We start from the raw sequence: 57,671 nt of genomic DNA on the forward strand, positions 1-57,671 counted from the left end.
CACGCTCGACAGGAGCAGGTTCCCGCTCCCCGCATCGACGTACACGCTCTCCCCGCCGCGGCCCGCCACCGCGCTCCCCAGCAACCCCCCAGACCCAAGCACCGACCCCGAGCCCCCGCCAAGCCCAGCACTCTTGCCCGTGATGATCGCTACCATCTCTTCCCCGCCCCCCTGACGCCGCCCTCGGCGCGTGATCAGGAAAGATCGGCGGGATCTGGCCGTTGTTTAGCGCGGGGCGAAACTTTCCGCCCTTGCCCGAGGGGCGTGCGTCGGAGAAAGCGCCAGGCCCGCTTCGTCACCGGCATCGCCGGCATCGATCGCGCATCCTAACCCTGGCTCGTGATCCTGAGTGCCCAGCGATCATAGCCGAGCGCTTCGACCCGTTCGAGAAGCGCTTGGGTCACCGCGGCCGCCGGCTGCGCGTCGCGGCTCAGCAACCAGAGATAGCGCCCGCTCGGTTCGCCGACGATCGACCAGTCGTAATCCTCGCCACGATCCAGGATCCAATAATCGCCGGTGTAGAGTGGGCCGAAGAAGGAGACCTTCAGCTTTGCGCCGGTCGCCTCGTCGGCGACGACGGCATGTCCCTGGGCAGCGACGCTTTCGCCCGTCTGGCGGCGGCGGCCCTTGTTGACGATGCGGATACGGCCGCTGGGCTCGAGCGAATAGTCCGCGGTCACGGCGTCGAGGCCCTTCTGGAACCGGTTCTCGTGCCGTGCGAGTTCGAACCAGGTGCCGAGATAGCGCGCGAGATCGACCGGCTTGGCGGGCTCGGGCACCCGGCGATTGATAACCGGCGGTCGCGACGTCCGCGAATAGAGGAAGAGGCCGCCGAGGGCCGCGGCGGCGACGCCGGTGGCGATCGTAATCGCAGTCGATTGCTTCATGCCACCATCTTGCGACGCGGCAGGCCGGAATGACAGCATTTCCTTGTGCGTGTCCCTCCGTACACGTTCCCTTGTACGACAATAATGCCATGCTCATGCCACCAACTCGCTCCGTGATCGGGATGCGACGGAGGCGCCCATGGCCGGGGCTCGGGGAAGGGGAGCGATCCGGCGAAGGCCGGGGATTCGTTCGATCGGAATCGATCTTCAGCGAAATGGCGGCGTGCGCCGGCGCGGATGCGCGGCGAACGATCGAGGCGAAGCGCCGCGCCGGCACGAAGGGGTGACGGGGCCGGCCACTGCCCGTCGCCGGTCAACCCCGCATCATTTCCAAGCGGATTCTCAGTCCTTGGCGTGGCGCGCGCCCAGCTCGTCCAGATAATTGTAGATCGTGAACTTCGTCGTCCCCAGCCGCTTCGCGACGCGTTCGACCGCGCCCCGGATCAGGAAGAGCCCGCGCTTCTGCATCCGGTCGACCGAGGACAGCTTCTCCGCCTTCGTCATTCGCGCCGTCGGCACGTCCTTGGGCTCGAGCGAGGTCTCGATGATGTCGACGATCAGTTCCTCGATGTTCTGCGAACGCGTCTCGGGCTGGAGCATGCTGGAGGAGGCGGGCATCAGCAGATCGGTGATGTCCTTGAGGATGCGCTCCCTGGTGCCCAGGTCCGAGTTGAGGCAGAAGGCCGCGATCGGTCCCTCGCCGTCATAGGCGACCACCGAGGACGACATCAGCGCGGCCCCTTCGCGGCTTTTCGATTCATAGCTGTCGAACACCAGGATCTGATGGTCGGACCCGCTGGGCCTGGCACTCACGATATCGAGCAGCGCCTTGTCGCCCGAAGGACCTGCGAGGACCGACTGGCCGATCCGCCGGCCGCTGACATGGCCGTTGAAGATCGACACGATCGAGGCTTCGGGATGGCGGAGGTCGTGGATGACGATCTCGGTCTGGCTGTCGACGATGGTCGAGACGGCTTCCGAGAGTTTCTTCATCAGCTCGAGGACGATCCCGTCCGAAACCTGCGTTCCGGCGGCGGTGTCGGAAGCGGGAGCCTTCGCCTTGGCGACGGGGCGGTCGCGCCGGACCGGGTTCTTCGATTCCCGGGCCGTTCCCACGCGCGGCGATTCGGTCGTCGTCGATGCCATAATTCTTCCCATATCCCCTGTTCCACTGCGTGCCGGAGTGGATGGCTGCGTCGCCGCCTCCCGACAGCGCCTCGCGAGAGAAGCCTCTTCCCAGCGCGGCGTCGCTAGCTAGCCAATGGCGTGGACCAATGGCCAGAAAATTCGGAGAAACATTCGAAATTTTGCTATATTTATTTTCCTGTTGAATTGATCAACAATATGTTGAATCAATGCGCCATGCTGCACGTGAACACACCGTTGCTCGAGGCGGACCGGTCCTACGCACGGGCAGGGGTTCCGCTCCTGCTCAAGATGGATGCGCTCCAGCCTTCTGGCAGCTTCAAGCTGCGGGGCGTCGGCCATGCCTGCGCGAAGGCGCGCGAGGCCGGCGCGGCCAGCATCGTCTGTCCCTCGGGCGGGAATGCCGGATTCTCCGCTGCCTATGCGGCGCGCAAGCTCGGGCTGCCGGCGATCATCGTCGTGCCGGAGACTACGTCGGCGGAAGTCCGCGACACCATCGCGCTGGTCGGCGCCGAAGTGATTGTCGCGGGCTCGGCGTTCGACGAGGCGCATGAGCACGCACGCGCGCTGGCCGACGCCGCCGGCGCGGCGCTGATCCATCCGTTCGACGATCCCTTGCTGTGGACAGGGCATGCGACGCTGATCGACGAGATCGTCGCAGCGGGCGAGCGTTTCGACGTCGTCGTGGCCAGCGTGGGCGGCGGCGGGCTGCTCGCCGGCATCGTCGAGGGATTGCGCCGCAACGGGCTGGGGGACGTGCCCGTGATCGCCGTCGAGACCGAGGGCGCGGCGAGCCTGCACCGCAGCATCGCCGAGAAGCGGCTGGTGACGCTGCCTGCCATCACCTCGATCGCCACGTCGCTGGGGGCCAAGCGCGTCGCGCCCCATGCGCTGGCGCTCGTCGACGAGCATCCGATCGTCAGCGTCACCGTCAGCGACGCCGAGGCGGTCGCCGCCTGCCTCAAGTTCGCCGATAGGTTCCGCGTCCTGGTCGAGCCGGCATGCGGGGCGGCGCTCGCCGTTGCCGACGTCCATGCCGGCCTGCTGGGGGCCTATCGCCGGCCGCTGATCGAAGTCTGCGGCGGAGTGGGCGCGTCGATCGGGAAGCTGACCGCGTGGCGCGACGCACTGTCGCCCTGACCCGCGGTGCCGGGCCGAACATCCTGTCGGATCACATGAGGGAATCGCTCCAAGATGGTGGACTTTTCGACGATCCCGCTGACGCCCGCGCGGCGCAGCGACAATCTGGTTCATATCTCCGGGCAGCTCGGCTTCGTCGGCCCCGGGCGCCTCATCGAGGGGGGGATTGCCGCGCAGACCCGGCAGACGCTCGAGAATATCCGCACGATCCTGCGCAAGGCGGGCGGCGATCTCGGCGACGTGGTGAAGACCACGGTATGGCTGACCGACAAATCGAATTTCTCGCCGTTCAACGAGGCCTATGCCGCCGTGTTCGACGGTTGCGAGCTACCGGCGCGCTCGACCGTGGTGACCGGGTTGCTGATCGATGGCGCGCTCGTCGAGATCGAGGCGCTCGCGCACCTGCCTCTCGCCGCCCCCCCGTCTCTGCCGGCCGGGAGCGACGATCCCGCCGCCTGACCCGATGTGCCTCCGTGGCCGGACGGACTTCGGCCGATGGTCTCAAGCGAGGATGTCCCCATGCGTAACTTCGTGCTGATCGGCCTTCCCGCCACGGCTGTCGCCGGTGCCGCGGTCATGGCGATGACGGGAACGCCGGCGATCTCCAGGGGCGGCCAGGGGGAGCGACTGGTCGTCGCCAACCTCGAGACGCTCTGCACGCCCGCGAGGATCGGCGAGGCACTGGGCGGCATGACTCCCAAGGTCGCGGTCCAGGAGATATCCGACGGGCCGAAGCTGCCGGGCGGCGCCAAATTCACGGCCGCCACCGCGCAGACGCCCGCCTATTGCCAGGTCACCGGCAGCTTCGTGACCAACGACGAGACGGGCAAGACCGCCAATTTCCTCGCGACGCTGCCGGCTGATTGGAACGGCAAATACCTGCAACTGGGCTGCGCGAACAATTGCGGCGAGATCCGTTTCATCAACAATCCGGCCGAGCCCGGCGTCACCCTGACCAGCCAGGGCTATCCCTTCGAGGCGATCGTCAAGGGCTATGCGATCTTCTCCACCGACGAAGGACACGCCGGCACGAGCTGGGGCAGCTGGGCGCTGAAGCCGTCGGGCCAGATCGACGACGATGCGATCGAGGATTTCTACGTCCGCGCCAGCCGCACGCTGGCGGTGATGGGCAAGCGCTTCACCGTGCAATTCTACCAGCTGGCGAGCGGAACCGCGCAGACGATCGCGCGCGCCTATTTCAGCGGCTGTTCGGGCGGCGGCCGCGACGCCTTCGTCGCGGCTTCGACCTATCCCGAGGAATTCGACGGCATCATCGCCGGCTCGCCCTATGCCAACCCGATGGCCGCCGCCTATCAGGCCGGCGGCGTGGCCTTCGCCCAGATCCGATCCGACGCCGCCGACCTGCCGGTCTCGCTGGTCAACCAGATCGATCCGATCGTGAAGGCGAAATGCGACGCGCTGGACGGCGTCCGCGACGGGCTCATCCAGAACCCGGCTGCCTGCAATTTCCGGCCCGAGCGCGATCTTCCGCGCTGCGACGGCAAGCGCGCGCGCACCCAATGTTTCAGCAGCGCGCAGATCGAGACGATCAGCACGTTGATGACCGCGGTGACCGACGAGGACGGCAAGGTCGTGCAGACCGGTTTCGGCGTGGGCGATCTCCACGCGGCTTTCAGGCTGCCCAGCCGCCCGCAGGACCTGGCCGCGCGCGATCCCTGGCCGACCGATGCGCGCCAGGACGGGCTGTTCGGAGTCGCCAACGGCAATCTCAGGATTCTCGCGCACCGGGGCGATCCGGACTTCGCCCTCCGCTCGCTCTTCGCCTTCCGCGCGGGCGGCGCGGGGGCAGTCACCGGCTATCGGGTCGTTGTCCCGAAGGCCGATGTCGCCATGGCCATGGCGGCGGCACGGCCCGGCATCGGCGACGTGCCCGAGAACGCCGACCGGCTGATCTCGCTGGATCGCAAGTTCCTGATCTGGCAGAATCTGGGAGACACTGTCCTGTCCCCCTTCGGCTCGATCAATTACTACAAGCGGCTCGCCGCGCGGCACGGCGGCTATGCGAAGCTGCAGGGCAACGTCCGGCTGTTCGCGCTGCCGGGCACCGATCATTGCAGCAAGGCCGGGCCCGGGCCCAACAATTTCGATGCGCTCGATGCGATGGAGCATTGGGTGGAGAAAGGCGAGGCGCCCGATGCCATCGTCGCGAGCCTGTACGATCCCGACAATTTCCAGTGGCGAGCCGGCACGCCGCCGCTGCGCACCATGCCCTTGTGCAAGTTCCCGACCATGGCGCGATACCACGGCCGCGGCGACATCAACGACGCGGCGAACTGGAGCTGTCCCGCGGGCGATCGGCGCATGCTGAAGGTCGGGGAGAGCGGCCGTCAGGCTGGCGTAGTCGAGTAGCGCGGGCCTGGCGGGAGAACGAGGCCCGCGCGGCTCGGGCAATAACCGCCGCTGCAAACCGGTCACGCCAAGGCACCGATGGCCACGCAACGAAATTAATTTGACACAAATTTTTAGCTAGCATACATTTTGTGTAGTTCTTCAATTTTTAGTTGAATCGACTCGAGGGCGGCGAGGATCTCGTTCGGATCCCGCGCCGCCCGAAAGCGGCGAGAGCCCGTTCGGATCGCACCGATTTGGAATGAAATAGAACCATAGACGACATCATATCAGAGATCGGGGGAGTAGTTCGATGAATATGCGCCATCGCAAGCATGCGATCCTCACGGGATCGACCGTCACCGCGATAATGATGCTCTTCGCTTTTCCTGCTTTCGCCCAGGAAAATACGTCCAACGATACTGACTCGGGGAACGACATCGTCGTCACGGCGCTGAAACGATCCACCAACATCCAGGAAACGCCGCTGGCGATCACGGCGGTGACGGGCGAGACGCTTGCCGACATGGGGATCACCGACAGTGCGCAGCTGTCGCGCGTCGCGCCGGGGCTGGTGTTTCGCGAGAACCCCAACGGCGGCGCCCGCGCAATCATCCGCAACGTACAGTCGGCCGGCGAGTCCACGGTCGGCGTCTATTATGACGAGACGCCGCTCGACGGATCGGTGGGCACCACCAACGATGCCGGCGGCGCGGCCCCCGAGGTCCGCCTGTTCGACGTCCAGCGTGTCGAGGCGCTGCGCGGGCCGCAGGGCACGCTCTACGGCGCCGGCTCGATGGCGGGCACGCTGCGGCTGATCTTCAACAAGCCCGCGCTCGACGATTACGAGGGCGCCGCGGCGCTCCAGGGCAACAGCATCGCTGGCGGCGAGCTCGGCTACGAGGCGCAGGGCATGGCCAATGTCCCGATCGTCAAGGGCGTGCTGGCCGTGCGGATCGTCGGCTTCTACCGCCAGCGCGGCGGCTGGCTGGAAAACAGCAAGCTGGGGCTCGAGGACTTCAACGACGGCACCAGCAAGGGCGGCCGCATCATGGTCCGCTTCCAGCCGACCGGCAATCTGACGCTGGACGGGCTCGCGACGATCCAGCGCACGCGCGGCTACAACAGCAACTGGTATTTCCCCTCCTATGCCGCAGGCGGCAAGCCCTATGACGCGAGCTATGCCTCGCTGCAGCCGGTCAAGGACGACCTCGACCTCTACAGCCTCACCGCCAAATGGGACGTCGGCTTCGCGACCGTGACGGGCGTGACGTCCTATATGGAGCGCGATCTCAAATTCAATTTCGACACCTCGGCCTTCTTCGCCAATTCCGCCGCCGCGGCGACGACGACCTCGGCCGGCTGCAAGGCCTATAACGCCACCGGCGGCGCCAATTGCACGCCCTCGCAGGTGGTCCTGTACCAGCAATATGCGCTCGGCATGTCGCCTTCGACGGCGTATCAGCCGCAGCTCACCAAGAGCTGGAGCGACGAGCTGCGGATCTCGGGCAACGGTTCGGGGCCGCTCAACTGGACGCTCGGCTTCTTCCACTCGGAGCGGAAGACCGACATCCTGTCGCAGGTCAATGCGGTCGATCCGGCCACGGGCCTGATGATCACGCCGACGCGGATCGCGCCGGTGACCGTGGGCGGCACGACCTATCCCGCCACCGTCTTCGTGAACCGCGGCGTGCAGGACAATCTCCGCCAGATCGCACTCTTTGCCGAGGCGAGCTACGACATCACCAGCCGGCTCGGCGTCACTGCCGGCGTGCGCTATTTCGATTACCACAAGCGCGTCGACACGGTCACGACGCTGGCCAACTATGTCGTGGGGGCGGTGCCGGTCCCGCCCGCCAGCGCCGCCGCGTCCGAGCATGGCGCCGTGTTCAAGTTCAACGCCAACTACAAGCTGACCAGCGACGTCCTCCTCTACGCCAACGCGGCGCAGGGCTTCCGCCCCGGCGGCGTGAACCAGATCATCGGGCTGCCCGACGCGCTGGTGCCGTACAAGTCCGACAGCCTCTGGAGCTACGAGATCGGCGCCAAGACCTCCTGGTTCGACCGGGCGCTCACGCTCAATGCCGACATCTTCCAGATCGATTGGAGCGACATGCAGGTGGCTGCGCAGACGCCCGCGCCGGCGGTGTTCAGCTTCATCACCAACGCGGGCAAGGTCCGGGTCCAGGGCGCCGAAGTGGAAGTTGGCGCGCGGCCGGTTCAGGGGCTGACGCTCCAGCTCTCCGGCTCGTACATCCTCGCGAAGCTGCGCGGGAACCAGGTCGCGCCGAACGGCATCATCGTCAGCGGTGCCGGGCTGAAAGGCGATTATGTGCCCTTCACCCCCAAGTTCAGCGGGCAGGCCTCGGTCGAATATCGCTATCCCGCCGCCGGCTCGATCCAGCCGTTCTTCCGCGCGGACCTGGCCTATGCCGGCGAATCCTGGACGCAGTTCCGCCGGACCAATGCCGCGCAGCAGCAGCTCCCCGACTATACGACGGTCGGCGTGCGGCTGGGCATCGACAAGGCCGACGACACATGGTCGTTGAGCCTGTTCGCCAACAACCTGTTCAACACGGTGGGCATCGTCAACAAGTCGACCTCCGCGCTCTACGGCAGCGTCGCGGCGGTCCGCGCCGTGTCGGTCCTGCCGCGCACGGTCGGCATCGACCTCCGGATGAAATTCTGACGCGGGCCGGCGCGGCGACGATCGCAACGAGGGACGAGACCATGATCAGACCGGCCATTTTCGGGATCGCCATCGCCGCTGTGCTCGGCTTGTCGCCGTGCGTCGCGAAGGCACAGGACCAGCCGTCCGGCGACTATCTGGCCGAGCTCAAGGTCGCGGCGCCCGATCGCTGGACGATCATCCATGCCGGCACGCTGATGGTCGATCCGGACAAGCCGCTGCAGCACGACGTCTCGATCGTCGTCCACAACGACCGGATCGACTCCGTCCGCGCAGGGAAGGTCGCCCCCGGGGCGCTCGCCGGAGTGCCGGCCGACAAGGCGGCCTATGTCGAGCTGGGCGACCGGTTCGTCATGGCCGGGATGATCGACGCGCACACCCATCTGGCCTTGACCCCGTCGCTGCTGAAGGCCGCGCAGAACGCCCGGATCAAGCTTCTCGGCGGGGCCACGACGGTGCGCGACGCGGGCAGCGTTCCCTCGGCGATCTTTCCGCTGAAGGAACTGATCGACAACGGCCTGGCCGTCGGGCCGCGGATCCTCGCCTCGGGCGCGCCGCTCTCGACCACCGGCGGGCACGGCGACATGCGCAACGGCAATTTCGCCGCGACGCTGAACGATCCCGATCCATGGGGCGGCGTGTGCGACGGCGTCGAGACCTGCCAGCACGTCGCCCGTCGCCAGATCGCGCTGGGCGCGGACAACATCAAGATCATGGCGACGGCCGGCGTGCTGGACGATTCAGACACGGGTCTCGACCAGCAATTCACCACCGATGAGCTGACCGCGATCGTCAAGACGGCGCATCTCATGAAGCGCAAGGTGCTGGCGCATGCGATCGGCAGGACCGGCATCGCCGCGGCTGTCACCGCGGGCGTCGATTCGATCGAGCATGGCAGCTTCATCGACGAGGAGACGGTGGCGATGATGAAGAAGCAGGGCACCTTCCTGGTCCCCGCGCTGCTGACCCCCGCAGTGGTGCTCGACCAGGTGCGGCATCCGAAACCGGGCGGCACGAGATGGAGCGACAATTCCGCGCGCAAGATCGAGCGACTGCCCGATGCCGACCCCGCCACCCAGGGCCGGCAGGTGCGGATGGCGCTGCGCTATGGCGTCAAGGTTGGGGCGGGCACCGACCTGCTCAATCCGATCGGCGAGGAACTCGTCATGCTCGTCCGCAAGGGTGGCATGTCGCCGCTCCAGGCGCTGAAGGCCGCGACGACCGACAATGCGCTGCTGCTCGGGATCGAGGACCAGGTGGGGACGGTCGAAGCCGGCAAGTCCGCCGATCTCGTCGCCTTCGACGGTAACCCGGTCGAGCGGATCGAAGACACGCTCCGGATCACCTTCATTATGGCACGAGGATCGCAGATCTCCGATCTGGGGTCTGTCGCCTATCCGGGCGCGAACTGACGAGGGCGCCTCGCGGTACGAGGCCCGAGCGTCAGAATATCCCCTCGAGCTCGGACCAGGGCGAGCCGCACAGCCAGCTGCGTGCCTTTTCGCGGAACGCCGGCGTTGCGGTAGTCGCGCAGCGCTCGAGCCAGGGCCGCGCTTCGTCGGCCCGGCCGGTCTCGAGCAGCAACCGGGCGTGGTTGAACTGGCCGCGGAAGTCGCCGCCCTGCGCCGCCAGCAGATAGCATTCGGCGGCCCGGGCCAGGTCGCGCTCGATCACGTCGCCATCCTCGTGGAAGCTGCCGACATAGTTGAACGATTTCGCGTGCCCCCTGGCGGCCGCCTTCCGGAACCAGGCCAATGCCGCCTTCCTGTCCCGGGCGAGGCCCGCGCCCAAGGCCAGCGCGGCTGCATAATTATACATGCCCCAGTCGAGCCCGCGTTCGGCGGCGACGCGGAAACACTCGGCGGCGCGGACCTTGTCCACCGACACGCCCCAGCCGAGATCGTAGCAGCGCCCGACCATGTTGAGCGCCATCAGATGGCCCTGCGCCGCCGCACGATTGAACCAGGCGAAGCCCTCGCGTTCGCGGCCCCGGTCGAGCAGCATCTGGCCATAGACCGCCGGCGCTTCGGCAAGGCCGGCCTCGGCGCCTTCGCGCACCAGCGCCTCGCGCGCCTCCGCCGAGCCGGAAAGCCGGGCGGCGATCGCGTCCGCCGAAAGCTGGCCGATGGTGTTGCTCACGGTGTCAGCGACGTTCTTGGATCATGCGCATTCGGCCGGGCGCTATCGCGCGTGGCGATGCATGTCAACGTTATTGCGAGCGACTCGCATCTTCCGAATCCGAAGCCTGGAACGGCGCCGAGCGGGTCTCGCCGGGAGATCGAGCGGAGAACAGCGGCAGTGTCGTCGTTTCCACAGGCGTCGCTTCGAAGCTCGAGACCGTCACGCCGACCAGCCGGATGCCGTGATCGGTGGGTAGCACCAGCCGGACTAGGTCACGGCTGGTGTCGCGAAGCTGCGACCGGCTGGCGACGATGGTCGGGAAGCTGCGGCTGCGCGTGACGATCCGGAAGTCGGCATATTTGATCTTTACCGTGACGGTCCGGCCGAAGGCGCCGGCCTTCTCGCACCATGCCCAGACCTCGTCCGCCATGCGCTCCACGCCGGCCTCGATCTCGGGCGGATCGGTCAGGTCGCGGCTGAAGGTCGTCTCCGAGCCCGAGGACTTGCGCTCGCGCGACGGATTGACCGGGCGGTCGTCCTCGCCGCGCGCGATGCCATGGTACCAGTCGGCCGCGCTTCCGAAATGCTCGCGCAGGAAAGCGATCGACTTGGCGCGGAGGTCGGCTCCGGTCTCGATTCCGAGGCGCTTCATCTTCGCCGCCGTAACCGGGCCGACGCCGTGGAAACGCTCGACCGGCAGTGTCTCGACCCAGGCCGCGCCCATCTCGGGCGTGACGGCGAATTGGCCGTTGGGCTTGCGCTGGTCCGAGGCGAGCTTGGCGAGGAACTTGTTGTAGGAGATGCCGGCGGAGGCCGTGAGCCCCGTCTCGGCGAAGATGCGCGCACGGATCGCCTTGGCGGTCGCCCAGGCGGTGGGAAGCGCCTGGCGGTTGTCCGTCACGTCGAGATAGGCCTCGTCGAGCGAGAGCGGCTGGATGAGGTCGGTGAACTCGGCGAAGATCGCGTGGATCTGGCTCGAGACCGCCCGGTAGACGTCGAAGCGCGGCGTGACGAAGATCAGGTCGGGGCAGCGCCGCAGCGCGGTGACCGAGGGCAGCGCCGAGCGTACGCCGAACGCGCGCGCCTCATAGCTGGCCGCGGCGACGACGCCCCGCGCGGCGGCATAGCCGACCGCCACGGGCTTGCCCCGGAGCGCGGGATCGTCGCGCTGCTCGACCGACGCATAGAAGGCGTCCATGTCGATATGGATGATCTTCCGGGTCACGCCGCACGGCATATCGCGGCGGGAACGGATTGGGAACGGGTGAGCGGCCGGCGGCCCTCGACGTCGCCCGCCATCACGCAGCGCAGCTCGGCGACCGGATCGTCGGCGGGCGGTGTGGAATGTCGAGCCAGCGCCCCGTCCGCTTGCAATGTAGGATTTCGGCTGGTTGGCTGGCGCAGCCGGAGATTCCGGCCGCTCTTTGAACTTCGAAAGGAGATCGACCCCGGATTTTCGGCGACGGGTTGTGACTCTTGTGACTCTTGGGGTTCCCGAAAGCGTCGCAGGCCGCCCGACTCGGACGGTCGTGCGACGCCTCAGCCGAACAGGAGTTTCGCCGCATTGCCCTTGAGGATCGGCTCGTGCAGCTCGGGCTTGAACCCGGCCTGGTCGAAGGCGGCGATCCATTTGTCGGGCGGGATCAGCGGGAAGTCCGATCCGAACAGGAATTTGTGGCCGAGCTGGCCGTTGGCGTACTTCACGATCTGCGGCGGGAAATATTTCGGGCTCCAGCCGCTGAGGTCGATGAAGACATTGGGCTTGTGCAGCGCCATCGACAGCGCTTCGTCGGTCCAGGGCCAGCTCGGATGCGCGAGGACGATGCGGATGTTGGGGAAGTCGACCGCGACGTCGTCGACGAGGATCGGCTGGCCGTATTTCAGCCGGATGCCGCCGCCGCCCTTCATGCCGGTGCCCATGCCCGAATGGCCGGTGTGGAAGATCGCCGGCAGGCCGTAGTGATCGATCACTTCGTAGAGCGGCCAGGCCATGCGGTCGCCCGGATCGAAGTTCTGGAGCGGCGGATGGAATTTGAACCCGCGGACGCCGTAATCTTCGATCAGCCGCCGCGCTTCGAGTGCGCCCGCCTTGCCCTTGTGCGGGTCGATCGACGCGAAGGCGAGCATGATGTCGCTGTTCTCGGCGGCGGCTTCGGCGATCTCCTCATTGGCGATGCGCTTGATGCCGGTGCCCGCCTCCATGTCGACGGTGAACATCACGAAGCCGATGTTGCGCTCGCGGTAATAGGCGATCGTCTCGGGGATCGAGGGGCGCTTGGCGTCGGCGCCGAAATAGATGTTCGCCGCCGCCTCGAACTCGGCCTGGATCGGGTCGAGCGGCTGGCGGCAGCTGTGCTCGGCATGGACGTGGACGTCGAGCGCTACGAGCTTGTCGAGGTCCATGGGGCTTGCTCCTAGTCGGCGAGGATCAGCGCATCGAGCGCGACGGCGCCCTGGCCACTAGGATGCACCACCACCGGGTTGAGGTCGATCTCGCGGATCGCCGGGGTGCCGAGCAGCAGCCGGCCGAGCGTCGCGACCAGCCTGGCCACCGCGTCGACGTCGAGCGCAGGGGAGCCGCGGAAGCCGTCGAGCAGCGCGCCGCTCTTGAGCTTGCGCAGCTCGGCGACGATCGCGTCATGGGGCAGGTCGGGCGCAAGCAGGCGGACGTCGTGGAGCAGTTCGGCCTGGACCCCGCCGAAGCCCGCGAGGATCACCGGCCCCCACTCCGGATCGCTGCGCGCGCCGACGATCAGCTCGATCCCGCGCGCGCCCATCGCCTCGACCAGCGCACCGTCGAGCGCGAGCGCCGCGTCATAGGCAGCGACATTGGCGAACAGCCGCTCCCAGCCCGCGGCGAGCGCGGCGTCGTCGGCGAGGTTGAGGATCACCCCGCCCGCATCGCTCTTGTGGCTGAGCGCCGCCGCCTGCGCCTTGAGCGCGACCGGATAGCCGACGCGCGCCGCGACCGCGCGCGCCTCGTCGAGCGTCGCCGCGAAGCCGCCGGCGGGGAAGGGGATGCCGAGCGGCGCGAGCAGTTGCTTCGCGCGATATTCGGGGATGGTGCCCGAGGGCAGCGCGATCGCCACCGGCTCGGCATCGCTCGCGCTCAGGTCGCGCCGGGCGAGGCGCGAGAGCTGGGCGAGCGCGCGGAAGGCGCGGTCGGGCGAGGGAAACCAGGGCACCCCGAGCGCGCGGAGCTGACGGATATAGTCGGGGTTGAACTGGGCGCCGTCGTCGAGGCCCGCGAACAGGATCGGCTTCTCGGGCGCCAGCGCGCGGATCGCGTCGATGATCGGCAGGAACTTGCGCGCGGCGGTGGTCTCGTCGGTCTGGATGATGCCGAGCACGACCGCGCCGAAGCGCTCGTCGGCGAGCAAAGGCTCGAGCGTGCGGCGGTAGAGATCGGGATCGACCAGCGCTTGCGCGGTCAGGTCCATCGGGTTGCTGACCGGGATGAAATCGGGGATCGCCGCGCGCATCCGCGCCTCGGTCTCGCCGCCGAGCATGGGGAGGTCGAGGCCGAGCCGCTCGCACAGGTCGAGGGTCAGCGCCTTGAACGCGCCGCTCTCGGTGAGCACGGCTGTGCCGCCCGCGCCGACGGTCCGGGCGCGCAAGGCGATGTCGGTGACGTCGCCGAGCTCCTCGAGCCCGTTGACGAGCACCACGCCGGCGCGCTCGACCTTGGCCCGCATCAGGGCGTAATCGCCCGCCATCGCGCCGGTGTGCGTCGCGGCGGACTCGCGCGCGGCGCTCGAGGTGCCGGGGTGGAGCAGCACGATCGTCTTGCCCGCTGCGCGTGCCTCGGCCGCGAGCGTGAGGAAGCGCGCTGGCTTGCGGAACTGCTCGACGATCATTGCGATCACGCGCGTGCTGGGGTCGCCGATGAGGTGCTCGACATAGTCCTCGACGCCGCTCGCGGCTTCGTTGCCGGTCGAGACCGAGAGCGAGATCGGCAGCCCCTTGGCCATCAGCGTGGTGCCGAGCACGACAGCCATCGCGCCCGATTGCGAGACGATGCCCACGCCTTCGCTCGCGATCGGGTGCGGCGGGGTCTCGACGAAGGTGAGGGGGACGCCCGCCACGAAATTGGTCATGCCGAGGCAGTTCGGCCCTTCGATCACCATGCCCGTTTCGTCGGCGATCCGCGCGAGTTCGCGCTGCGCGGCCAGGCCCTCCTCGCCACCCTCGGCGAAGCCCGCCGCGAAGATCACCGCCGCGCCGACGCCGCGCTCGGCCAGCTCGCGCACCGCGCCGAGCACCGCCGGGCCGGGGATGGCGAGCACTGCGGCGTCGACGCCCTCGGGCAGCTCGGCGATCGACTTGAAGCACGGGCGCTCGCCGATCGCGTCGCGCTTGGGGTTGATCAGGTGGATGTCGCCCTTGAAGCCGTGGCGGTCGAGATTGGCGAGCACCGAATTGCCCAGCGCGCCGGGGGTGGGTGAAGCGCCGACGATCGCCACCGAGCGCGGGGTGAGCAGGCGGGCGAGGTCGCGGGGCTTGGTGAGGGCGGTGGCGGTCATCGAGTAGTTCCTGAAGCGGAATGCGTTTGGCTGAAACCATCGCCGTCATCCCGGCGAGAGCCGGGACCCAGGGCCACGGGCGACGTCCTGGTTGGCCCTGGATCCCGGCTTTCGCCGGGATGACGAATCAGAATGGAATCATCTCTTCGCCGCCCTCGCGGGAGGGCCTTGGGCACATCACGCCTTCTGCTTCTTCTGCTTCGACGTATCGTAAGCCCCAAGCCCCGGCTTGTAGCTCTTCTCGTCGATGAACTGGCGGATGCCCTCCTTGCGGCCTTCGTTGTCGAAGCTGTTCGCGGCTTCCTGCGCGCGGACGAGATAGTCCTCGGCATCGTCGTAGCTCATCGTCGAGACGCGGCGGATCGCGTCCTTGGTCGCCTTGAGCGCCACCGGGTTCTTCTTGAGCAGCTCCTTCGCCACCGCGGTCACGCGCGCCTCGAGCTCGGTGAGCGGCAGCGCTTCGTTGACCAGCCCCCATTCGGCGGCGGTCCTGCCGTCGATGTTCTCGCCCATCATCGCGTGGTACATCGCCTTGCGGAAGGGCATCAGCTCCACCGCCACCTTGGTCGCGCCGCCGCCGGGGAGGATGCCCCAGTTGATCTCGCTGAGCCCGAACTTGGCTTCCTCAGCGGCGAAAGCGAGATCGCAGGCGAACAGCGGGCCATAGCCGCCGCCGAAGCACCATCCATTGACCATCGCAATCGTCGGCTTCTGGTACCAGCGCAGCCGCCGCCACCAGCCGTAGCTCTCGCGCTGCGCCTTGCGGGTGGAGCCGAGCCCATGCGCCTCCGTCTCACGGAAATATTCCTTGAGGTCCATGCCCGCGGTCCAGGCCGGGCCCTCGCCGGCGAGCACCAGCACGCCGACATCGTCGCGGAACTCGAGTTCGTCGAGCACTTCCATCATGTCGCGGTTGAGCGTCGGGCTCATCGCGTTGCGCTTGTCGGGGCGATTGAACTTCACCCAGGCGATGCGATCGACGACTTCATAGGCGACGACGCCGTTGGAACTGGTGTTGGTCATTTCATTCCTAACTTGACTGAAGATCAGATCGGGTAGTGCCCCGGCAGCGTCTCGATCGTGATCCAGCGCAGCTCGGTGAAGGCTTCGATCCCCGCCTTGCCGCCGAAACGGCCGTAGCCCGAGGCCTTGGTGCCGCCGAATGGCATCTGCGCCTCGTCGTGCACCGTGGGTCCGTTGACGTGACAGATGCCCGACTTGATCTGGCGAGCGACACGCAGGCCCCGCGCAGTGTCGCGCGTGAACACCGCGGCGGAAAGGCCGTATTCGGTGTCGTTGGCGAGCGCGATCGCCTCGGCCTCGTCGCGGGCTCGGGTGATGCCGACGACGGGGCCGAAGCTCTCGTCGCGGAACAGCTTCATCGTGGGGGTCACCTTGTCGATCACATGTGCGGGCATCAGTACCCCGTCCGCTTCGCCGCCGACCAACGTCTCGGCGCCCTGGGCCAGCGCATCCTCGATCAGCGCGCGGACGGTGCCGACGGTCTTGCGGTCGACCACCGCGCCGAGCGGGGTCGCGCCTTCGCGGGGATCGCCGACGGGCATGCCGCTCACCTTCTCCCTGAAGCGTCGCGCGAATTCGTCGGCGACGTTCTCGACCACGATGATCCGCTCGGTCGACATGCAGATCTGGCCCTGGTTCATGAACGCGCCGAACGCCGCGGCCTTCACCGCTTCGTCGAGATCGGCGTCGTCGAGCACGATCAGCGGCGCCTTGCCGCCCAGTTCGAGCAGCACCGGCTTGAGATGCTCCGCGGCGCGCCGCGCGATGATCTTGCCGACATGCGTCGAGCCGGTGAAGTTGATCCGCCGCACCGCGGGATGGTCGATCAGCGCGCCAACGATCTCGGCCGCGTCCTGGGGCGCGTTGGTGACGAGCTGGACCGCCCCTTCGGGCAGCCCCGCCACCTGGAACGCCTCGACGATCAGCGCGTGGGTGCGCGGGCATTGTTCGCTCGCCTTGAGCACCACGGTGTTGCCGCATGCGAGCGGCATCGCGATCGCGCGGACGCCGAGGATGATCGGCGCATTCCACGGCGCGATGCCGAGCATCACGCCCACCGGCTCGCGCAGCGCCATCGCGATGCAGCCTGGCTTGTCCGAGGGGATGACTTCGCCGCCGATCTGGGTGGTCATGCTCGCGGCTTCGCGGACGATGCCGGCGGCGAGCATCAGGTTGAACCCGGCCCAGCCCTTGGTCGCGCCGATCTCGCCCATCATCGCTTCGATGAATTGCGGCGCGCGGGCTTCGAGCTCGGTCGCCGCCTTCATCAGCGCGGCCCGGCGGGCGTTGGGTCCGAGCGCCGACCAGGCGGGGAAGGCGGCCTCGGCGGCCTCGCAGGCGGCATTGGCATCGGCGATGGTGGCGGCGGGCGAGGTGCTCGCGACATTGCCGGTGACCGGATCGAGCCGATCGAACGTCCGCTCGGAAATCAGGGTTGCCATTCGTCCCTCTCCTTTAATTGTTATGTGCTATAGCATAACAATTGGAGTGCGCAAGAGGGTCAGGCGAGGTCCTCGTCGGCAAAGGTCTCGGTGGTGACCTGCGCCTGCGCCGAGGCGGGGTAGCGCCCGCCGCGAACCGCGCCGGGAGCGAAGATGCACTCGACTTCGGCGAGGGCGTCCGCGGGCAGCGCGATGCTCGCCGCAGCGATGTTCTGCTCGAGATGCTCGATCCGAGTCGTGCCGGGGATCGGCACGACGTGGGGCGCGCGGGCGAGTAGCCAAGCGAGCGAGAGCTGGGCAGGCGCGATACCCAGGCGCGCGGCGAGCGTTTCGAAATCAGCTACTGCCTGGAGGTTGTGGCGGAGGTTGTCACCCGTGAAGCGCGGCATGCCGAGGCGGATGTCGCCCGGTACATAGCCGTCGTCGCGCGCACCGCCTGCGAGCATTCCCCTCGCGACGGGCGAGAAGGCGACGAAGCCGATGCCCAGCTCGGCGCAGGCAGCGAGCACGGCGATCTCGGGGTTGCGGACGACGGGTGAATATTCGGTCTGTACCGCGGCGATCGGGTGGACGGCGTGCGCGCGGCGGACCATCTCGGCGGACATTTCCGAAAGCCCGATCGCGCCGATCTTGCCCGCTTCCCTCGCGCGGACCAGCGCGCCGACCGACTCCTCGATCGGCACTGCCGGGTCGGGGCGGTGGAGGTACATCAACTCGATATGGTCGGTCTCGAGCCGCTCGAGCGAAGCCTCGACCGAACGGGTGATCGCTTCCGGCGAGCCGTCGAGGATGCGCTTGCCATCGCGAATCGCGAGCACGCATTTGCTCGCCAGCGTGAACTCGGCGCGGCGATGCCCTACTGCACTCGCCAGCAGCCGCTCGTTGCCGCCGCCGCCGTAGAGCGCGGCGGTGTCGAGCATCGTCACGCCCAGGTCGAGCGCATGGTTGAGCAGCCGCGCGCCGTCCTCGGGCGAGGGCGGCACGCCATAGGCATGGCTGAGGTTCATGCACCCCAGCGAAATGGCGGAAACGGCGAACGGACCGATCCGGCGCTCGGGCAGGTTCAAAGCGGCAATCCCACGTAATTCTCGGCGATCGCCCGCTGCATTGCCTCGGATGAGGCGACATAGTCCAGCTCCGCCATCTGCATGCGATGCTCGAAGCTGCCGTCCTCGGGAAAGCGGTGCATCAGCTTGGTGAGGTACCAGCTGAACCGCTCGGCCTTCCAGATCCGCGCCAGCGCCTTGGCCTCATAGCCGTCGAGAGCGCTTTCATCGCCGGCCGAGAAAAAGGCGATGAGCGCCTGGGCGAGATAGGCGACGTCCGAGGCGGCGAGGTTGAGCCCCTTGGCGCCGGTCGGCGGCACGATATGGGCTGCGTCGCCGGCGAGGAACAGCCGGCCGTGGCGCATCGTCTCGAACACATAGGAGCGCAGCGGCGCGATCGACATCTCGAGCGCCGGCCCGCGCGTCACGCCGAACTCGGAGATCGGATCGAAGCGTGCCGCCAGCTCGTCCCACAGGCGCGCTTCGGGCCAGTCCTCGACGGTCTCGGTGAGCGGCACCTGGATGTAATAGCGGCTGCGCGTCTTCGAGCGCATCGAGGCAAGCGCGAAGCCGCGCGCGCCGTTCGAATAGATCAGTTCGGGATGGCAGGGCGGCACGTCGGCGAGGATGCCGAGCCAGCCGAACGGATATTCGCGCTCGAACTCGCGGACGCGCGCCGCCGGGATCGTCTTGCGGGAGGGGCCGTGGAAGCCGTCGCAGCCGGCGATGAAGTCCGCGTCGAGGCGCTGTTCGACGCCGCCCTGCGTGTAGGTGAGGTAGGGCGCATCGCTCTCCAGGTCGTGGAGCGCGACGTCCTTGGCCTCATAGACGATGTCGAGCCCGCGGCCGGGGGCGGCCTCCATCAGGTCGCGCGTCACTTCGGTCTGGCCGTAGACGACGACATGCTTGCCGGTGAGCCGGGTGATCTCGATGCGGATCAGCCGTTCGCCGTCGGCAAGGTTGAAGCCTTCCTCCCGCAAGCCCTGGGCCCTGAGCCCGGCATCGATGCCGAGCTGCGTCATTAGATCGGTGGTGACGGTCTCGAGCACGCCCGCGCGGATGCGGCCGAGGACATAGTCGGCCGATTGCCGCTCGACGATCACGCAGCCTATCCCCGCGGCGCGCAGGAGGTGGCCGAGCAGCAGGCCCGAGGGACCGCTGCCGATGATCGCGACCTGGGTCTTCACGATATCCTCCGCTTCGGATGCCTCACTGCACAAACTGCCTTTCGAGCGCGTCGAGCACGCGGTAGCAGGGCATGACCTGCGCGACGCTCGCATTGGGCTCGCGGCCTTCGCGGATCGCCGCGACAAATTCGCGGTCCTGCAGCTCGATGCCGTTCGACGACACCGCGACGCCCGAGAGATCGACCGGCTCTTCCTTGCCGGTGACGAGATCGTCGTAGCGCGCGATCCAGGTGCCGTTGTCGCAGATGTAGCGGAAGAAGGTGCCGAGCGGCCCGTCGTTGTTGAAGCTGAGCGACAGCGTGCAGATCGCGCCGCTCTCGCTCTTGAGCTGGATCGACATGTCCATCGCGATGCCGAGCTCGGGGTGGATCGGCCCCTCGATCGCATTGGCCTGGACGATCGCGCCGGCCTGATAGGCGAACAGGTCCACCGTGTGCGCGGCATGGTGCCAGAGGAGGTGATCGGTCCACGACCGCGGCTCGCCCTTGGCGTTCATGTTCCTGCGGCGGAAGAAATAGGTCTGGACGTCCATCTGCTGGACCGCGAGGTCGCCGGCGATGATCTTGTCGTGGATGAACTGGTGGCTCGGGTTGAACCGCCGCGTGTGCCCGACCATCGCGACGAGGCCGGTCTCCTGGCTCTTCGCGAGCACCGCCTCGCCGTCGGCCAGGCTGTCGCAGAGCGGGATCTCGACCTGGACATGCTTGCCCGCGTCCATGCACTGGATCGCCTGCGCGGCGTGCATCTGGGTCGGCGTAGCGAGGATCACCGCATCGAGGCCCGGCTGCTCTAGCGCCTCGGCGAGCTCGGTGCAGGCGTGCGGGATGCCGTATTTGGCCGCCACCGCCTGGGTCGGCTCGAGCCGGCGACCGACCACCGAAATGACCTCCACCCCGTCGATCTGCCTGCAGGCGTCGAGGTGCTTCTCTCCAAAGGCGCCGGCACCGGCGAGGGCGATCTTCATCCTTGCTTCCTTCTCTGGCCCCTCCCCTTCAGGGGAGGGGTTGGGGTTGGGCATGTCCACGGGCAGGTCGGTCTCGGTGAGACCCACAGGCCCCACCCCAACCCCTCCCCTGAAGGGGAGGGGCTTAGAAGTTCACATCGGCTCCAGCACGATATGCCCCACGGCGGTGTTGCTCGCGGGGACATGATAATGGCGGTGAAGGCAGCGCGTGGTTCGCCCGAGCGCACCGCGCATGATCAGCCACATCACCATCTCGATCCCCTCCGAACCGGTCTCGCGGAGATATTCGATGTGGGGGATGTGGCGAAGCGCGTCCGACGAGCCGACCAGCCCGTCGAGGAAGCGATTGTCCCACTCGCGGTTGATCAGCCCGGCGCGGGGCCCCTGGAGCTGGTGGCTCATGCCGCCCGTCCCCCAGACCTGGACGTTCAAGTCGTCAGGGAAGCTCTCGACCGCCTTGCGGATGGCTTCGCCCAGCGCCCAGCAGCGATTGCCCGAGGGCGGGGGGTAGGTGACGACGTTGACCGCGAGCGGGATCACCTTGCAGGGCCAGGCCTGCGGCTGCCCGAACATCAGCGACAGGGGCACGGTGAGGCCGTGGTCGACGTCCATCTCGTTGATGATCGTCATGTCGAACTCGTCGAGGATCAGGCTCTGGGCGATATGCCAGGCGAGGTCGGGATGCCCCTCGACCACCGGCACCTTGCGCGGCCCCCAGCCTTCGTCAGCGGGCTTGTACGCCTCGCCGCATCCGATCGCGAAGGTCGGGATGATCTTCATGTCGAAGGCGGAGGCATGGTCGTTGTAGACCAGGATCACGACATCGGGCTTCTGAGCCGCCTCCCATTCGCGCGTCCAGTCGTAGCCGGCGAGCACCGGCTCCCAATAGGGCTCGGCACGCTTGTCGAAGTCGATCGCCACGCCGAGCGCCGGGATGTGGCTCGACGCTACGCCTGCGGTGATGCGGGCCACTAACGCTGCTCCTTCTTCGAGCGCAGGCCCTCGGGCGAGCGGCCGCCGGCGATCATCATCGCGGAATAATCCTCCAGGCTCATGCCAGACATGGTGCTGACCGCCTGGAGGAAGCTCTGCCCGTCGGTCGAGAAGACCTTCGACAGGAAGTAGATGTTGCCGCCCAGTTCGAGCATCCGGTTGTAGTCGCGTGCGAGCACCGCCGCCTTCTGCTCGGGGGTGAGCTTCCAGCCGTCGAGATAAGCGGCCTCGTCGGCCTTCCAGCGCTCGCGGTTCTCGGGCTTCATCAGGCTCATCGCGAACTGGTTGAGGTGATAGCCCTGCCGAGCTCGCGCCGCGGTGAACACGCGCGTGCCGGGGATGTCGTCGAACTCGGCGAGATAGGCGTGGATGTCCCTGGGCCCCTCGGTCATGCCACGGGCTCCTGCGCGCGGATCAACCGCGTGATGATCTGGCGCGCGCGCACGCCGCCTTGGTCGATGCTGTAGGCGTTGAGCTTCAGGCCCGGATTGGCGAGGATCGCGCGCTGCTGTGCCTCGAGGATCTCCTTGTCCTCGGCGAAGACGCCGCCCTGCTGCTGCTTGAAGCGCGCGGTGAACCCCGTGTCCGCGACGTCGAAGCTGCGCGCCATCCCCCAGAAATAGTGCATGCTCGTCTCGGTCTCGGGAGTCATGCAGTCGATCACCATGCCGCGCACGCCCTGGTCGTGCCGCTCGAGCGTGGCGCCGGCGCCCACCGGCGCCACGCCGACGTCGATCATCACCGCCGAGGGCGGCACGAACTCGCAGACCTGCCAGCGGTCGACCGGGCCGTCCTGCTTCAAGGCGCCGCGCCAGAAGGGCGGGGCATCGATCCCCGGCATCCACCGCGCGACATAGGCGCGGTCGCCCTCGACGCGCGCTTCGATCGGCGCCTCCATCAGCTCGGGCTGGCCGATCGAGCCGGCGTGGACGTGGGTCTCGTGCGTGAGGTCCATGAGGTTGTCGATCATCAGCCGATAGTCCGCGGCGACATGATAATAGCCGCCGTCGAAGGTCCAGCCCTCGGCCGAGCAAGGCCATAGGTCGGGGATCAGCGCAGGGTCGGCGCTGGCCTTGTCGCCCACCCAGACCCAGACGAAACGATGCCGCTCGGCGACGGCGAAGGTCTCCGCGCAGATGCGCCTGTTCACCGCTTCGGCCTTGAGCGGCATCTCCTCGGCGACGCCGTCCGGGCCGAGCTTGAGCCCATGGTATTTGCAGCGGATCGAATCGCCCTCACGCAGCCCCATCGAGAGCGGCAGCATCCGGTGCGGGCAGGCATCGCGCATCGCCACGACGCTGCGGTCGAGCTTGCGGTATAGCATCATCGGGACGCCGCAGATCGTGCGGGCGAGCGGCGCGCGGTCAACCTCGGAATCCCAGGCGGCGACGTACCAGGCGTTGGGGACCCAGCTCGTCATGTTCTTGCTCCGGGGAGATCGCGGGCGTTCACAGGCCGCGCGCCTTGAGCTGGGCGTCGAGTCGAGGGAAGACGCGCCGGGCATTGGCCTCGAAGATCGCGTGGCGCGCCGCGTCGCCGATCTCGAGCGCGTCGACGTAGCGCTTGGTGTCGTCGAAATAATGGCCCGTCGTCGGATCGATCCCGCGCACCGCGCCGACCATCTCGCTGCCGAACAGGATGTTCCTGGTCTCGATCACGTCCGCCAGCAGATCGATGCCGGGCTGGTGGTAGACGCAGGTGTCGAAGAAGACATTGTTCATCAGGTGCGTGTCGAGCGCGGGCTTCTTGAGCATGTCGGCCAGTCCCCGATAACGGCCCCAATGATAGGGCACTGCGCCGCCGCCGTGCGGGATGATGAAGCGCAGGGTCGGGAAGTCAGCGAACAGGTCGCCTTCGAGCAGCTGCATGAAGGCGATCGTGTCCGCGGCGATGTAATAGCCGCCGGTCGCGTGCATCGCCGGGTTGCAGCTGCCCGAGACGTGGATCATCGCCGGCACGTCGAGTTCGACCATCTTCTCGTAGAAGGGATACCAGTAGCGATCGGTGAGCGGCGGATGGGTGAAGTGGCCGCCGCCGGGATCGGGGTTCAGGTTGCAGCCGATGAAGCCGAGCCTGGTCACGCAGCGCTCGAGCTCGGCGATCGAGGCGGCCATGTCCGCCTTGGGGCTCTGCGGGAGCATGCAGACGCCGGCGAAGGTCTCGGGAAACAGCCCGACCACCCGCGCGATCAGGTCGTTGCAGCGGCGCGCCCATTCCTTGGCCACGGCTTCGTCGCCGACGTGGGGGGCCATGGCCGAGGCGCGGGGACTGAAGATCGTCAGGTCGGCGCCGCGCTCCTGGATCAGGCGGAGCTGGTTGGCTTCGATCGTCTCGCGGATCTCGTCGTCGGAGATGTCGGGATAGGGCGGGGCAGGCTCGCCGGCCTTGAACGCCGCCTTCTGCGTCTCGCGCCACGTGTCGTGCGCCTTGGGGAGCACGGTGTAATGGCCGTGGCAATCGATGATCAGGCTCATGCGGCCCTCTCCTGCTTGAGGCGCGCGAGCATCGCGAGCTTGGCGTCGAGGCTCCCCGGTGGCGAGAGCAGGCCCAGCTCGCCCAGGTCGCGCTGGCGCTGGACGGTGCCGCGCGACATCGCGCTGCCGGTGCCGAGCCCGTCGAGCGTGCGGACGACCTCCTCCATCTCGGCGGCGCGGCGCAGGCCGTGGACCAGCATGCGATCGAGGTTGTAATTCGCGCGCTCGTTCCAAGGGCGCGGCTTCTCGCTCGCGTCGAGCGAGGCGAGCACGTCGCCGCGAACCCCTGCGGCCTCGGCGGCGAGCAGGCATTCGGCGGTGAGCGCCTCCAGCCCCTTGACCATCACCGATCTTATCATCTTGACCGCCGACGCCGCGCCGACCGGCCCCTCGACGCGGCGGACGCGCGTGAAGCCGATCGTACCGAGCAGCGCGATCGCTTCGAGCGCATGCGGCCCGCTGACGAGCAGGGGAACCTCACGTCGCGCCGGGTTGACCGGCGCCATCACCGCGACGTCGGCATAGCGGCCGCCGGCAGCTTCGATCGCCGCGGCGGCGGCGCGCTTGGTCTCGGGGGAGACGCTGTTCATGTCGAGCCAGAGCGCGCGTCTGGAGAGGTGCGGCGCGCAATCGCGGGCGGCGGGAAGGGCTTGGTCGGCAGTGACCAGCGAGAGCACGCCCGCCGCGCCTTGGACCGCCTCTGCCGCGCTTTCCATGCCGGCGACGTCATGATCGCGATAGGCGGCAAGCATTGTGTCACGCTCGCGGGGGCTCGCGGTCTTCAGGTCATAGGCCGTGAAGCGAATGTCGGACGCGCGCTCCGTCGCGAAGGCGCGGCCGGCCTCGCCGAATCCGATGATCGCTACCTGGCTCTCCATGGATGATCGACTGGAGCGACGCGGCGGTGCGAGCCAATCGGTTTTCGCGGATGGCTATTGGTTTTCCGGAATTCCGGATAGCTGCCTGACCAGATGGAGGAAATGCGCCTGTGCCGGGGTGGGGCGCCAGCCTTCGCGCGTGCTGACGCCGATGATGCGGTTGCTGTCGTCGAGCGGCGGGCCGATCGTGCGGAGCACGCCCGACGCGACTTCGAGCGCGACCTGATCGGGCGAGAGCAGGGTGAGGAAATCGCTCTCGCGCAGCACTTCGCGGATCACCATCACCGATCCGCATTCGATCGGCGCCGGCGGCGGCGCGCGGCCGGCGAACAGCCGCTCCCATTGCGCGCGCAGCGGCGTGCTCGCCTGGCCGACGATCCAGGGATAGCGCGCCAGCGCGTCGAGGTCGGGCGCGGCCTCCGGCGCAAGCGGGTGCTGCGCGCGTGCGACTACGGCGAGGCGATCGGTGAGCAGGGGGAATTGGTCGAGCCCGGCGGGCGGGCGATCTCTAAGGGCACCGATCGTCAAGTCGAGCACGCCGTCGAGCAGCGGGTCGATCAGTTCGCGCCACGAGCCTTCGACCACGTCGATGCGGACGCGCGGATAGTCGGCGGTGAAGCGGGCGATCGCGCGCGGCACGATCATCGCGCGCGACAGCGGCATCGCGCCGATGGTGAGGCTGCCGACCTCGAGGCTGCCCTCGCTGCGGATCTCGGCGATGGCGGCGCCGAGCTCGACGCCGGCGAGCCGCACCCCTCGCGCAAGCCGGTTGCCGCGCACGGTGAGCGCGACGCCGCGGCCGCGGCGCTCGGCGAGGGGGTGGCCGCAGATCTGCTCGAGTTCGCGCACCGCGCGGTGGAGTGCGGGCTGCGAGAGCCCGGTCGCGTCGGCGGCGCGCGCGAAGCCGCTGGCATCGGCGAGTGCCAGGAAGGCGCGGAGCTGGGTGCTGGTCATCAGCAGTTCGGGTCGGTTGAACCCGCGCCCGCTCGATCGGACCGCGCCGGCGAGATGCGCGATCGCGGCGTCGACGCGGACGGAGAGCGTGGTGCCGGCGGGGGTGGCGGTCATGCCGTCGGCGTGGCGCTCGAACAGCGGGGCGCCGAGCCGCTGCTCGAGCTTGGCGACGCCCTGGGTCAGCGCCGGCTGCGAGAGTCCGACGGCCTCGGCCGCGGCGCTCATGCTGCCCTGCGCGACGATCGCCGAGACCGCGCGCAGATGGCGGAGGTTGAGATCGAAGGGCCCGGCCATCGTGCCCTTCTATCGCAAAATCTTATTGCTGTCCCGCAACTCGAATTGCCGGTGTCCCGCGCAGGGGCCTAGCTCGGCGCGAACGCATGGAGACGAGCATGGCCGGGAGAGTGATCCAGAACATCGTGCGCGCCGAAGCGGCGGTGATCGACGGGCTGGGACACGCCGGCGTCGCGACGGTCCATGAGGCACAGGGCCGGACCGGGCTGCTCGCGCCGTACCTGCGTCCGATCTATCCAGGCGCGCGGATCGCGGGCTCGGCGGTCACCATCTCCGCGCCGCCGGGCGACAATTGGATGGTGCATGTCGCGATCGAGCAGCTCGGGCCGGGCGATATTCTGGTGCTCGCGCCGACTTCGCCCTGCTTCGACGGCTATTTCGGCGACCTGCTCGCGACTTCGGCGATGGCGCGCGGATGCCGGGGGCTGGTGATCGACGCGGGGGTACGCGACGTTCGCGACCTGACCGCGATGGACTTTCCGGTCTGGTCGAGAGCGGTATTCGCGCAGGGGACGGTGAAGGCGACATTGGGGTCGGTCAATGTGCCGATCGTCTGCGCCGGTGCGGCGATCGAAGCGGGCGACGTGATCGTCGCGGACGACGACGGGGTGTGCGTGGTTCGTCGCGAGGATGCCGCCGCGGTGCTCGGGAAGGCACAGGCGCGCGAGGCAGCCGAGGAAGCCAAGCGCAAGCGGCTCGCGGCGGGCGAGCTGGGGCTCGACATCTACGACATGCGCGGGAAGCTCGAGGCGATGGGGCTGCGCTATGAGTGACGGCGTGCGCTGCATGTGGATGCGCGGCGGCACGTCGAAAGGCGGCTTTTTCCTTGCCGACGACCTGCCGCAGGATCCCGCCGCGCGCGACGCCTTGCTGCTGCGGGTGATGGGCTCGCCCGATCCGCGCCAGATCGACGGGATGGGCGGGGCCGATCCGCTGACATCGAAGGTCGCGGTGGTCAGCAAGTCCGAGCGCGAGGGCGTCGACGTCGACTATCTCTTCCTTCAGGTGTTCGTCGATCAGGCGATCGTCGCCGACAGCCAGAATTGCGGCAACATGCTCGCCGGCGTCGGGCCCTTCGCGATCGAGCGCGGGCTGATCGCTGCCCGAGACGGCGAGACGCGCGTCGCGATCTTCATGGAGAACACGGGGCAAGTCGCGGTCGCAACGGTGCGGACGCCGGGTGGGGTAGTGACCTATGCCGGCGATGCCTCGATCAGCGGCATGCCGGGCACCGCCGCGCCGATCCCGCTCGCCTTTCGCGACACCGCCGGATCGAGCTGCGGGGCGCTGCTGCCGACCGGCAATGGCGTCGACAGGATCGACGGGGTCGCCTGCACGCTGATCGACAACGGCATGCCCTGCGTGGTGATCGCCGCGGCCGACATGGGCATCACCGGCTATGAGGACCGCGAGACGCTCGATGCCGATGCGGCGATGAAGGCCAGGGTCGAGGCCGTCCGGCTCAAGGCGGGGCCGCTGATGAACCTGGGCGACGTCGCCGAGAAGTCGGTGCCCAAGATGATGCTCGTCGCGCCGCCGCGAGAGGGCGGTGCGATCGCGGTCCGTTCTCTGATCCCGCACCGGGTCCATGCCTCGATCGGCGTGCTCGGGGCGGTGAGCGTCGCGACCGCCTGCCTGGTCGAGGGTTCGCCCGCGGCGGCGCTCGCCCGCGTCCCCGAGGGGCGGAGCAAGACGCTTGGGGTCGAGCACCCCAGCGGCGTCACCGAATGCGTGGTGACGGTCGACGCGGCCGGCCGGCCGGTCGAGGCGGGGATGCTGCGCACCGCGCGCAAGCTGATGGACGGGGAAGTCTTCGCATGAGCGACGTGATCGACGCCGACGGCCGCATCCGCAGCTGGCACGCCAACCCCAGCAAGCCGCGCTACGTGCCGCCCGCGGGCGCGATCGACGCGCATTGCCATGTCTTCGGACCCGCGGCCGACTTCCCGTTCAGCGCCAAGGCCAAGTACCTCCCGCAGGACGCCGGGCCCGAGGCACTGTTCGCGCTGCGCGAGCGGCTGGGCTTCGCGCGCAACGTCATCGTCCAGGCGAGCTGCCACGGTACCGACAATCGCGCGACGCTGCACGGGATCGCGATCTCGAACGGCAGCTGCCGCGGGGTCGCGGTAGTCGACCCGGCGATTGCAGACGAGGAACTGGATGCGCTGCACGCCGGCGGCATCCGCGGGGTGCGGTTCAACTTTCTCAAGCGGCTGGTCGACGATGCGCCCAAGGACCGGTTCCTCGACGTCGCGCATCGCATCCAGCGCCTCGGCTGGCACACGGTCGTGTACTTCGAGGCCGACATCCTCGAGGAGCTGCGTCCCTTCCTCGCCGCGATCCCGACGGCGATCGTGATCGACCATATGGGCCGCCCCGACGTCCGGCAGGGCCCCGACGGCGCGGACATGAAGGCGTTCCGCGCGCTGCTCGACAGCCGCGACGACATCTGGACCAAGGTTACCTGCCCCGACCGGCTGGATGCTGCGGGGCCGCCCTATGCCGATTTCGTCCGTTCGGTCCGTCCGCTGGTCGAGGCCTATCCCGACCGCGTGCTCTGGGGCACCGACTGGCCGCACCCCAACATGGAGACGGTGCTTCCCGACGACGGGCTGATCGTCGACGTGATCCCCGAGATCGCGGGGACCGAGGCGCTGCGGCAAAAGTTGCTCGTCGACAATCCGATGCGGCTCTACTGGCCGGAGGAAGGCTGAAGCTCTCTCCAAATTCGCCGTCACCCCGGCCTTGTGCCGGGGGCCACCCAGTCACCGCGGCAGACCTGAAGCTTCTATCCCAGCCCTCGCCCCCTGGTGGGCCCCGGCACAAGGCCGGGGTGACGGTTTTGGACGCCGGTTCGGATTGTTGGACCGGTTGACACGGTTGACACCAATCATGTCGAAAAACCTTCCTTGGATTCAGCCGATCGAAAACCGCTCTCGGTGCACGTCACGATGAGAAAGAGCGCCCCCGACGCTCGCAGCCGGATTCCAACATTGCAATGCCGAACCCGCCTCAGGCCAGCGGACGCACATAGGCGCGGTAGACCTTGTCGAGCGCGCGGATCAGCACCTCGCGCTCCTCGGGAGTGAGCGCGGCGAGGCCGATGTGCTCGACGTGGAGCATGTTGTCGACGAGCGTCGCGACCGCTTCCTCCCCCGCCGGGGTGATCAGCAGCTGGTAGCGGCGGCGATCGGTGCCCGAGCGCTCGCGCACCGTCCAGTCGCGGCGCTCGAGGTCGTCGATCAGCGAGACGATCACCGACTTGTCCATGCCGATCTCGCGCGCGAGATCGGTCTGCGAGATGCCCGGATTGGCGCGGATGATCTCGAGCGCGCTGAACATGCCCGAGCGCAGGTCCCAGCGCTTCGAACGGTCCTGGAAATCGCGCGAGAGCTGGTTCTGCACGCGCCGCAGCCGGAAGCCCAGCGCCTCGCCGAGCCGGCCCAGCAGGATGCCGTCGCGCTGCTTCGCGGCCCTAGCCATTCCCGATCGCGTGGCCTCCATGCCGGTGGTGGACCCAGGGCGCTATCGCAGAACGCCGGCCCGCGCAACGTCAGGGGCAGTTCCGGAAACAGTTGAATGAATCTATGGTTATATGTAATAACATGTTTGCCGGCCCGATAGACGGCGCGGCAGAGCGAGGGGATGTTGGAAGAGCCGGAAGGGGAGAAGGCGCCGCCGAATCGGCTGACGCGCATCGTCGAGGTGATCGGCGCCGCCGCCTTGCTGGTGGCAGTGGCGACCGATGCGATCGCGGTCGCCGGGCGGCACCTCGGCTTCGCGCTGCTCGGCTCGATCGAGCTGTTCCAGATGGCCGCGCTCGCTGCGACGTCGGCGGCGATCGTGCTGACCACGCTCGCCGGGCGCCACGCCGCGGTGCATGTGCTGGTCGACCATGTCTCGCCGGGGGTGCGCCGGGCGATCCTCTCCGCCGGCCATGCCGCGAGCGCGCTGGCGTTCGCGCTGCTGCTCGCCGGATCGATCTGGATCGCGATCGACTTGTGGCCGACGCATGAGATGACCGAGCTGCTCGGCCTGCCGCTGCGCTGGTTCCGGCTGATCTGGATCGCCGCGGCGGGGATCATCGCCGGGCTGTTCCTCGTCAAGTTCTGGCGCGAGGCGCGCGGATGACGCCCGAGCTTGTCGGCATCCTCGGCTTCGTGTCGCTGCTGCTCGTGCTGCTCGGCGGCATCCCGATCGGCGCGGCGCTCGCGCTGGTCGGGATGGCGGGGCTCGCGCTGATCATTTCGCCCGAGGCGGCGCTGATCAAGGCAGGTGTCGTCTCGTTCGACACGCTCTCGCGCTACGAGCTCGGCGTGCTGCCGCTGTTCATGCTGATGGCGCAGCTCTGCTTCGCCGCGGGGGCGAGCCGCGACTTCTTCGAGCTGGCCTCGCGGCTGATCGGGCACCGCCGCGGCGGGCTCGCGATCGCGTCGATCGGCGGCTGCGCGGGGTTCGGCGCGATCAGCGGGTCGAGCCTCGCGACGGTCGCGACGGTAAGCGCGGTCGCGCTGCCCGAGATGCGGCGCCAGGGCTACAAGCCGGGCTTCGCGACGGGGACCCTCGCGGCCGGCGGCACGCTCGGCTCGCTGACCCCGCCGAGCGGGGCGCTGATCGTCTATGGGATCATCGCCGAGCAATCGATCGGCAAGCTCTTCGCCGCGGCGATCGCGCCGGTGGTGACGCAGGCGCTGTTCTATGTCGTCGCGATCGTGCTGCTCTGCCGGCTGGACCCCGCCAAGGGCCCCGCGGCGCCGCGCGCGAGCTGGGCCGAGCGGCGCGAGGCGATGCTGCGCATCCTCGACATCGGGCTGCTCGTGGGCTTCGTCGTCGGCGGGCTGGTGGTGGGCTGGTTCACCCCCACCGAAGCCGCGTCGATCGGCTGCGTCGGCGCGCTGCTGCTCTGCGCCTTCCGCCGCAAGCTCACCGTCAAGGCACTCCACGGCGCGCTGGTCGAGACGCTCAAGACCACGGGCATGATCTATGTGATCGTGATCGGCGCGATCCTCTTCTCGACCTTCGTCAGCGTCACCGGCATCCCCGAGCATCTCGCGAGCTTCGTCCATGGCGACGGCGCCAACCCGCTGCTCGCGGTGATCGCGATGGCGGCGGTGCTGCTGCTGCTCGGCTCCTTCCTCGACGGGCTGGCGCTGATGCTGCTGACGATCCCCCTGTTCCTGCCGGTGGTCGGCGGGCTGGGGCTCAGCCCGATCTGGTTCGGCATCTTCCTGGTGCGGACGATGGAGATCGGCTTCGTCCATCCGCCGCTGGGGTTCAACGTCTATGTCATCCATTCGATGGCGCGCGACATCTCGCTGGGGACGATCTTCCGCGGGATCGTGCCGTTCCTGCTCAGCGATTTCCTCCATCTGGCGCTTCTGATCGCCGTGCCCGGGCTCGCGCTGTGGCTGCCGGAGCTGCTCAAATGACGCGCCTTTCCGCCTTGCTGCTCCTGTTCCTGCTCGCCGCCTGCGGAGCCAGGCCCGAGCCCGGGGTGCGCGTGCTGAGCTACGCCAGCCCTTACCCTGCGACGCACACCTTCAGCCGCGCCGACATCGTCTGGATGAAGTTCATCGAGACCGAATCGGGCGGGCGCATCCGCATCCGGGCCTATTGGGGCGGGGCGCTGCTCAGCTCGAACGAGAATATGGTCGAGATCCGCCACGGCGTCGCCGACATCGGGATGATCACGCCGATGTATGCGCGCAGCGCACACCTCCAGCGCAGCCAGCCGAGCTTCTACAGCGGGATCGGCAGCATCCGCGACCAGATCGCCATCTACCGCTGCGTCGCCGAGCAATTCCCCGAGATGGACGCCGACATGCCCGGGCTCCACGTGCTCGCGGTGCAGGGCGGCGGCTTCCCCGGCATCCTGACGCGCGGGCGCCCGGTGCGCAGCCTCGAGGACCTGCGCGGGCTCAGGCTGCGCGCGCAGGAGGATACCGCGGCGGTGCTCGAGGCGCTGGGTGCGGACCCGGTCAACCTATCGATGGCCGAAGTCTATCCCGCGATGGCCAAGGGGGTGATCGATGGCGTGGTGGCGCCCCCCGACGCGCTGCGCGCGATGCACCTCGCCGAGGTCGGGCGCTATTATTCGACCTTGCGCATCCCGCGCGGCGCCTATCCGGCGCGGGCGATGAGCGAGCGGGTGTGGCGCTCGCTGAGCCCCGCGGACCAGGCGCTGTTCACCCGCGGCGAGGCGGTGTGGGAAGCGGCGCTCGCCGAGGGGATCGAGAAGGCGACCGAGGCGGGCGCGCAATATGCCCGCGACGCCGGAGTGGCGTTCATCGATCCGGCGCCGGGCGCGCAGGACCGGTTCGACGCGCTCTACCGCGACAATTCGATGCGGCTCGCCCGGCGGCTGTCGCGCTTCGGCGTCGACGGCGAGGCGATCGCCAACCGCGCCGCCGCGCTCGTCGCCGAGCGGCGGGCGGGGCGCACCCTGACGTGTGGAGGCATGCGATGAGCGGGGCGCTCGCGGGCGTGAAGATCGCCGATTTCAGCTGGGTCGGCGCAGGGCCGCGCGCGACCAAGGACTTGGCCGATCACGGCGCGACGGTGGTCAAGGTCGAGAGCCGCAAGCGCCTCGACCTCGGCCGGCTGAGCCCGCCGTTCAAGAACGGCAAGCGCGATCCCGATGGTTCGGCCTTCTTCGCGATCACCAACACCAGCAAGCTCGGGGTGACGATCAACCTCTCCGATCCGCGCGGGATCGACGTGGCGAAGAAGCTCGTCGCCTGGGCCGATGTCGTGGTCGAGAATTTCGGCAAGGGCTTCATGGAGCGGATCGGGCTGGGGTTCGACGTGCTGAGGGCGCTTAGGCCCGATCTCATCTATCTGTCGGTGAGCGTCGCGGGGCGCGAGGGGCCGATGTCGGATCTGCGCGGCTATGGCAATTCGGCGGCGGCGCTGTCGGGGCTGGCGGCGCTGTCGGGCTGGCCCGACCGCGAGCCGCACATGCCGCCGTTCGCTTATGGCGACGTGGTCGCGCCGATGTTCGCGACGGTGGCGGTGCTCGCCGCGCTCGAGCATCGCCGCGTGACGGGCGAGGGGAGCCGGCTCGACGTGTCGCAGGTCGAGCCCTTGGTCCATGTGCTCGGCGACGTGATCGCGCGGGCGCAGATCGAGGGATTCGCCAAGCCGGTGCCGCATGGCGTCTATCCGGCGCGCGGGCACGACCAGTGGATCGCGATCGACGTGCGCGACGAGGCCGGGCGGGCGCGGCTTGAGGCGATGGCGGGGGACGATCTCGCGGCGTGGACCACGGGGCAGGACAAGCACATCCTCGCCGAGCGGCTCCAGCAGGCGGGGATCGCCGCCGAAGCGGTGGCGGATGGGCGCGACGTGTTCAGCGATCCCGAGCTGGTGCTCGGCAGCCATTTCGTGCCGATCTCGCATCCGGTGCTGGGGACATGCGACATGCCCGGACCGCCGGCGGATTTCTCGGCTTCGGAAGTGGTCGTCGGCCCGCCGCCGCGGCTGGGGGAGCACAACCACCAGGTCTTCGTCGAGATGCTCGGGATCGATGCTGGCGAGATCGCCGCGCTCGCGGAAGCGGGAGTGCTGTCGTGATGCTGGGGCATCTCAAGGTGGTCGACCTGACCTGTGGGCTCGGCGGCTATGCCGGGGTGATGCTCGCCGAGCTGGGCGCGGCAGTGACGCTGGTCGAGTGGTGCCCGCCGCAGGGCGACGCAGCGGAAGTGGCGATGGACCGGCGGGGGAAGCGCGTGGTGGCGCTCGACCTGGAAGGCGCTCGCGAGCTGGTCGCCGGAGCGGACATCCTGTTGCGCGGACCCGAGGCGTTCGAGGCCGACGTCGGCACGCACCCCGCGCTGATCGACGTCGCGATCCTCGCCTTCGAGCCCGGTCGCGCCAACGCCGCTCGCCACGCCACCGACCTCACGCTGATGGCGCGCTCGGGCCTCGTCGCGATCGGCGGAGACCCGGACCGCGCGCCGCTGAACCTCCCCGGCCGCCAGGCCTGGGCGCTCGCCGGCATCCAGGGCGCGATCGCCGCGCTAACCGCGCTCCACGCCCGCGCCGCGAGCGGGGCGGGGCAACGCGTCCAGGTCTATGCCTATCGCTCGGCAGTGCTCGCCAATTACCGCGAGCCGCTCACCTGGGGCTGGACCGGGCGGATCGGCGCGCGGACGGGCAACCTGCTCGTGCGCGGCAAGTCGGGCGTGCGGCAGATCTGGCAGGCGGCCGACGGGCATGTCACCTGGGCGCTGGTCGACAATCCGCCGATGATGCGTGCCTTCGTCGCCCAGATGGGCGCGATGGCGGGCGAGCTCGCGCAAGTCGACTGGGACGCGATTCTCGTCGCCGACATGCCGCAGGAGACGCTCCGGCGCTGGGAGGGGCTGGTCGCCGCCTGGCTCGCGACGATGAGCCGCACCGAGCTCACCCGGCTTTCCAACGCCCACGGCATGGGCCTCTCGGCGATCGACGGCGTCGGCGACGTCCTCGCCAGCGAGCATCTCGCCGCGCGCGGGCTGTGGCGCGACGCCGAGATCGACGGGCATGCGGTGAAGCTGCCCGGCCCCCTGTTCCTCCGGAGCCCTGCATGACCAGACCCGCGCTCGACGGCATCCGCGTCGTCGACTTCTCCAAATTCCTCCCCGGGCCCTATTGCACCTGGATGCTTGCCGACCTCGGCGCCGACGTGATCCGCATCGAGCATCCGCGCGAGCTGGCGAAGCAGGCGAAGGTGTTCGGCTGGGACCGTCTCAGCGACGCCGAGCGCGCCCGCATCCGCGCGCAGGACATCTTCGCGCGCGGCAAGAGGTCGATGCTGCTCGATCCCGGCGCCGAGGAGTCGCGGCCGGCGATCGAAGCGCTGCTGCGCACCGCCGACGTGCTGGTCGAGGACTACCGCCCCGGCGTGCTCGCCTCGATGGGCTGGAGCTATGACGCGGTCGCGGCGATCAACCCGCGGCTGGTCTATTGCTCGGTGAGCCTCTGCGGCCAGACCGGCCCCTATCGTGACAAGCCCGGCCATGATCCGGTCGCGCTGGCGGTATCGGGCGCGCTGTCGCGGATCGGCGAGAACCCCGAGCGGCCCGGCTCGGCAGGGGTGCCCGTCGCCGACCTGCTCAGCGGCTCGAACGCCGTGATCGGCATCCTCGCCGCGCTCCACGCCCGCGCGGCGACGGGCCGGGGCCAGCAGGTCGACATCGCGATGTCGGACAGCGCCATGGCGCTGATCGCGCCGGTGATCTCGCGCAACCCGGATCCGACCAAGGCCTCGCCGCGCGGCCGCGCGCGCGCCGATTGCGGCATCTACGTTTGCGCCGACGGCGGCTTCCTCGTCACCACCGACATGGAGCCGCGCTATTGGGAGCGGTTCTGCGAGGCGATGGGGCGGAGCGACTTCATCCCGCTCCAGAACGACGCCGCGCGCCGGCCCGAGATCGTCGCGTGGCTCGAGGCGCGCTTCGCCGAGCAGCCGCGCGACCATTGGCTTGCGCTGCTGGGCGCGGCCGACACGCAATTCGCCGCGATCAACAGCGTCGAGGAAGCGCTCGCCGATCCGCACAACCGCGCGCGCGGCATGGCGATCGAGGTGCCGCACGAGACCGGCTCGCTCCGCCACATCGGCTCGCCGATCCACCTTTCCGAAACCCCGCCCGTCGCTCCGCGCCCCGCGCAGCCGGCCGGGGCCGACACCGCGGCGATTCTCGCCGAACTGGGACTTTTGACCGAATGACCGATCTTCCCCGCCCGCTCGAAGGCCTGCGCGTGATCGACCTCACCCGCGCGCTCGCGGGCCCCTATGCCACGCTGCTGCTCGCCGGGCTCGGCGCCGAAGTGATCAAGGTCGAGGACCCCAAGGGGGGCGACCTCGCGCGTGACAACAGCCCCTATGTCGGGCGCGACGGGATCACGATCGAGCGCCAGCATGCCGACGACCTCTCGGTCTCGCACCTGACGCGCGCGCGAGGCAAGCAGGGGGTCGCGCTCAACCTCAAGCACCCCGAAGCGCGCAACGTGTTCGCCGATCTCGTCCGCACCGCCGACATCGTCGTCGAGAACTTCACCGCGGGCACCGCCGACCGGCTGGGCGTGGGCTATGAGGCGGCCCGCGCCGCCAACCCCCGCGTGATCTACTGCTCGCTCAGCGGCTTCGGCGCCGACCAGCCCGAGGGCGGCAAGGCGATGGACGTGATCATCCAGGCGCTCTCGGGCGCGATGTACACGAGCGGCGATGCCGACCACCCCCCAGTCAGGATGGGTATTCCGGTGGCGGACATGCTCGCACCGGTGTTCGCGGTGATCGGCATCCTCTCGGCCGTCCACCAGCGCGAGCGGAGCGGGGAGGGGCAGCATGTCGACATCTCGATGCTGGGCGCGCTCACCTCGTTCGTCGCGATCGAGAATTGGGCGGCGATGCGCGCGGTCGACATGCCGGCTCGCACCGGGCTGACGGTGCAGCGGCTCTCGCCGTTCGGCGTGTTCGCCTGCGTCGATGGCTATATCGCGCTGGTTGCGGTGCACCACAAGCTGGCGCTCGGCCTGTTCGAGGCGATGGGCCGGCCCGAGCTGATCGAGGACCCTCGCTTCGCCACGCGCGACGGGCGCGTCGCCAACGCCAATACGCTCGAGGCGCTGATCACCGCCTGGTCGTGCATGCTGCCGGTGAGTGAAGTGGTCGCGCGGCTCGAGGCGAAGGGGGTGCCGGTGGCGCCGGTGCGCCATCCCGAGGAAGCTTTGGTCGACCCGCGCGTGCTGGCACGCGAGGAGACCAATGCCGTGTCGCACCCCGATTATGCCAGCTCGGTCGAGCTGCGCACCGCGGGCATCCCGATCCGCTTCTCGCGCGCGCGCGCGGGGTTCGACGCGGTGCTGCCGGTGCGGATCGGCGAGCATAACCGCCAAGTGTTCGGCGACCTGCTCGGCTATGATCCGGCGCGACTGGCGGCGCTCGCCGACCAAGGCGTGATCGCGTGACGGCCGGAGAGGCGCTTGCCGCTTTCCGGGCGGCCGCGGCCGATCCGGGCGCGGTGGCGGCGCAGGTTCGTGGCGAACGGCGAGTCGTGTGGATGCTGGGCAGCGACTTGCCGTACGAGCTGGTCGAGGCGTTCGGCCAGCATCCGGTGCGGCTGGTGCCCGACCGGCGGATCGACACGCAAGCGATCGACGCGCTGGTCAACGCCGAGACCATGGGTGTGCGAGGCCGGGCGCTGCTCGCGGCGATCGTCGCGCTGCCGCGCGAGGATGCGTTGCTGATCTCGCACGCCGATTCCGAGCAGCCCCAGATCTTCGCGACGCTGCGCGAGCTGGCGCGGACGGGCGCGATCGCGAAGCCGGACGTCCACTTCCTCGACTTGCTGACGATCGATCGCCCGGCAACGCGGACGTACAACCGTGCCAGGATCGAGCAAGCGGCAGCGTGGCTGGGCGGCGCGGCCGATTGGACCGGCGCCTTCGAGGCGGGGAATCGCCGTAGGGCGCTCCTGCGCGACGTGCTCGGCCTGCGCGCCGAGGGTCGGCTGAGCGGAACCGATGCGCATGCGATCCTGGCGGGCGCGGCAGTGCTGCCGTCGCCGGAATGCTGCGCAGCACTCGAAGCGATCCGCGACCTGCCCCGCCGCGAAGGACGCCGCTTCCTGCTGAGCGGCTCGGACATCGAGGATATCGCGGTCGTCGAGGCGATCGAAGCCGCCGGGCTGCTGATCCTCGGCGAGAACCACGGCTGGGGCGAGCTCCGCGCGCGCCGCGACCTCCACGCCGCCGGCGATCCGATCAACGCGCTCGCCGCAACCACGCTCGCGCCGCGCTCGGGGCCGTTCTCGAACGCCGCCCGACGTGCCGGGAGCCTTGCCGTCCGGGCCGAGGCACTCGATGTCGAGGGGGTGCTCCACCTGCGTATCGCCAATGACGACAGCGCGCCCTGGGAGGTCGCCGCGCTGCGCGAGGCGCTGGGCGATCGGCCGCTGTTCCTCGCCGAGGACCCGATCACGCCCGAACGCATTGCCGCGGCCCTGGCCGGCGAGACGCCCGCGCACGAGGCCCCTTTCGAAGCGCCGCAACGCGGCACCCCGCGTCCCGCACGCAGCCGCAAGTCGCTGGACGCGATCGCGCGTTTCGGCGCCTATCAGCGCGAGTGGTTCGCAACCGTGCGAGCGCAGGCGGCCAATTGCGAGCCGTTCGCAGCGGTCAACGCCAACGCCCCCCAGGAAATCCTCCGTGCGCTGGGCGTGCCGTTCGTGGTCAACCAGTGGTGGGCCTCGATCGTCGCCGCCAAGCAGCAGTCGGCTCGCTACGCCGCGCTGCTCCGCGCGCATGACCTGCCGGGCGACGTCGAGGCGTACAGCGCGCAGGGCATCGCCGCGCTGTTCGAGGAGGATGCCGAACGGGCACCCTGGGGCGGGCTGCCAAGGCCCGATCTGCTCGGCGCGGTGCTGATCACCGACGCCACCGCGCGCATCTTCGAGGCCTGGGCCGAACGCTCGGGCGCGCTGCTCCAATCCTATGAGCGCAGCATCGAGAGCCGCTGGGACATCCCGATCGACTGGTGGGACGGGCTCGCCGACGGCTGGGACGACCTGATCGAGCCCGAGCGGCTCGACCTGTTCGAGGCCGGCTTGCGCGAGGCGATCGGCCAGATCGAGGCGCTGACCGGGCGGACGCTCGACCCCGCGCGGCTCGAGCACATCATGGACCTCGTCAACGCGCAACAGCGCCATTACCGCGCGACGCGCGACCTGGTCGCGCGAACCGTGCCCGCGCCGGTGAGCGTGGTCGACACCATGCCGGCGACGATGGTGCCGCAATGGCATCGCGGCACCGAATGGGCGCGCGACGCGGCGCAGGCCTTCCACGACGAAGTCGCCGCGCGCGCGGCCGCCGGGGAGGCGGCGTGCCCGAACGAACGCATCCGGCTGATGTTCGTCGGACGCGGGTTGTGGAGCGACATGGGCTTCTACCAGCGATGGGAGGAGAGCCATGGCGCGGTGTTCGTCTGCTCGATGTATCTGAGCCTCGCCGCCGACGGCTACATCCGCGAGCATCACGGCGGCAACCTGGTCCGGGCGCTCGCGGCGCGGTTCGTGACGATGGGCGACGAGCTGCGCATGCCGAGCTGGGCGGGGGCGTGGCACGTCAAGGAAGCGCGGCTCCACCAGTGCGACGGCGCGGTGGCGCTCTCCGACGCCGATCCGCTGGTGATCCGCGCACTGCGCGAGGCGGGGATCGCGGTGCTCGAGCTGGGGATGGACAATTATGTCCGCGACGAAGCGGCCGAGGCGGATCTGGACGCGCGGGTCGTGGCGTTCCTCGAGGGTCCGGCGGGCGAAGCGAGCAGGAAACGATTGGACGATTGAAAGCGCTTGCATCGCGCGCTAGCGAAGGTCCGGAGAGGAACGACGCATGGCAGTGATCCTGGCAACCGGCGACATCGCCCCCGACCGCGAGCATCCCGACGAGTGCTTCGCCGCGACGCGCGACCTGCTGGCCGGCGCCGACCTCGCGTTCGGCCAGCTCGAGACCAGCTTCGCCGAGCGCGGCACGCGGCTGCCCCAGGCGCGCCACGCGGTGCTGACCAGGCCCGAGGCGGCCGCCGCAGTGGGCCGGGCGGGCTATGACGTGATCTCCTTCGCGGGCAACCACTGCCTCGACTGGGGCAATAACGCGATGTTCGAGACCGTCGCCAACCTCGAGGCCGCGGGCGTCACGGTGGTGGGCGTGGGGCGCAACATCGCCGAGGCGCGTGCGCCGGCGATCACGGTGCTCGGGGACGGCACCCGCGTCGCAGTGCTCGCCTATTCGTCGATCCTGCCGATGTCATACTGGGCCGACGAGCGCCGCCCCGGCTGCGCGCCGATGCGGGCACATACGATCTACGAGCAGATCGAGCACGACCAGCCGGGCACGCCACCGCGCATCCACAGCTATCCGCACCGCGACGATCTCGCCGCGATGGAGGCGGACATCCGCGCCGCGCGCGAGGTGGCCGACGTGGTGCTGGTCTCGCACCATTGGGGCATCCACTTCGTCCGCGCGACGATCGCCGACTATCAGCGCGACGTCGCGCGCGCGGCGATCGCGGCGGGAGCGGACGCGATCCTCGGCCACCATGCCCATATCCTCAAGGGCATGGAGCTGATCGACGGCAAGCCGGTCTATTATTCGCTGTGCAACTTCGCCTGCGACCTGCGGATGGATCCCGTCCATGCCGCGAGCAAGAGCTTCAAGGAAATCCAGTCGCTGGCCGAGGACTGGGTGCCCGATTTCGACAGCCTCTACAATTTCCCCGCCGCCGCGCGCATGTCGATGATCGCGCGGCTCGAGGTGAAGGAGGGGCGGATCGTGGAAGCGGGGTTCCTGCCCCTGTGGATCGATCGCGACGCGGTGCCGCGGGTGCTCGCGCCCGACGATGCGCGCTTCGGCGAGACGGTCGACTATATGGCCGCGGTCACCGCCGAAGCCGGGCTCAACGCGCGCTATCGGGTGGCGGGCGACCGCGTGGTGGTGGAAGCGGCATGACCCGCCGCGCGGCTGGGCGGCTGTCGCTCGAATGGATCGTGCTGCTCTATTTCCTGAGCTACCTCCCCAACATCGTCCTCACCAAGCTGGTCACCTCGATTCCGCACGCCGGGCTCGGCCGCCCGCTGACGGGCCTCGAGACGCTGCCCGCCTCGCTGATCCTCAGCCTGGTGCTGACCTACGCCTTCATCTGGCTCTCGGGCTGGCACCGCGACGCGCACCATCTCCCCGGCACGGGGCTGCCGGTGCCGACCTGGGCGACCTTCCTTTCGGGCATCGGCACTGCGCTGGTGCTGTTCACCGTGCCCTTGTCCTTCACCTTCCAGGGGGTGAGCATTCCCTTCATCCAGCTGCTGATGCGCGGCGACATCCTGATCATCGCGCCGCTGGTCGACCTGATCTTCGGCCGGCGGGTGCGCTGGTGGAGCTGGGTGGCGCTGTTCATGGTCGCGGTGGCGCTGGGCTTCGTGGTGCAGCAGCGCGGCGGGTTCGACCTGCCGCCGCTCGCGATCCTGACGGTGGTGCTCTACACGATCGGCTATTTCCTGCGGCTGGCGGTGATGACGCGCGTCTCGAAGAGCGGCGATCCGGCCTCGGTGCGGCGCTATTTCGTCGAGGAGAAGATCATCGCGCTGCCGCTCTCGGTGGTCGCGCTCGCGGCGGTCGCGGCGTCGGGGCTGGGCGGACAGGCAGGCGAGCTCGGCTGGGGCTTCCTCGCGGTATGGAGCGATCCCGTCATCTGGTGGCTGGTCGGCATCGGCCTCACGCTGACGATCATCTCGGTGTTCGCGGCGATCATCCTGCTCGATCCGGCGGAGAACAGCTATTGCGTGCCGATGGAGCGCGCGTCGAGCCTGGTGGCGGGGATCGCGGCGGCCTATCTGCTCCACTGGATCTGGGGACTGAAGGCACCGACGTTGGCCGAGACGATCGGCGCGGCGGTGCTGATCGGGGCGATCGTGCTGCTGTCGGTGGCGCCGCGGGTGGCGAGGGGGCGAACCATCAAGGAATAAACCCCAACCGTCATCCCGGCGAAAGCCGGGACCCAGGGCCACCAGCGACGTCCTCTGCAACCCTGGGCCCGGGCTTTCGCCGGGGTGACGCGTAAAAAACTAGGCGCTCTCGCGCTCGATCAGCCGGAACCCGACATCGATGTGCCGTTCCGCGATCGTCTCGCCCGCGGCGCGGCGGCGCAGCACGTTGACCGCCTCGCGCCCGATCCGCGCGCCGTCGATGTCGACGGTGGTGATCGTCGGGCGCATCTCGGCGGCGATCGCGAGGTTGCCGAAGCCGACCACCGCCAGCTCGTCGGGCACCTTCACCCCCGCCGCCATCGCCTCGACCAGCAGCCCTTGCGCCAGCCAGTCCGAGCTGCACACCACCACGTCGGGCGCCGTCCCCAGCTCGCGCATCGCGCGGAACGCGGCGCGGCCGTGCCCGAAGCGCGTCTGGCTGGCGAACATCTGCTCGGTCGGCGTCTCGCCGCCCGCCGCGGTCCAGTCGTCGATGAAGCCCTGGCGCCGCTCCATCGCGCGCGTGCCCGACGCACTCAGCAGGTGCGGCCGGCGATAGCCGCGCCCGCGCAGGAAGCGCGCGACGTCCGCCCCCACCGCATGATGCGAGAAGCCCACCGCGACGTCGATCGGCTCGGGCGGCAGGCCCCAGGTCTCGATCACCGTCGCGTTGCGGCCGATCAGCAGGTCGCGCGACGGCTTGTCGGAGAGGATGCCGGTCAGGATGATCGCGTCCGCCCGCCGCGAAAGCGCGGCCGAGATCAGCTGCGGCATGCGGGCGTTCTCGATGCCGGTGAGCCCCAGCATCACGCTGTGCCCGTCGATCGACAGCTCCTCGACCATCGCCTCGACCGTCGCGTTGAAGATCGACTGCGCGACGTCGGGCACCAGCACCGCGACCAGCCGGCTCTTTGCCGAGGCGAGGCCGCCCGCGACCAGATCGGGCACATAGCCCGTCGCTTCGATCGCGGCGCGGATGCGCTCGCCCGTGGCGGTCGCGACGATGCCGGGGTTGTTGAGGAAGCGCGAGACGGTCGCGGCCGAAACCCCCGCCTGCCGCGCCACATCGTCGAGTTTGGGAATGCCCCGCTTCATCCGGTTGAATGCTAGGGCCAGCGGATCGGCACGAAAAGCCATTGCAAGCGCTTTCATAAAGCCATAATCCCCCAGGCATGCAAGATTTCGATCCGCTCCTGCCCGAAGACTTCGACAGCGCGCACCGCGACTATGCTCGGCTGCGCGCCGAATGCCCCGTCGCGCATAGCGAGGCGTGGGGCGGCTTCTGGGCGCTGATGAAGCACGCCGACGTCGCGGCGGCGGCGGCGGACAGCGCGACCTTCATCACCTCGAAGCAGAATGTCGTGCCCGCCGTTGCCTTCACCGGGCGGCGGCCGCCGCTCCACCTCGACCCGCCCGAGCACACCCCCTATCGCCGCGCGCTCGCGCCGCTGCTCACCGAACGCAAGGTCGCGCGCTTCGAGCCGATCGTGCGCGGCATCTGCCGCGAGCTGCTCGATGCGATGGCGGCGAAGGGTGGCGGCGACATCTGCGAGGAATTCGGTGCGCGCATGCCGATCCGCGTCTTCGCGCATTGGATGAACCTGCCGCCCGAGCGGATAAACGAGCTCGCCGAGGTGGGGAAGCGCTACAATATCGCGGTCCAGTCGAACGACATGGCGTCGACCAAGGAGACCAGCCTGCTGCTCTACGACATGGCGCGGCGGCTGGTGGCCGAGCGCAAGGCCGAGCCGCTCGACCCGGAGCTCGACGCGACCAGCGCCTTGCTGGCGACGCGCGTCGACGGCGAGGCGCTGCCCGACGAGATGATCGTGGGAACGATCCGCCAGGTGCTGGTGGTGGGGATCATCGCGCCGACGGTGCTGATCGGCTCGATCGCGGTGCATCTGTCGCGCGACCAGGACCTGCAGGCGCAGCTCCGCGCCGACCCGTCACTGATCCCCGCGGCGATGGACGAGTTCTTCCGGCTCTACACCCCCTATCGCGGCTTCGCGCGCACGCCGACGCACGACGTGACGCTGCACGGGCGGACGATCCCCGCGGGCGAGCCGGTCGCGCTAGTCTATGCCTCGGCCAATCGCGACGAGGATGTGTTCGAGGACGGCGCGAGCTTTCGCCTGCACCGGCCCAACATGAAGGATTCGCTCCACTTCGGGCGCGGCACGCACATGTGCGTCGGCGCGGCGCTGGCGCGGCTCGAGATGGTGGTGGCGCTCGAGACGATGCTCGAGCGGCTGCCGCGATTCGAGCTCGACGGCGAACCGCTGCCGACGCGCTTTCCCGAGATCGGCGGGCTGCGAGTGATGCTGAAATTTGGGTAAGACCCCAGCTCAAGGTCGTCATCCCGGCAAAAGCCGGGAACCAGGAGTCGCGAGCGCTGTCTTTTGTAACCCTGGGTCCCGGCTGTCGCCGGGATGACGGTCTGGGGCTGGGCAGGCCGGAACATGGATATCGCTCTACGCGGTCGGGCCCTGGTCCGCCGCGGGCCGGCGAGTGGCGGGGCGGCGTTCCAGCGTCTCGGTGCTCGTTTGCGTCTCGGTGCGGCCGCCGGGCGGGGTGATCGTCGTCCTGGTCAGCCGGGTCCGGCGGCGCACCTGCCCGGCGGCGTCGGTCAGGAAGGTGATCGTGATCGTGCCCGCGATCTGCTCCTTGGCATGCGCCTGGAGCGCGGTCTCCAGCGTGACCGGCTTCCGGTTGATCTCGGCCACGGCGACGTCCGTCTCGGCCCGCTCGCGGCGCACTGTCTCGGGGTCGATCGCCAGCTCGACCTTGAAGATCGCGCGGCCCGAGGAATCCTGCGTCCTCACCAGCGCCGCCGCGGCGCGGGCGCCGGGATCGCGGAACGGCGCGCCGTCGCGAAGCTCGCCGGGGCGAAGGTCATAGGTCTCGAGCAGGCGGATTACCGACTTGGGATCGCATTCGATGCGATAGGCGGTCCAGCTGAAGCCCCAATGGCCGCAGGCGGCGCGCGTGAGGCCGCCCCAGGCGAGCCATTTGTCGACCCGCGCCGCGAGCTCGGCTTCGTTGAGCAGCTGCATCGGGCCGTTCGCCGGCTTGAGCACGCGGACCGGGAACTGCCAGTTGCGCGCGCGATCGTCCTCGCTGGTGCCTGGCGGCAGGTCGTATTCGAGGATCAGCCCGCCGTCGCGCACTGCGATCACGCGCTCCTGCAGGCTGTCCTGGTCGTGGGTGCTGCCGGTGGAGCCTTCGCTTTCCGTCTGCGTGTCGTGCACGCTGACGAGCTCATAGGTGTCGCCCGGCTGGTCGGTTTGGGCCGGCAGCCAGAATGCCAGGATCATCGCCGCCAGCCGCATCATCGAGCCCCCCACACACATGCCTCCCCGAGGTTTCCCGGCACAGTCGGTTGAATCATGGCTCGAAGGCAAGCGTCACGCACCGGAAACATCCGGTGATCCGTCCCCGAGGGGGCGGAAGCCCGCGGTCCGGCCGGCTTGCAATGTAGGAATTCGCCTGCTTGGCTGGCGCGGCTGGAGCAGGCCGGCCGCGGTTCGAGCTTGAGAGGGACAGGCACCGGAATTTGGGCGACGGGGTGTGACTCTTGTGACTTTTCAGTCGCGCTTCCGGCCCCGACTCGGCGCGTGGCGAATGCCGGTCCGGCTAGGCGGGGCTCAGCGCCAGCGCGTCGCCCTGCGCGGTGATGCGTGTCGCGAGACCTTCGGCTTGGGTGACCTCGATGAGGTAGCTCAGAATCCGTTCGAACTCCGGCGTTCCCGGTGCAGCGGGCCGGGGCGCGCTGTCGTCGCCGATCCAGCAGGGGAGGAAGTCGACGCTCGCGAGTTTCCGGTCCTCGATCCGCAGCCGCGCGATGCCGGTGACCCGCGTCTCCTCCGGGAGCATGTAGCTCGCGTCCATGCTCCAGCTCGGGTTGAGGCTGACGAGGTGGCGGAAACTCTCGGTGCGTGTGATCGCCGGGTCCCAGACGTGCGGCTGCTCGATCGCGAAATTGCCGAGGCTGTAGAAGATCGGCTTGCCGCGGTGGAAGCCGATGCCCTTCATCAGGTGCGGGTGGTGGCCGAGGATCGCGTCGGCGCCCGCCTCGATCGCGGCATGCGCGACTTCGGGCTGATATTCAGCGAGCGTGCCGCGGACCATGTGGATGCCCCAGTGGAGCGAGACGAGGACGATATCGGCCGCGGCGCGCGCAGCGCGGATCGCGTCGATCAGCCTCGCGAGGTCGCTGCGGTCGGCATGGCTGCGGATGCGCGCAGGCGTGCCGGGCTGGTCGTGCTCGATCTGCTCGTAGAAGGTATGCGCGCGCATCGGGGCGCAGCCGGCGCGGTCCGCGCTTGCGGCATAGCCTTCGGGAAGGATCGAGCTCGCCGCGACCAGCGCGATCCTTGTGTCGCCGATCTGGGTGTACGCGGGGTGCCAGGCCTCGGCGAGTGTCGTGCCCGCGCCCGCGAGCGCCACGCCCGCCTCGGCCATATGGGCCAGCGTGTCGCCGAACCCCTCATAGCCCCAGTCGAGGCAATGGTTGCCCGCGAAGGACATCATGGTGAACCCCGCCTCGCGCAGCGCCGGCGCGAGCGCGGACGGCGTGCGCATCGCGAGCCGGGCGTTGGGCGCCATCGCGCCGCGATCGGTCACCACCGTCTCGAGCTGGCCGAACACCGCGGGTGCCGCCGAGAACAAGGGCCGCACGCTCGCGAACATCGAGGCGAGGTCCGCGCGCTTGGCGCCGACGTCCCCCGTCGCGAGCAGGTCGAAGCCGCTCACGCCGCCTCGCCGCGCCGGACCGCGACGCCGCGCAGCACGAGGACGATCGCGGCGCCGGTAAGCAGGAAGCCCGCGAGCAGCAGCGTGGGCGCCCAGAAGCCGCCGCTCGCCTCGCGCACGCCGCCGACGAGCCAGGGCACGACAAGTCCGCCCGAGCTGCCGGTGATGTTGATCGCCACCGCGCCGACCGCGAAGGTGGCGGGGGTGAACATCCGCGTCGGCAGCGCCCAGAAGGCGCCCTGCGCCGCGCCGAGGCAGAAGCCGGCGACGAACAGCGCCGCCAGCCCCGCGAAGCTCGCGCCCGCAGCCGCGGCGGCGATGATTGCGATCGCCATGCCCATTGCGGGGATGGCAATGTGCCAGAAGCGCTCGCCGCTTCGGTCCGAGCTGGTCGCGCCGATGTAGATCCCCGCCGCGTTTGCTGCCCAGGGCAGCGCGTTGATCAGCCCGATCTCGAGCGGCGGCAGGTTGGCGAGCGACTTCACCATCTGCGGCAACCAGAAGATGATGCCGTAGGAGCCCGCGAGCAGGCAGAACCACAGCGCCGCCGAGGCCCAGACGAGCGGCCGGGCGAGCACCGACCAGTCGTTCCGCCGCGCGGTCTCCTGGCGGTTGGCGGCGTTCTGCGAGAGCCAGCGCTTCTCCTCCGCGGTGAGCCAGCGCGCCCGGTCGGGCGTGTCGGCGAACCAGAACCAGGCGATCACGGCGAAGAGCAGCGTCGGCAGCGCCTCGCCGAGGAACATCCAGCGCCACGATTCGAGCCCGAACGGCGCCGCCATGCCGAGCAGCAGCCCCGAGAGCGGGCCGCCGATCACCACCGAGATCGGGATCGCCAGCATGGGCATCGCGAAGGTGGTGGCGCGCTCGCGCTCGGTGGCGAACTGGCTGAGGTAAAGCACGATCCCCGGCGCGAGCCCGCCCTCGGCGAAGCCGAGCAGCACGCGCAGCACATAGAATTCGACATGGTTGTCGATGAACGCCATCGCCGCCGCACAGCCACCCCAGAGCAAGGCGCAGCCCGCCAGCCAGTGGTGGAAGCCGATCCGCTGGAGCAGCAGCACGCTCGGATATTGCCCCGTCAGGAACCCCGCGAAGAGGATTCCCGCGCCGAAGCCGTACTGGCTCGGCGAGAAGCCGAGGTCGGCGTTCATGTGGAGCGCGGCGAAGCTCACGTTCACCCGGTCGATCGAGCTCAGCAGCATGAAGAAGATCGTCGGCACGATCAGCCGCCAGCGGATCTTGGATCCCATGGCCTGGGGTGCGGCAAGCATCGACATCCTCTCCCTTTTCATCTCGACAGGCGCAGCGCGCATGCGGCATCAAGCCACAAACGAAAGCGCTTTCATAGGGGCGGATGATGGATTCGGCGAGCGGATTGAGCGCGAGGATCGCGGCGCACGTCGCGGATTTCCCGGCGGAGGCGCTGCCTAGGAGCACGCTCCACGCGGCGAAACGCGCGCTGCTCGACGGGCTCGGGGTGATGCTCGCGGCGAGTGGCGAGAGCCCCGAGGTGCGGCCGTTCGTCGCTTATGCCGCGGCGAACGGCGAGGGGCGGGCGTCGATCCTCGGCCACGGCCTGCGCGTCTCCGCCGAGATGGCGGCCTTCGCCAACGGCGCGATGGCGCATGCGCTCGACTTCGAGGACGCCTTCGATGCCGCGCCGAGCCACCCCGATGCGGCGCTGCTCCCCGCGGCGCTGGCAATCGCCGAGGCGCATGGCCCGGTGCATGGCCGCGACCTGCTCGCGGCGATCGCGGTGGGGTGCGACCTCGTCTGCCGGCTGGGCCTGAGTCTCCGCCGCGAGATGGAGGCGGGGGGCTGGTATCCGCCGCCGATCCTGGGCGCGTTCGGCGCAGTCGCGGCGGCGGCTCGGCTGCGGCGGCTCGATGCCGGACAGGCGCGCGACGCCTTCTCGCTGATGCTGTGCCAGGCGGTGATGCCGGGCGAGATCAAATACAGCCGCGACACGGTGATCCGGGCGATCCGCGAGGCCTTCCCGGCGCAGGCGGCCGTCAAGGCGGCGGCGCTGGCGAGGGCAGGGGTGCGCGGGTTCGAAGCGCCGTTCGAGGGCAAGGCGGGCTTCTTCCGCCTCTTCGCCGAGAGCCAGTTCGATCCCGCCGCGATCCTCGATGGCCTGGGCGAGCATTTCTGGATCGAGCAACTCACCCTCAAGCGCTGGCCCGCCTGCCGGGGCACGCATGCCTATATCGAAGCGGTGCAGGCCCTCCGCGCGACACACGGCCTCGCGCCCGAGCAGATCGCCCGGATCACTGCGATCGGCGGCGACGTCCAGCGCATGCTCGTCGAGCCCGCCGAGCAGAAGCGCTCGCCCGCCACCGTGATCGACGCCAAATTCTCGATACCCTACACCATCGCTGCCGCCCTTCTCGATCCCGAAGTGACGCTCGAGAGCTTTGCCCCTGACCTGCTCGCCGACCCCGAGCGGCGGCGCCTCGCGGCACTGGTCGACTATGAGCAACGTCCCGATTGGGGGCGCGATCGCGCCGCCTCCGGGGGCCTGCGCGTCCAGCTCCGCGACGGGCGCACACTGAAATATTGGGTCGAGATTGCAGCCGGCCATCCCAGCGCTCCGCTCTCGGACGAGGCGCTCACCGCCAAGTTCCTCGACTGCGCCGCCCGTGCGAATCGCCCGTTCGCGCCCGGCGAGGCCGAAGCGCTTGCCGCCGCGATCTGGTCGCTCGACACCGCCCGTGACAGCGGAGCCACACTCGTTCCGATTTAGTTATGTCACATAATGAAAACGCTTGCAGTCTGCCGGGCGGATGATAACAGAGGCGGTACGGAAGAGGCGCGGGAAAGCGCCCATAACCCTTGGGAGGGACTGAATGCGCAAGATCGCAATGCGTTCGATGATGTTCGCCGGCGCCGCCGGGCTGGCCCTGGCGTTCCCCGCCATCGCTTCGGCCCAGGATGCCGCGGCGCAGGACAAGGTGGGGAGCGCGTCGCAGCCTCCCGCCGGGATGGAGCAGGAGAGCAGCGAGGGCGGCCTCACCGAGATCGTCGTCACCGCCGAGCGCCGCAACCAGAGCCTGCAGCAGGTGCCGATCTCGGCCACCGTGCTCGACGCGACCGAGATCTCGCGCAAGGGCGTCAACAGCGTCGCCGACGTGCAGCAGATCGCGCCGTCGGTGGCGATCAACACCTTCAACCGCTCGACCTTCATCAACATCCGCGGCGTGGGCATCGCCCAGTCGGCGCCGACCTCGAACCCTGGCGTCGCCTATTATATCGACGGCCAGCTGATCCCGCACGAGCAGTTCATCGGCCAGAGCTTCTACGACATCGGCACGATCGAAGTGCTGCGCGGGCCGCAGGGCACGCTCACTGGCCAGAACTCGACCGGCGGCGCGATCTACGTCCGCACGCCCGAGCCGGAATATGACAACATCTCGGGCTATCTCGACGGCAGCTACGGCTCGTTCAAGGCGCTGAAGGTCGTCGGCGCGCTCAACGTACCGTTCAGCGACAATATCGCGGTCCGCGTCGCGGGCGTGCGCGACCGGCGCGACAGCTTCACCACCAACATCGCGCGCGCCGACAGCCAGCCGGGCGACCTCGATCTCTGGGCGGGCCGCGTGAACCTCGCAGTGCGCTCGTCGGACGAAGCGATCCGCGGCAACATCCGCTTCGACTATTTCAAGTCCAAGTCGGACAACAATGCCGTCAAGCGCCGCAACGACACGGTTTCCACCGATCCCTTCACGATCGAGGAGGATGCGCGCTCGTTCCAGAACCAGGACGGCTTCCGCCTCTCGGGCGAGACCAAGATCGCGGTGGCGAGCGGCGTCGATTTCCGCACGCTCGTCGCCTACCAGAAGCTCAACACCTACGACCAGACCGACGGCGACCGCACCGCCACCGCGCTGCCGCGTCCGCCCGCGGGGAACGTCGGCCGGATCAGCTACGCCTCGACCAAGTTCGACACCTTCATGGCCGAGGCGAACCTGCTCTCCTCGGGGCAGCACCAGTTCAACTGGGTGGTCGGCGCCTTCTACCTCGACGAGACGGTGAAGCTGCTCCAGCTGCGCGACAACAACCACACCACCGAGCTGGTCAGCTCGACCTCGACGACGCGCACCAAGGCCGACAACACCACCAAATCGGTGTTCGGCCAGGTCAATCTCTTCCTGAGCGACGCGTTCGAAGTGGTTGCCGGCGCGCGCTATTCCGACGACCAGCAGGTCTATGACCGCTTCATGGTCGCCAATGCCGTGCCGGTCACCGGCGCGATCGGGGTGCAGCATTCGACCAAGGTCACCGGCAAGGTCGGCCTCAACTATCACTTCGGCCGCAATCTGCTCTACGTCACCGCGTCGCAGGGCTACAAGGCGGGCGGCGTCAACCTCACCGTCGGCACCCCCAACTTCGGGCCCGAGACCAACCGCGTCTACGAAGCCGGCTTCAAGACGCAGTGGCTCGACAATCGGCTGCGCGTGAACGGCGACGTCTATTATTCCGATTATCAGGACATCCAGCTCTCGAGCCTGCTCGGCTCGCTGCCGATCACGCAGAATGCCGCGGCGGGGCGGTCCTATGGCGCCGAGCTCGAGATCACCGGCCAGTTCGGCGGGCTCGGGTTCAATGCCGGCGCGGGCTATCTCCACGCGCGCTTCCACGGCAACAGCTGCATCACCGACACCAACGCCGCGGGCACCGATCCGGGCTGCCCGACCAACTTGCGCTTCGTGCCCGACGGCCGCGTGCTGCCCTTCTCGCCCGAGTGGACGCTCAACGCCGGCGTGCAATATGAAGTGGTGCTCGGCGGCAGCGGCAATTCGATCACGCCGCGCGTGCAATGGTCGCACCTCTCCGAGCAGGTCGCGACGCCGTTCCCGACGTTCAACACGATCGTGCCGGGCCGCGACGTCTTCGATGCGCGGGTGACGCTGCAGATCGCCGAGAACTACAAGCTCGAGGGCTTCGTCAACAATTTCACCGACAAGCTCTACATCGCGTCGCAGATCCAGAGCTCGTCGAGCGCCGATGGCGGCATCATCTATGGGGCACCGCGTACCTATGGGGTCCGAGCCGTCGTCAAATTCTGAGGTGCCTGGGATGAGGGGCCGGTTGCGCAGGCGCGCGGCCGGCCTGGCATTCGCCGGCGCGGGCCTGCTGCTCGCGGCGAGCGTCGCGGCGCAATCCTATGAAGCCGGGGACAGCTGGTGGGCGCCGGGGAGCGAACGCGTCTTCCCGGCGAGCGCCGACTATCCGAACGGACAGGGGACGCTGCGCGTGCTGCTCACCGGCGGGCCGATGGCGACGAAGGGCCATCCCTTCTTCACTGCGGTGGGCCCGAACGGCCGCGCCTGCATCACCTGCCACCAGCCCGCCGATGCGATGAGCCTCTCCGCCGCGACCGCGCAGAAGCGCTGGGACGCGACGGCAGGCAGGGACCCGCTGTTCGCGGCCTATGACGGCTCGAACTGCCCGACGCTTCCCCAGAATCAGCGCGTTTCGCACTCGCTGCTGCTCGACCATGGCCTGATCCGCATCCAGCGCCCCTGGCCCGCGCGCGACTTGCAGGGGCGGGTGGTCAAGGCCGACTTCGACATCGCGGTGGTGCGCGATCCCTGGGGGTGCAATTCGGGCGCCTATGGGCCGGCGAAAGGGAAAATCTCGGTCTATCGCCGCCCGCGCCCGGTCGCGAACCTGAAGTATCTGCTCGCGGTCGGCTTCGCCTATGATCCCAAGCAGGGGATGCCGCTGCCGCTCGACCCCGAGAGCGGCAAGCCGATGTCGGGCAACCTCATGGCCGACGGGCGCGCGGGGACGCTCAATGCCCAGATGCGCGACGCCGCCGCGACCCACCTCGAGCTGCTCAAGCATTTCGATGCGGCGGACATGGCGCGGATCGTCGACTTCGAGAGCCGGGTGTTCGCCGCGCAGCAAGTCGACGCCGCGGGGACGATGACCGATACCGGCGGGGCCGAGGGTGGGCCGGGCAAGCTCGCGCGCTCGGAGCCCGGCCAGCTCGGCAGCATCGGCAAGCCGGTGTGGAGCGAGTTCGAAGGCTGGGAGAAGCCCGATCCGGCGCTCACCCCCGCGCAGAACGCCTTCCGCGCCTCGGTCGCGCGCGGAGCGAAGGTGTTCCGCGACAAGACCTTCCTGATCAGCGACAGCGCCGGGATCAACTCGCCGATCGGCTTCGGCAATCCGGTGCGCAACAGCTGCGTCTTCTGCCACAACATGTCGCAGATGGGGAACGACGTCGCGCCCGGGCAGGTGGACCTGGGGACGACGACGCAGCCCTTCGCCGATCCGATGCCGTGGCTGCCGCTGTTCCGCATCACCTGCCGCGGCAAGCCGCACCCGCATTACGGGCGCGTGATCTACACCTATGACCCCGGCTATGCGCTCACCACTGGCCGCTGCGCCGACGTCGGCAAGATCACCCTCCAGTCGCTGCGCGGGCTCGCGGCGCGGGCGCCCTATTTCTCGAACGGGCTGGCGAAGGACCTGCGCGGGATCGTCGATTATTACGAGCGCCGCTACAGGATCGGCTATTCGGAGCAGGACAAGCAGGATCTCGTCAATCTGATGAGCGTGCTGTGATGCGCGCTGCGCTGCTCCTCGCGCTGCTTATGGGCCAGTCGGCGCCCGAGGCGCTGCGCTTCGTCACCTGCCCGGTCTATCGCGATGCGGATTCGGGGAAGAAGTCGGGCTGCTGGCTCGCCGAGGATCCGGCGACGGGGTTGCGCTACGACGTCAGCCTCGCGCCGTCGAAGCCCGACTGGAACCATGAGGTGCTCGTCGAGGGCCGCCCCTCCGCCGATCCGGCGCAACCCTGCGGCAGCCCGGTGCTCGATGCGGTGCGCACCTCGATCCTGCCGGGCAGCTGCACCCGCCAGATGCTCCCGGCGGAAGGCTTCCCCGGTCGCAGGTTCTTGCTCCCCAAGCGCAACGTCCGCCCGCTCTCGGAGGCGCGCGCGGTGCCGCCCGGCCCCTATGCCCCGCGCACCTTCCATCTGCTCTTCGACTTCGACCAGTCGTTCCTGATCTACCAATATGACGATTACCTGCTCGATCAGGCGATCACCTGGATCCGCGCCGCCCAGCCGCGCGCGATCGCGGTGACCGGCTATGCCGCGACCACCCCCGCGCTCGTCTCGGGCCGGAAGCTCGCCGAGAGCCCGGCGATCGCGCGCGAGCGGGCCGAGAAGATCGCCGAGGCGCTGGTCCGGCTCGGCATCGACCGCAAGCGCATCACCGTTCGCTGGAAGACCGCCGCCCAGCCGCTCGACATCCCCGAGGCCGATGGGCTCGCCGAGCCCTCGCGCCGCCGCGTCGACATCGCGGTGACGCCCTGACCGCGCGACGCCCGCGGCACCGCATCGGCCTGCTCGCCGCGGTGACCGCGCTGGGCTCGCTCGCGATCCACATGTTCGTGCCGGCCATGCCCGCGGCGGTGGTATCGCTCGCCACCACGCCCGCGGCGGTGCAGCTCGCGCTGACGCTCTACATGGCGGGGCTCGCCGCCGGCCAGCTTGCGACCGGGCCGATGGCCGACCGGATCGGGCGGCGGCCGGTGATGATCGGCGGCGTGGTGCTCTTCGTCGCCGGATCGGCATTGTGCTGGACTGCCTCGTCGATCGCGGCGCTGCTCGGCGGGCGGCTGCTCCAGGCGCTGGGCGCGTCGAGCAGCCTCGTCTCGGGCCGCGCGATGATCGGCGATTCGACCGATGCCAGCGGTACGCGCGACATGGCGCTGGTGAGCGCGATCATCCTGCTCTCGCCGATGTTCGCGCCGATCCTGGGCGCGTTCGTCGCGGCCGCGGCGGGCTGGCGCGCGATCTTCGCTGTCCTCGCGCTGGCCGGCGCCGTGGTCGGCGTCGCGATCCTGCTCTGGCTCCCCGAGACGATGGCGCGCCGGACCGGCCCGCGCGCGCATTTCGCTGCCGACTGGGCGGCGGTGGCGCGCGACCGCAGCTTCCTCGCCAGTCTCGCGCTCGCGGTGCTGCTGGGCGGCGGGCTCTATGTCTTCCTCTCGGCTTCGCCCTTCCTGTTCCTCGAGACCTATCATGTCGCGCGGACCGATCTCGGTTGGTGCTACGGCCTCGTCGCCTCGGGGGCGGCGGGTGGCGCGCTGACCGCGAGCTGGCTCGCCACGCGCCTCGATACCCGGCGGACGATCCAGGCCGCGACCCTGCTCTGCGCCGTCGCCGCGTTCGCGCTGCTGCTCGGCGCGCTGCAAGGAATCCACCATGTCGCGGCGCTGGTGGTGCCGATGATGGCCTATGCCTTCGGCGGCGGGGTGGTGATGCCCAATGCGATGATGGCCGCGCTCGCCGGCCTGCGCGACCGGCTGGGCACCGCGGTAAGCCTCTACGGCGCGATGCAGATGGGCGGCAGCGCGCTCGCCACCGTCGCGGTGGCGCTCTTCCCCTCGCACGACCCGCGGCTCCCCGTGCTGCTGATCACCGCGCTCGCGCTGATCGCGGCAGTCTTCAGCCGGCTGGACTTCGGCGCAATTGTTGTAGAACATAGCGACTAAGCGCGAACCGGCGCGAAGGGGAGGAAGGCATGACCGATCCGCGGGACATCATCGACCAGCGGCCGATGTCACGGTTCCAATGGGGCGTGGTGGCGATCATGGTTGGCCTCAACGCGCTCGACGGTTTCGACGTGCTGTCGATCAGCTTCGCTTCGCCGGGGATCGCGAAGGCCTGGGGGATCGACCGCGCGGCGCTCGGCGTGGTGCTGTCGATGGAGCTGATCGGCATGTCGATCGGCTCGATCCTGCTCGGGGGCCTGGCCGATCGGATGGGGCGGCGGCGCACCATCCTCGGCTGCCTGCTGGTGATGGCGGCGGGCATGTACCTCGCCTCGACCGCGCACGACGTGACGACGCTCTCGGCGTGGCGCGTGCTCACCGGCCTCGGTATCGGCGGGATGCTCGCGGCGACCAATGCGGCGGTCGCCGAAGTCTCCAACGCGGCGCGTCGCAACCTCTGCGTGGTGCTGATGGCGGGCGGCTATCCGGTCGGCGCGATCATCGGTGGGTCGATCGCCGCCGAACTGCTCAAGCGGTTCGACTGGCCGGCGGTGTTCGAGTTCGGCGCGATCGCGACGCTCTGCTTTGTACCGATCGTGCTGTTCTTCGCGCCCGAATCGATCGCCTTCGAGATGCAGCGGCCGGGCGAGCGGACGCTGGCTCGCGTCAACCGTACGCTCGCCCGCATGGGCCATGGCGCGATCGAGGCGCTGCCCTCGATGACGCGGGCACCTGCCAGGCTGCCGCTCGCTGCGCTCTTCTCGCCTGCGCTGGCGCGGACTACGCTGCTGCTCACGCTCGCCTATCTCGCGCACATCATGACGTTCTATTTCATCCTCAAATGGATCCCGAAGATCGTCGTCGACATGGGCTTCGCGCCTGCGGCGGCCGCGGGCGTGCTCGTCTGGGCCAATGTCGGCGGGGCGAGCGGGTCGCTGGTGCTCGGGCTGCTGACCACGAAGGTGCGGCTGCGCACCTTGGCAGTGGCGGCGATGGCGGCATCGGCAGTGCTGATCGGCATTTTCGGGCGCGGCCAGGCGGACCTGACCGAGCTCGCGCTGGTCGCTGCCGCGGCGGGCTTCTTCACCAACGCGGGCGTGGTCAGCCTCTACGGCCTGCTGGCGCAATCCTTCCCTACCGACGTTCGCGCGACCGCGACTGGGTTCGCGATCGGCGTCGGGCGCGGCGGCTCGGCTTTGGCGCCGGCGCTTGCTGGATTCCTGTTCGCCGCGGGCTATGGGTTGCAACTCGTCGCGATCCTGATGGCGCTGGGATCGGTGATCGCGCTGCTTGCGTTGCTCGCGCTGCGCGATAAGCCGGTGTGACAGGGAGACAGGATTTGGCGTCACGGCCCATCGAGACGGAGAATGACGGAGTCGAGCTCGGCGTGCTTACCGAGCTGGTCGGCTATCACCTGCGGCGTGCGTCGAGCGCCTTCGGCGGCGATTTCTCGCGCGCGCTGTCTGGCACCGGCATGCGCCAGGTGCTGTTCGGCATCCTTTCGGTGGTCGACGCCAATCCGGGGATCAACCAGGGCGCTGCCGGCCGCGTGCTCGGCATCCAGCGCGCCAACATGGTCGCGCTGATCAACGAGCTGGTCGACGACGGGTGGATCGAGCGCAAGGTCGCCGCCGAGGATCGCCGCGCCTTCGCGCTCACCATGACGGCGGCGGGCAAGGCCAAGCTTGGCGAATGCCTCGCGCTGATCCGCGCGCACGAGGAGGAGATGCTCGGCGACCTGACCGCCGCCGACCGCAACCGGCTGATCGCGCTGCTCTCGAAGATCGAGGCGAAGGAACGCTAGGCGCTACGGCCAGGTGAAGGCGAAGCGCAGCGTCGAGGTCACCGATCGGCTCGGCACGGTGATGTGCCCCTCGCCGGCATAGACTTCGGAACGCAGCCGCAGGCCATGGGCCGAGAGCGGCTCCATCCGCTTGACGAAGGCCTCGGCGTCCCAGCGCTCGAGCGGCGTCTCCTCGCGCTCGCCACAGACCACCATCAGCCGCGCGACCCTGTCGATCCTGCCTGCCTCGAGCGCCGCGACGAAGGCGCGCTCCTCCTTCTGCATCTCGCGATCGTGCCAGAACAGCGAGGGGCTGGCGGCGATGATCGCATGGAAGGCGCCGGGCCGGGTGAACAGCGCGTGCACCGCGAGCAGCCCGCCGAGCGAATGGCCGAACAGCGCCTGGCGGTCGGCATTGATCGTGTAGCGGCGGTTGACCTCGGTGCGCAGCTTGCCGGTCAGATAATCGAGGAACTTGTCCCAGCCGCCGTTGGCGACCTTGCTGAAGCTCGCGTCCCAGGGCGCGGGCGGCGGGCCGCCGGTGAAGTCGAGCAGGCGGCGGACGTCATAGGGCTGGTCGGTCTTGAAGCCGACGCCGACGATGATCGTCTTGCTGAGGTCCGATTGCTCCATCGACAGGATCCGGCGCGTCTCGGCGAAGCCCGCGAACATCGCATTGCCGTCGAGCACATAGAGCACCGGATAGCCGCCCGCGGGTGCCGGAGCTTTCGGCCTGGAGACGAAGATCTGATAGGGGTATCCGTCGTCGCCCGGCAGTTCCCAGGTCTCGGTCTCGGGAAGGACATAGCCGGGCGCGGCGGTGGGCGCCGGCGCGGTTTGCGCGGAGGCGGACGTGGCGATCGCAAGTGCGAGCGCGGCGAGCTTGAGCTTCATCCCCGGCTTCCTTTCGCGTCCTGGGTCTTGTGCGTCGTTAGGCTGAAGCGCGCCTGCGCCGTGCCGGTGCTCGAGACGAGATCGGCGACGTAGCGCCCCACCGCCGGGCCGTGCTTG

At 69.0% G+C, this 57,671-nt stretch carries 50 protein-coding genes (1 of these 50 running past the window's edge); 26 read left to right on the forward strand and 24 right to left on the reverse strand.

What is annotated here, in order from left to right:
- Window positions 1–326 precede the first annotated feature (326 nt).
- Window positions 327–887 carry a lipocalin family protein gene (locus tag J7495_RS16705; protein ID WP_294057933.1) on the reverse strand — a complete coding sequence of 187 codons (561 nt, stop codon included), beginning with the start codon at window positions 885–887 and terminating at the stop codon, window positions 327–329.
- Window positions 888–1,229: 342 nt separating this feature from the next.
- On the reverse strand, window positions 1,230–2,033 hold the full coding sequence (locus tag J7495_RS16710; RefSeq protein ID WP_294057934.1) for a PAS domain-containing protein: 804 nt from the start codon (window positions 2,031–2,033) through the stop codon (window positions 1,230–1,232).
- A 216-nt stretch (window positions 2,034–2,249) separates the two neighbouring features.
- Between J7495_RS16710 and J7495_RS16715 the strand changes: the two genes are divergently transcribed.
- From J7495_RS16715 to J7495_RS16735, 5 genes are all read left to right on the forward strand, one after another.
- The gene (locus J7495_RS16715; protein ID WP_294057936.1) at window positions 2,250–3,173 is read left to right on the forward strand and encodes a pyridoxal-phosphate dependent enzyme; all 924 of its coding nucleotides are present in this window, start codon (window positions 2,250–2,252) and stop codon (window positions 3,171–3,173) included.
- 54 nt (window positions 3,174–3,227) lie between these two features.
- The gene (locus tag J7495_RS16720) at window positions 3,228–3,632 is read left to right on the forward strand and encodes a RidA family protein (protein ID WP_294057937.1); all 405 of its coding nucleotides are present in this window, start codon (window positions 3,228–3,230) and stop codon (window positions 3,630–3,632) included.
- Window positions 3,633–3,692: 60 nt separating this feature from the next.
- The gene (locus tag J7495_RS16725) at window positions 3,693–5,543 is read left to right on the forward strand and encodes a tannase/feruloyl esterase family alpha/beta hydrolase (protein WP_294057938.1); all 1,851 of its coding nucleotides are present in this window, start codon (window positions 3,693–3,695) and stop codon (window positions 5,541–5,543) included.
- 292 nt (window positions 5,544–5,835) lie between these two features.
- Window positions 5,836–8,211: a TonB-dependent receptor gene (locus J7495_RS16730; protein WP_294057939.1), complete on the forward strand. Its 2,376-nt coding sequence runs from the start codon at window positions 5,836–5,838 to the stop codon at window positions 8,209–8,211.
- A 41-nt stretch (window positions 8,212–8,252) separates the two neighbouring features.
- The gene (locus J7495_RS16735; protein WP_294057940.1) at window positions 8,253–9,623 is read left to right on the forward strand and encodes an amidohydrolase family protein; all 1,371 of its coding nucleotides are present in this window, start codon (window positions 8,253–8,255) and stop codon (window positions 9,621–9,623) included.
- A 31-nt stretch (window positions 9,624–9,654) separates the two neighbouring features.
- Here the strand turns inward: J7495_RS16735 and J7495_RS16740 are convergent, their stop codons facing one another.
- The 15 genes from J7495_RS16740 to J7495_RS16810 form a co-directional block, all read right to left on the reverse strand.
- Window positions 9,655–10,350: a tetratricopeptide repeat protein gene (locus J7495_RS16740; protein ID WP_294057941.1), complete on the reverse strand. Its 696-nt coding sequence runs from the start codon at window positions 10,348–10,350 to the stop codon at window positions 9,655–9,657.
- A 70-nt stretch (window positions 10,351–10,420) separates the two neighbouring features.
- A complete protein-coding gene (dinB, locus tag J7495_RS16745) occupies window positions 10,421–11,569 on the reverse strand; it encodes a DNA polymerase IV (RefSeq protein WP_294057942.1) in 1,149 nt (382 codons plus the stop codon).
- A gap of 302 nt (window positions 11,570–11,871) precedes the next feature.
- Window positions 11,872–12,735, reverse strand: a complete 864-nt coding sequence (locus J7495_RS16750; RefSeq protein WP_294057943.1) for an amidohydrolase family protein — start codon at window positions 12,733–12,735, stop codon at window positions 11,872–11,874.
- A gap of 11 nt (window positions 12,736–12,746) precedes the next feature.
- Window positions 12,747–14,855 carry an acetate--CoA ligase family protein gene (locus J7495_RS16755; RefSeq protein WP_294057944.1) on the reverse strand — a complete coding sequence of 703 codons (2,109 nt, stop codon included), beginning with the start codon at window positions 14,853–14,855 and terminating at the stop codon, window positions 12,747–12,749.
- A gap of 177 nt (window positions 14,856–15,032) precedes the next feature.
- Window positions 15,033–15,878 carry a p-hydroxycinnamoyl CoA hydratase/lyase gene (locus J7495_RS16760; protein ID WP_294057945.1) on the reverse strand — a complete coding sequence of 282 codons (846 nt, stop codon included), beginning with the start codon at window positions 15,876–15,878 and terminating at the stop codon, window positions 15,033–15,035.
- A 23-nt stretch (window positions 15,879–15,901) separates the two neighbouring features.
- Entirely contained in the window at window positions 15,902–17,320 is a 1,419-nt protein-coding gene (locus tag J7495_RS16765) for an aldehyde dehydrogenase (RefSeq protein WP_294057946.1), read from the reverse strand.
- Between the two features lie 59 nt (window positions 17,321–17,379).
- On the reverse strand, window positions 17,380–18,387 hold the full coding sequence (locus tag J7495_RS16770) for an aldo/keto reductase (RefSeq protein ID WP_294057948.1): 1,008 nt from the start codon (window positions 18,385–18,387) through the stop codon (window positions 17,380–17,382).
- A complete protein-coding gene (gene pobA / locus J7495_RS16775; protein ID WP_294057949.1) occupies window positions 18,384–19,553 on the reverse strand; it encodes a 4-hydroxybenzoate 3-monooxygenase in 1,170 nt (389 codons plus the stop codon). The genes J7495_RS16770 and pobA overlap by 4 nt, the downstream gene beginning before the upstream one ends.
- Before the next feature lie 22 nt (window positions 19,554–19,575).
- Window positions 19,576–20,517: a Gfo/Idh/MocA family oxidoreductase gene (locus J7495_RS16780; protein ID WP_294057950.1), complete on the reverse strand. Its 942-nt coding sequence runs from the start codon at window positions 20,515–20,517 to the stop codon at window positions 19,576–19,578.
- A 132-nt stretch (window positions 20,518–20,649) separates the two neighbouring features.
- Window positions 20,650–21,489 (reverse strand): class III extradiol dioxygenase subunit beta, encoded by an 840-nt coding sequence (locus J7495_RS16785; RefSeq protein ID WP_294057952.1) that lies wholly within the window; start codon window positions 21,487–21,489, stop codon window positions 20,650–20,652.
- Complete coding sequence (gene ligA, locus J7495_RS16790; RefSeq protein ID WP_294057954.1) at window positions 21,489–21,902, reverse strand: protocatechuate 4,5-dioxygenase subunit alpha; 414 nt, start codon at window positions 21,900–21,902, stop codon at window positions 21,489–21,491. The genes J7495_RS16785 and ligA overlap by 1 nt, the downstream gene beginning before the upstream one ends.
- The gene (locus tag J7495_RS16795) at window positions 21,899–22,930 is read right to left on the reverse strand and encodes an aromatic ring-hydroxylating dioxygenase subunit alpha (RefSeq protein WP_294057955.1); all 1,032 of its coding nucleotides are present in this window, start codon (window positions 22,928–22,930) and stop codon (window positions 21,899–21,901) included. Before J7495_RS16795 ends, ligA begins: the two co-directional genes overlap by 4 nt.
- A 28-nt stretch (window positions 22,931–22,958) precedes the next feature.
- Window positions 22,959–23,984, reverse strand: a complete 1,026-nt coding sequence (locus J7495_RS16800; RefSeq protein ID WP_294057956.1) for an amidohydrolase family protein — start codon at window positions 23,982–23,984, stop codon at window positions 22,959–22,961.
- Entirely contained in the window at window positions 23,981–24,862 is an 882-nt protein-coding gene (locus J7495_RS16805) for an NAD(P)-dependent oxidoreductase (protein WP_294057957.1), read from the reverse strand. The genes J7495_RS16800 and J7495_RS16805 overlap by 4 nt, the downstream gene beginning before the upstream one ends.
- 54 nt (window positions 24,863–24,916) lie before the next feature.
- On the reverse strand, window positions 24,917–26,110 hold the full coding sequence (locus J7495_RS16810) for a LysR family transcriptional regulator (protein WP_294057959.1): 1,194 nt from the start codon (window positions 26,108–26,110) through the stop codon (window positions 24,917–24,919).
- Window positions 26,111–26,208: 98 nt separating this feature from the next.
- Here J7495_RS16810 and J7495_RS16815 point away from each other — a divergent pair, with 98 nt between their 5' ends.
- From J7495_RS16815 to J7495_RS16825, 3 genes are read left to right on the forward strand one after another with little or no spacing between them, the layout of a single operon-like run.
- Window positions 26,209–26,883 (forward strand): 4-carboxy-4-hydroxy-2-oxoadipate aldolase/oxaloacetate decarboxylase, encoded by a 675-nt coding sequence (locus tag J7495_RS16815; RefSeq protein WP_294057960.1) that lies wholly within the window; start codon window positions 26,209–26,211, stop codon window positions 26,881–26,883.
- Window positions 26,876–27,931 carry a 4-oxalomesaconate tautomerase gene (locus J7495_RS16820; RefSeq protein ID WP_294057961.1) on the forward strand — a complete coding sequence of 352 codons (1,056 nt, stop codon included), beginning with the start codon at window positions 26,876–26,878 and terminating at the stop codon, window positions 27,929–27,931. The genes J7495_RS16815 and J7495_RS16820 overlap by 8 nt, the downstream gene beginning before the upstream one ends.
- Window positions 27,928–28,824, forward strand: a complete 897-nt coding sequence (locus tag J7495_RS16825; protein ID WP_294057963.1) for an amidohydrolase family protein — start codon at window positions 27,928–27,930, stop codon at window positions 28,822–28,824. The genes J7495_RS16820 and J7495_RS16825 overlap by 4 nt, the downstream gene beginning before the upstream one ends.
- A 298-nt stretch (window positions 28,825–29,122) precedes the next feature.
- On the opposite strand, the gene J7495_RS16830 is transcribed toward J7495_RS16825, so the two are convergent.
- Window positions 29,123–29,593 (reverse strand): MarR family transcriptional regulator, encoded by a 471-nt coding sequence (locus J7495_RS16830; protein WP_294057964.1) that lies wholly within the window; start codon window positions 29,591–29,593, stop codon window positions 29,123–29,125.
- A 162-nt stretch (window positions 29,594–29,755) separates the two neighbouring features.
- Between J7495_RS16830 and J7495_RS16835 the strand changes: the two genes are divergently transcribed.
- From J7495_RS16835 to J7495_RS16880, 10 genes are read left to right on the forward strand one after another with little or no spacing between them, the layout of a single operon-like run.
- Window positions 29,756–30,241: a TRAP transporter small permease subunit gene (locus J7495_RS16835; protein ID WP_294057965.1), complete on the forward strand. Its 486-nt coding sequence runs from the start codon at window positions 29,756–29,758 to the stop codon at window positions 30,239–30,241.
- Complete coding sequence (locus J7495_RS16840) at window positions 30,238–31,539, forward strand: TRAP transporter large permease (protein WP_294057966.1); 1,302 nt, start codon at window positions 30,238–30,240, stop codon at window positions 31,537–31,539. The genes J7495_RS16835 and J7495_RS16840 overlap by 4 nt, the downstream gene beginning before the upstream one ends.
- Window positions 31,536–32,576 (forward strand): TRAP transporter substrate-binding protein DctP, encoded by a 1,041-nt coding sequence (dctP, locus tag J7495_RS16845; protein ID WP_294057967.1) that lies wholly within the window; start codon window positions 31,536–31,538, stop codon window positions 32,574–32,576. The genes J7495_RS16840 and dctP overlap by 4 nt, the downstream gene beginning before the upstream one ends.
- Complete coding sequence (locus J7495_RS16850) at window positions 32,573–33,682, forward strand: CoA transferase (RefSeq protein WP_294057968.1); 1,110 nt, start codon at window positions 32,573–32,575, stop codon at window positions 33,680–33,682. Before dctP ends, J7495_RS16850 begins: the two co-directional genes overlap by 4 nt.
- Window positions 33,682–34,680, forward strand: coding sequence for a CoA transferase (locus J7495_RS16855; protein WP_294058011.1), 999 nt, complete (start codon window positions 33,682–33,684; stop codon window positions 34,678–34,680). Before J7495_RS16850 ends, J7495_RS16855 begins: the two co-directional genes overlap by 1 nt.
- Window positions 34,677–35,819, forward strand: a complete 1,143-nt coding sequence (locus J7495_RS16860; RefSeq protein WP_294057969.1) for a CoA transferase — start codon at window positions 34,677–34,679, stop codon at window positions 35,817–35,819. The genes J7495_RS16855 and J7495_RS16860 overlap by 4 nt, the downstream gene beginning before the upstream one ends.
- Entirely contained in the window at window positions 35,816–37,060 is a 1,245-nt protein-coding gene (locus tag J7495_RS16865; RefSeq protein ID WP_294057971.1) for a CaiB/BaiF CoA-transferase family protein, read from the forward strand. The genes J7495_RS16860 and J7495_RS16865 overlap by 4 nt, the downstream gene beginning before the upstream one ends.
- The gene (locus tag J7495_RS16870) at window positions 37,057–39,435 is read left to right on the forward strand and encodes a 2-hydroxyacyl-CoA dehydratase family protein (RefSeq protein WP_294057973.1); all 2,379 of its coding nucleotides are present in this window, start codon (window positions 37,057–37,059) and stop codon (window positions 39,433–39,435) included. Before J7495_RS16865 ends, J7495_RS16870 begins: the two co-directional genes overlap by 4 nt.
- Before the next feature lie 46 nt (window positions 39,436–39,481).
- Window positions 39,482–40,597 (forward strand): CapA family protein, encoded by a 1,116-nt coding sequence (locus tag J7495_RS16875; protein ID WP_294057974.1) that lies wholly within the window; start codon window positions 39,482–39,484, stop codon window positions 40,595–40,597.
- On the forward strand, window positions 40,594–41,610 hold the full coding sequence (locus tag J7495_RS16880; protein ID WP_294057975.1) for a hypothetical protein: 1,017 nt from the start codon (window positions 40,594–40,596) through the stop codon (window positions 41,608–41,610). Before J7495_RS16875 ends, J7495_RS16880 begins: the two co-directional genes overlap by 4 nt.
- Before the next feature lie 99 nt (window positions 41,611–41,709).
- On the opposite strand, the gene J7495_RS16885 is transcribed toward J7495_RS16880, so the two are convergent.
- Window positions 41,710–42,705, reverse strand: coding sequence for a LacI family DNA-binding transcriptional regulator (locus J7495_RS16885; RefSeq protein ID WP_294057976.1), 996 nt, complete (start codon window positions 42,703–42,705; stop codon window positions 41,710–41,712).
- 77 nt (window positions 42,706–42,782) lie between these two features.
- Between J7495_RS16885 and J7495_RS16890 the strand changes: the two genes are divergently transcribed.
- Window positions 42,783–43,949, forward strand: coding sequence for a cytochrome P450 (locus tag J7495_RS16890; RefSeq protein ID WP_294057977.1), 1,167 nt, complete (start codon window positions 42,783–42,785; stop codon window positions 43,947–43,949).
- A 135-nt stretch (window positions 43,950–44,084) separates the two neighbouring features.
- Here J7495_RS16890 and J7495_RS16895 read toward each other — a convergent pair whose 3' ends face one another.
- The 3 genes from J7495_RS16895 to J7495_RS16905 all read right to left on the reverse strand — a co-directional run bounded on the left by J7495_RS16895 (window position 44,085) and on the right by J7495_RS16905 (window position 47,615).
- Window positions 44,085–44,963: a hypothetical protein gene (locus tag J7495_RS16895; RefSeq protein WP_294057978.1), complete on the reverse strand. Its 879-nt coding sequence runs from the start codon at window positions 44,961–44,963 to the stop codon at window positions 44,085–44,087.
- A 283-nt stretch (window positions 44,964–45,246) separates the two neighbouring features.
- Window positions 45,247–46,365, reverse strand: a complete 1,119-nt coding sequence (locus J7495_RS16900) for a CapA family protein (protein ID WP_294057980.1) — start codon at window positions 46,363–46,365, stop codon at window positions 45,247–45,249.
- Window positions 46,362–47,615 (reverse strand): MFS transporter, encoded by a 1,254-nt coding sequence (locus tag J7495_RS16905; protein WP_294057981.1) that lies wholly within the window; start codon window positions 47,613–47,615, stop codon window positions 46,362–46,364. Before J7495_RS16905 ends, J7495_RS16900 begins: the two co-directional genes overlap by 4 nt.
- Window positions 47,616–47,740: 125 nt before the next feature.
- Here J7495_RS16905 and J7495_RS16910 point away from each other — a divergent pair, with 125 nt between their 5' ends.
- From J7495_RS16910 to J7495_RS16940, 7 genes are all read left to right on the forward strand, one after another.
- Window positions 47,741–49,108, forward strand: a complete 1,368-nt coding sequence (locus J7495_RS16910; protein WP_294057982.1) for an MmgE/PrpD family protein — start codon at window positions 47,741–47,743, stop codon at window positions 49,106–49,108.
- A gap of 103 nt (window positions 49,109–49,211) precedes the next feature.
- Window positions 49,212–51,431: a TonB-dependent receptor gene (locus J7495_RS16915; protein WP_294057983.1), complete on the forward strand. Its 2,220-nt coding sequence runs from the start codon at window positions 49,212–49,214 to the stop codon at window positions 51,429–51,431.
- A gap of 22 nt (window positions 51,432–51,453) precedes the next feature.
- Complete coding sequence (locus J7495_RS16920; protein WP_294057985.1) at window positions 51,454–52,938, forward strand: hypothetical protein; 1,485 nt, start codon at window positions 51,454–51,456, stop codon at window positions 52,936–52,938.
- Window positions 52,938–53,693 (forward strand): OmpA family protein, encoded by a 756-nt coding sequence (locus J7495_RS16925; protein WP_294057986.1) that lies wholly within the window; start codon window positions 52,938–52,940, stop codon window positions 53,691–53,693. Before J7495_RS16920 ends, J7495_RS16925 begins: the two co-directional genes overlap by 1 nt.
- Before the next feature lie 41 nt (window positions 53,694–53,734).
- Window positions 53,735–54,877, forward strand: coding sequence for a multidrug effflux MFS transporter (locus J7495_RS16930; RefSeq protein ID WP_294057987.1), 1,143 nt, complete (start codon window positions 53,735–53,737; stop codon window positions 54,875–54,877).
- A 29-nt stretch (window positions 54,878–54,906) separates the two neighbouring features.
- Entirely contained in the window at window positions 54,907–56,202 is a 1,296-nt protein-coding gene (locus J7495_RS16935) for an MFS transporter (RefSeq protein WP_294057989.1), read from the forward strand.
- 14 nt (window positions 56,203–56,216) lie between these two features.
- A complete protein-coding gene (locus J7495_RS16940; protein WP_294057990.1) occupies window positions 56,217–56,681 on the forward strand; it encodes a MarR family transcriptional regulator in 465 nt (154 codons plus the stop codon).
- A 3-nt stretch (window positions 56,682–56,684) separates the two neighbouring features.
- Here J7495_RS16940 and J7495_RS16945 read toward each other — a convergent pair whose 3' ends face one another.
- Window positions 56,685–57,554: an alpha/beta hydrolase-fold protein gene (locus J7495_RS16945; RefSeq protein ID WP_294057991.1), complete on the reverse strand. Its 870-nt coding sequence runs from the start codon at window positions 57,552–57,554 to the stop codon at window positions 56,685–56,687.
- Window positions 57,551–57,671 carry the 3' portion of an FAD-dependent oxidoreductase gene (locus tag J7495_RS16950; protein WP_294057992.1) on the reverse strand. The gene runs 1,124 nt beyond the window's last position, so the window shows 121 of its 1,245 coding nt (coding positions 1,125–1,245); the start codon falls outside the window, past its right edge; its stop codon occupies window positions 57,551–57,553. The genes J7495_RS16945 and J7495_RS16950 overlap by 4 nt, the downstream gene beginning before the upstream one ends.

Source organism: Sphingomonas sp. (assembly GCF_017745215.1).
In the GTDB taxonomy this organism is placed as follows: domain Bacteria; phylum Pseudomonadota; class Alphaproteobacteria; order Sphingomonadales; family Sphingomonadaceae; genus Sphingomonas.

Coding starts and splice junctions, on each gene's coding strand:
- J7495_RS16705 (WP_294057933.1), bottom strand. CDS start 887: ATGAAGCAATCGACTGCGATTACGATCGCCACCGGCGTCGCCGCCGCG.
- J7495_RS16710 (WP_294057934.1), bottom strand. CDS start 2,033: ATGGCATCGACGACGACCGAATCGCCGCGCGTGGGAACGGCCCGGGAA.
- J7495_RS16715 (WP_294057936.1), top strand. CDS start 2,250: ATGCTGCACGTGAACACACCGTTGCTCGAGGCGGACCGGTCCTACGCA.
- J7495_RS16720 (WP_294057937.1), top strand. CDS start 3,228: ATGGTGGACTTTTCGACGATCCCGCTGACGCCCGCGCGGCGCAGCGAC.
- J7495_RS16725 (WP_294057938.1), top strand. CDS start 3,693: ATGCGTAACTTCGTGCTGATCGGCCTTCCCGCCACGGCTGTCGCCGGT.
- J7495_RS16730 (WP_294057939.1), top strand. CDS start 5,836: ATGAATATGCGCCATCGCAAGCATGCGATCCTCACGGGATCGACCGTC.
- J7495_RS16735 (WP_294057940.1), top strand. CDS start 8,253: ATGATCAGACCGGCCATTTTCGGGATCGCCATCGCCGCTGTGCTCGGC.
- dinB (WP_294057942.1), bottom strand. CDS start 11,569: ATGCCGTGCGGCGTGACCCGGAAGATCATCCATATCGACATGGACGCC.
- J7495_RS16750 (WP_294057943.1), bottom strand. CDS start 12,735: ATGGACCTCGACAAGCTCGTAGCGCTCGACGTCCACGTCCATGCCGAG.
- J7495_RS16755 (WP_294057944.1), bottom strand. CDS start 14,855: ATGACCGCCACCGCCCTCACCAAGCCCCGCGACCTCGCCCGCCTGCTC.
- J7495_RS16760 (WP_294057945.1), bottom strand. CDS start 15,878: ATGACCAACACCAGTTCCAACGGCGTCGTCGCCTATGAAGTCGTCGAT.
- J7495_RS16765 (WP_294057946.1), bottom strand. CDS start 17,320: ATGGCAACCCTGATTTCCGAGCGGACGTTCGATCGGCTCGATCCGGTC.
- J7495_RS16780 (WP_294057950.1), bottom strand. CDS start 20,517: ATGAAGATCGCCCTCGCCGGTGCCGGCGCCTTTGGAGAGAAGCACCTC.
- ligA (WP_294057954.1), bottom strand. CDS start 21,902: ATGACCGAGGGGCCCAGGGACATCCACGCCTATCTCGCCGAGTTCGAC.
- J7495_RS16795 (WP_294057955.1), bottom strand. CDS start 22,930: ATGACGAGCTGGGTCCCCAACGCCTGGTACGTCGCCGCCTGGGATTCC.
- J7495_RS16800 (WP_294057956.1), bottom strand. CDS start 23,984: ATGAGCCTGATCATCGATTGCCACGGCCATTACACCGTGCTCCCCAAG.
- J7495_RS16805 (WP_294057957.1), bottom strand. CDS start 24,862: ATGGAGAGCCAGGTAGCGATCATCGGATTCGGCGAGGCCGGCCGCGCC.
- J7495_RS16810 (WP_294057959.1), bottom strand. CDS start 26,110: ATGGCCGGGCCCTTCGATCTCAACCTCCGCCATCTGCGCGCGGTCTCG.
- J7495_RS16815 (WP_294057960.1), top strand. CDS start 26,209: ATGGCCGGGAGAGTGATCCAGAACATCGTGCGCGCCGAAGCGGCGGTG.
- J7495_RS16820 (WP_294057961.1), top strand. CDS start 26,876: ATGAGTGACGGCGTGCGCTGCATGTGGATGCGCGGCGGCACGTCGAAA.
- J7495_RS16825 (WP_294057963.1), top strand. CDS start 27,928: ATGAGCGACGTGATCGACGCCGACGGCCGCATCCGCAGCTGGCACGCC.
- J7495_RS16830 (WP_294057964.1), bottom strand. CDS start 29,593: ATGGCTAGGGCCGCGAAGCAGCGCGACGGCATCCTGCTGGGCCGGCTC.
- J7495_RS16835 (WP_294057965.1), top strand. CDS start 29,756: ATGTTGGAAGAGCCGGAAGGGGAGAAGGCGCCGCCGAATCGGCTGACG.
- J7495_RS16840 (WP_294057966.1), top strand. CDS start 30,238: ATGACGCCCGAGCTTGTCGGCATCCTCGGCTTCGTGTCGCTGCTGCTC.
- dctP (WP_294057967.1), top strand. CDS start 31,536: ATGACGCGCCTTTCCGCCTTGCTGCTCCTGTTCCTGCTCGCCGCCTGC.
- J7495_RS16850 (WP_294057968.1), top strand. CDS start 32,573: ATGAGCGGGGCGCTCGCGGGCGTGAAGATCGCCGATTTCAGCTGGGTC.
- J7495_RS16855 (WP_294058011.1), top strand. CDS start 33,682: ATGCTGGGGCATCTCAAGGTGGTCGACCTGACCTGTGGGCTCGGCGGC.
- J7495_RS16860 (WP_294057969.1), top strand. CDS start 34,677: ATGACCAGACCCGCGCTCGACGGCATCCGCGTCGTCGACTTCTCCAAA.
- J7495_RS16865 (WP_294057971.1), top strand. CDS start 35,816: ATGACCGATCTTCCCCGCCCGCTCGAAGGCCTGCGCGTGATCGACCTC.
- J7495_RS16875 (WP_294057974.1), top strand. CDS start 39,482: ATGGCAGTGATCCTGGCAACCGGCGACATCGCCCCCGACCGCGAGCAT.
- J7495_RS16880 (WP_294057975.1), top strand. CDS start 40,594: ATGACCCGCCGCGCGGCTGGGCGGCTGTCGCTCGAATGGATCGTGCTG.
- J7495_RS16885 (WP_294057976.1), bottom strand. CDS start 42,705: ATGAAGCGGGGCATTCCCAAACTCGACGATGTGGCGCGGCAGGCGGGG.
- J7495_RS16890 (WP_294057977.1), top strand. CDS start 42,783: ATGCAAGATTTCGATCCGCTCCTGCCCGAAGACTTCGACAGCGCGCAC.
- J7495_RS16895 (WP_294057978.1), bottom strand. CDS start 44,963: ATGTGTGTGGGGGGCTCGATGATGCGGCTGGCGGCGATGATCCTGGCA.
- J7495_RS16905 (WP_294057981.1), bottom strand. CDS start 47,615: ATGGGATCCAAGATCCGCTGGCGGCTGATCGTGCCGACGATCTTCTTC.
- J7495_RS16915 (WP_294057983.1), top strand. CDS start 49,212: ATGCGCAAGATCGCAATGCGTTCGATGATGTTCGCCGGCGCCGCCGGG.
- J7495_RS16925 (WP_294057986.1), top strand. CDS start 52,938: ATGCGCGCTGCGCTGCTCCTCGCGCTGCTTATGGGCCAGTCGGCGCCC.
- J7495_RS16935 (WP_294057989.1), top strand. CDS start 54,907: ATGACCGATCCGCGGGACATCATCGACCAGCGGCCGATGTCACGGTTC.
- J7495_RS16945 (WP_294057991.1), bottom strand. CDS start 57,554: ATGAAGCTCAAGCTCGCCGCGCTCGCACTTGCGATCGCCACGTCCGCC.